The organism is Pseudomonas syringae pv. tomato str. DC3000, assembly GCF_000007805.1.
In the GTDB taxonomy this organism is placed as follows: domain Bacteria; phylum Pseudomonadota; class Gammaproteobacteria; order Pseudomonadales; family Pseudomonadaceae; genus Aquipseudomonas; species Aquipseudomonas avellanae.
In genome coordinates this window covers 171,773-227,810 of record NC_004578.1, presented here as the reverse complement: position 1 = coordinate 227,810, position 56,038 = coordinate 171,773, and the positions used below count along the sequence as shown (strand labels likewise).

Below are 56,038 nucleotides of genomic sequence, written 5' to 3'. Positions count from 1 at the left end.
GCCAATTGAAAAAATCAAATGATAGTCGCGTCATTATAATTGCTCATTCTACTCATAAATATCAATTTGATGAGCGGAGTCACTCGGCTAAATAAAACCACACAAAAACCGTAGCATATGGAAATCATGAGGTAAATTATGTCGTTTGCAAAGAAAAACGTAATTGATGGAATTTCTAAAACTCCGCTTATTGATCTTGCAAGGATCAATAAGGAAATAAGTACTAACGTCATTGTTAAGTTAGAGAAATACAATCCTGGTGGAAGCATCAAGGATAGAGCCGCAGCTTATATTATTCGGGAAGCTGAGAAAAAGGGGCAACTCAAGCCAGGCGGTACAATAATTGAGTCGTCCTCGGGGAACTTCGCAATCAGCCTTGCTATGATCGGTGCTGTAAGTGGATATAAAGTCATTGCGCTCGTTGACCCTAAAGCCACGGAAACCAATAAAGCTCTCATGAAAGCATATGGGGCTGAAGTTATTACCGTGACTGAAAAGGATGATACCGGCTCTTATCATAAAACTCGTATTAAGCTAGCTAATGACTTAGCTAAAAAAATTCCAGGAAGCTATCGACCAGATCAATGCTTTAACGTCCTTAGCTCCCTAGCACATTATAACTCGACTGCAAAAGAGATCCATGAACAAACCTCAGGAAATATTGCAGGTGTGGTTTGCGCTGTAAGTACAGGCGGCCAAATTGGAGGAGTCTCAGAATACTTCAAAGATCACCTTCCTGATGTCAAAGTTACCTGTGTAGACGCTTACGGCTCAGCAGTATTTGGAGGGCCCTCTCATGCTTACAAAATTCCAGGCGTCGGACTTGGATGGACACCTAGGAATATAAATGATACTACAAAGATCGATTACTTTTATCGGGCAAAAGACGAGTCAGCTTATATAGCTGCTCGACTTCTTTGCCGGCATGAGGGAATATTGGTAGGTGTCTCCTCCGGAGCAGTTCTTTTGGCTGCGCTTAATTTGTCTTTACATTTAGGAAATCAAAAGCCTATTGTGGCCATTCTAGGGGATAGCGGGGAAAGATATTTAGATACTCTTTACAATGATGATTGGCTTAATGAACATGGAGTAGATACTGGACTTGAACTTAACAAGTTACAGCTACTCATTGACAATATGGCGACCCCAATTGAGTCCCCTCACATAAAGAGTAACTATAGAGACGACCTGATTGGTATTCTAGAAGTTCCAGAAACTACTATTACCCATTTCAATATGTTGGAAGGTCGAAATTGAAAAAATGAAAAATTATATTGTTTTCTCTACGAGCTTTATTTTGTCATTTGTAAACTTTATGATTTTCTATAGCTATCCTTTCAAGCTTGAAGAAATGGGAGTAGAAAATGGCATAGCCGGTTTAGTGGTAGGAGGTGCGACTGTCCTGACTCTTATAATGAGACTCGTTTCAGGAGTAGTCGCTGACCGTATTAAAACTAGATGGGCGATGTTCATAACTACAATTTTGTATTGTAGTTCTCTGCTCCTAATAAATCTTAACTGGGTTCCATCAGTTATCCTGGGGAGACTGGCACAGGGAGCTCTATTGGGGGTGTTGTCTACACTTCTTATGTATTATTCAATTGCGTTTAGTGATAATGCCGCTGAGAAATCAAAAAACGTGTCAATGATTACGTTCTTCAATGTTCTTCCTACTTGTCTTGCGCCATTTATAGCTCTTAAGATAACTCAAACTTGGGGAGGCGGTAGCGTTGCGCTAGCCGCTTTAATGCTATTTTTAATATGTTTATTTCTAACATTCGTTTTAGATGCGCGACAAACTTATTCTGGTATCCCAGATAAAACTTCTTCATCTACAAAGGGAGTATTGCAGATTGTTACAGATTCAAATGTTAGGACTGCGCTTATAATATTGGGGCTAGTATATATAATTAGCGGAACCACTGTTACGTTTTTGCCATTCTTTCTAACCAAAAAAGGAATGAGCGACCCCTCGTGGTACTTTCTTGTCTTTACCGTCTCCATGATGCTACCTAGACTTTTTCTTAATAAAAAATTGCCCAAAGATAGCCGCTTTCCTACTAGGATCCTAGCGGCTTGCGTAGTTTCTGCTATATGTGGGACACTTTCAAATTACTTTATGGTTGGAAGTGGCTTTGTATACATTGGAGCGATATGTTGCGGCGCGGCGCTTGGGCTTATCTATCCGGCAGTCATGTCATATGTTGTCTGTAACATAGATCAGGCACTGGTAGGGACATCTTCATCTGTTGTCGCGGCGTCAGCAGATATAGGTGTCATTTTTTCAAATATTGGCTTGGGTGTAGTTGTTGTTAAATTCGGGGGAGATGCTGCAATGTTAATTCCAATTATAACGTCTTGTGTAGCCCTAGCGTTTATTTTTTCAAAAGCTTGGACTCGGAATTTCATTCAAGGAGAAATTTAATTATGAAAACAGTTTTGTTTTTGTCTGACTATGAAGACGAGATCGAATACGATGCGGTATTTGAAATTCTTTCGAAATGGGGTATCAAAGGTATTACAGCGAAGCCGTGTGAAATTTGCATAGAAAACGGAGTGCACGGATCTTCCTTTGTATTTCGCGATAGTCCTCTGAAGCCTGATTTGGTTGTTGGCTATGCATATGAAGAGGATTTAATTCCAGCAATGAAGTTAATGAAATTATGGAAAATGATGGGGGTTACTATACTGAACGATGCGGAAACCCTCTTTTGCGGCCAAAATAAAGATTTGTCTTCGGCTATGCTTAACAGCTCTCCGGATGTACGACACTTGCCATATTATAAGTTTCTTGAAGCGCCTTCTGCAGAGGCACTTTCTTGTGTTGGCTTTCCTTTAGTAGCTAAGCCTGTCAACGGAGCTTGCGGGAGAGGACTATTTAAAATTGACTCTTATGATGATTTTATTATTTGGTTTCGAGAACAGGCAGCAAATATAAAAGATTATTATATTCAGCCCTATATTCAAAAGAAAAACAACGAAGACTTTAGAGTGGTCGTTGTTAACCACGTTGCTGTATATGCATATTCACGTCGTGGCGCGAACGGAAGTTGGATTACTAATCTGATGAAGGACGGTACAGGAAAGACATTCGCTATTAATGCTTTACCTCAAGAGCTTGTTAGCATGGCAGAAAAAAGCTCTGTTGCAGCAAAGTCGCTTTTTTGCGGTGTAGACATCGCTATGGATACTTCAAACGTACCATTTATTATTGAGATAAATACTTGCCCTGCGATTAAAATCAGCCGATATATATCCGGCGCCGACACGCTAGTTGAGCATGCATACGCTGAATTTATCCGCCAAGTACTTGATCATGATATCTGAGCTTTGTAATCTCAACACTGACCTTGATAATATCATGCACGGTCTTATCACGGGCTGGGCTAAATCAAGAGGCGGATCGGGAGTTTCCGTCGAACATGCGAGAGGAATATCTCATTGCTTCTTTGAGTATTCTATAGGTAAAAATGCTCGTAACAGAGAGACATTTTGCTGGGGTACACTTAACTGTATCGATTCAATAATTCAGTTTCACAAGAAAAAATATCACTTCTTAAGCGTTTTTGATATCGATATTGAAACCCATAAACAGTTACTGCTTAATGGCTACAAACTAGTTGTACGGGAGACCCATATGTATAAGCCGATTCCCGACAATGTTCATTCGCCTAATTTTAGTGTCAAAAGAGTATCGAGCAAAGAGGAGGCGGACTGGTATAACTCTCAAAAAGGGTCGAGTTTTATCAAGCCTGAGCATATTGTTGATCCGGATGTTTTTGACTTTTATACACGCGACCGAGACATTATGACTTCCTCTGCCAGAGCTATTCGTGTCGGACGTTTTTGGGTTGTTGATGATGTTCAAACGCATCCGGCTTTTAGAAGGCGAGGAATGGCTTCAAATTTGTTAGTGACCATTACTTCTTTCGCGCAAATGGATAAAACCTGCATTTTAACACTTATCTCAAGCAGTGAAGGGCTTCCATTATATATTCGTGACGGATATACAAAAGGCCTTTCTCTCAACGTTTATAGCTCAACATATTAATTGAAGAGGTGACAATGAATATTATAGCACTTGAAGCATTAACTTTCGGTCTCGGTCGTTTGGCGGAGGCCTCAAAAAAATATGGCTGTTCGCTAACTCTTTTAACTCGTGATAAAACAGTATACAGCTATGAGTTGTCTTCTCTTGACGAACGGCTCGTCAAGGTTGTAGAAATAGACACATTCGATAATAATAGGGTTGTACAGTTGATTAGAGGCGAAGGTGATGCGGTAGCGCTTCTAAGCTCAACAGACACATGGAGCCTGCACTGCCTTGACGTGAGTGGGATTCTAAATTTACATGCTCAAAATCCAGATGCTATCCGCATAGCTCGTGATAAGTTTCAGCTTCGCAATCGACTATTCGAGGCAGGTTTATCTTCTGTAAGAAGTATATTGGCTGATCCTAAAAATTTCGATAAAAACTCGTTAGCAGAAAATTTTAGTTTTCCATGTATTATTAAAGACTCTGCTGGAACTGGTAGCCAGAATGTATGGGTTGCCTATAGTGAAGAAGAGTTACTTAAAACTCTTGTTAAGGCTGATCAAGAAACTATTCGCGGAAAAATCGTTATTGAGCCATTTTTTTCAGGTACGCTTTATAGTCTAGAAACAATAAGTTGGAAAGGTGAAACACGTGTAATTGCCTTAACTAGCAGGGTGCTCTCTCAAGAGCCCTATTTTCGGGAAGAGGCTTTTTCATCACCTGTCACTATAAGTGACTCAGTGAACGAGGCACTTGATGCGTGGATTAAGCGTATTTTACACTGCATTGGATATGACAATGGTTTTGCGCATACTGAATTTATGATTACTTCTAACGGATTTGAAGTAATTGAAATTAATCCTCGCCTGGGAGGCGTACAAATCGGAGAGGCGCTTTGCCAGTCCTTTAGTATAAATATATATGAAGCTTGGATTGAAATGGCGCTAAATAGAAGGCCCAATCTTTTGGATGCTCCGCTTGAAAGCAATAAGGGTATTGGTCAGTTGATTGTTTATGCCACAGAGGCTGGCGAATTTTCTCATATTGAAGGAGTTGAACGATTGAATGCTCATCCTGGAAGACCTAAGTTCTATCCAACCGCTTACTGTGGTAAAAAAATCAATACAATTGACGACCAACGAGCCAGCATCGGAATTCTTTTGGCTGAGGGTGAAACTTCAGAAATAGCGCTACTAAACGCCTTCGCTGCTAGAAACAAAATACGTGTAATTATGAAAAAAAATTGAGCAAATAATTTTAAATTTCATAGAGATTAATATCGAAATTTGCATATGGAGCTCAGCGGTTTTCAAAAGTGGGCCGCTGATTGTAACTCGGCTTTTGAGTAGGCCCGGTGATCCCCGGCTTTCGCTGAATCGCCTAGGTTTTGTACGAAAAGTCGGCTGGGGTAGAATTGCCGCCATGATTGGCTGGAGGCCCGCATGGCAAAGCGTTACGAACTCTCCGACTCATCGTGGGAATTGATCAAGGATCTGGTTTCTCCCGAGCAGAAAATGGGTCGCCCACGTAGTGATGATCGTTTGATACTCCACGGAGTCCTTTGGATTTTGTGCTCGGGTGCTGCCTAGCGTGATCTGCCGGAACGCTTTGGGCCTTGGTCGACGGTGTATCAGCGTTTTCGCGACTGGCGCGATGACGGTACGTTCGACCGGATACTGGAGCGCTTGCACATTCGACTCAACCAGGAAGGACTGATCGATCTGGACACCTGGATGATCGACTACACGGCGGTACGTGCAACCCGAGCCTCTTCAGGCGCCGGGAAAAAGGGTGACCTGAAGAACCGCTAGACCATGCTCTGGGGCGCAGTCGAGGGTATCCGATCCACGAACCCCACATTTCAAGCCACTGGCTGACGCCTGATGCTGTGCTCCCGTTTTCTTTCAGGAGCCAGCACCATGATGCGACCCGACGCCAAAGTCGAGAAAGTCTACCTCTATCCCAAACCCGTGGATTTCAGAAAATCCATCGATGGCTTAGCTGCTTTGGTCGAGTTGGATATTAAAGTGGCGGTCTTTGATCCGGTGCTCTTTGTCTTTCTCAACAAATCCCGGAATCGAGTGAAGATTTTGTATTGGGAGCGTAACGGCTTCTGCCTTTGGCTCAAGCGTCTCGAGTCCGAGCGTTTCAAAATCTCGCCAGATGATGTCGACGAAGCCATTGTGCTGACGGTTCAGGAATTGAATGTATCCGATCCACGAACCCCACATTTCAAGCCACTGGCTGACGCCTGATGCTGTGCTCCCGTTTTCTTTCAGGAGCCAGCACCATGATGCGACCCGACGCCAAAGTCGAGAAAGTCTACCTCTATCCCAAACCCGTGGATTTCAGAAAATCCATCGATGGCTTAGCTGCTTTGGTCGAGTTGGATATTAAAGTGGCGGTCTTTGATCCGGTGCTCTTTGTCTTTCTCAACAAATCCCGGAATCGAGTGAAGATTTTGTATTGGGAGCGTAACGGCTTCTGCCTTTGGCTCAAGCGTCTCGAGTCCGAGCGTTTCAAAATCTCGCCAGATGATGTCGACGAAGCCATTGTGCTGACGGTTCAGGAATTGAATTGGCTGCTGGATGGATTTGATCTGTGGCGCAACCGTCCTCATAAGATTTTGACTCCAAGGTTTGTTGCCTGACGGGTATAATCCAGGGCATGCGACCATTGCCCGACAACCTTCCTGACGATCCCGTATTGCTCAAACAGATGCTGCTTGAGAGCTACGAAGCACGCTCGCGCGAACAGGAAGTTAAAGACGCCTACGCCACTCACATCGTTGATCTCAAAGAGCAGATCAAGCTGCTGCGTGACCGTATTTTTGGTCGAAAGTCCGAACAAACCGTCGAGCCTAATACCCCTCAACTTGCCTTGTTCAATGAACCTGAAAGCGAGCCTATGCTCCCGGTCGGCGATGCTGATGAGGAAGTAGTTGCTCCTGCGCCACGCCGTGGCAAGCGCAAGCCACTGTCGGCTGATCTGCCGCGCATTGAAGTCATCCACGAGCTGCCCGAACACGAACTGACCTGTGCCTGCGGTTGCCGCAAGCATGTCGTCAGCGAGGAAACCAGCGAGCAACTGGATATCGTGCCGATGCAGATTCGGGTGATCAAACACATCCGCAAAGTCTACGGCTGTCGTGGCTGTGAGTCGGCACCGGTCACAGCCGGCAAGCCTGCGCAGTTGATTGAAAAGAGCATGGCCAGCCCCAGCGTGTTGGCCATGCTGCTGACCACCAAGTATGTCGACGGCTTGCCGCTGCATCGTTTTGAAACGGTGCTAAGCCGACATGGCATAGAAATCCCGCGTCAAACGTTGGCCCGCTGGATTATCCAGTGCGGCGAACATTTGCAGCCGCTGTTAAATCTGATGCGTGATCGATTGCTGGAAAGCCCGGTCATCCACTGTGACGAAACCCGCGTTCAGGTACTGAAAGAACCAGATCGAGACCCGACCAGCCAATCCTGGATGTGGGTACAGGCCAGCGGGCCTCCAGATCATAAAGTCGTATTGTTCGACTACACTTCCAGCCGCGCGCAGGACGTACCGTTACGGCTGCTGGAAAGTTATCGCGGCTATGTGATGACTGATGATTACGCGGGCTATAACGCGCTGGCGTTACAACCGGGCGTGGAGCGCTTGGCGTGTATGGCCCATGCGCGGCGCAAATTTGTCGAAGCACAAAAAGTGCAACCTAAGGGCAAGACCGGGCGTGCCGATATCGCGCTGACGATGATCAATAAGCTGTACGGTATCGAGCGCGAATTGAAAGACGGCAGCGACGAACAGCGCTTTACCGGTCGGCAGGAGAAAAGCCTGCCAATCTTGGCTCAGTTGAAAAGCTGGCTGGATAAAACTCAGTCCCACGTGACGCCGCAAAGCGTGCTGGGCAAGGCAGTTGGTTATCTGGCGAATAACTGGAGTCGGCTGAAGCGTTACGTGGAAGCCGGCTTTTTACCGATCGACAACAACCCGGCAGAGCGCGCAATAAAGCCGTTTGTTATTGGGCGCAAAGCCTGGCTGTTCAGCGACACGCCTAAAGGCGCCACCGCCAGTGCACAGATCTATAGCTTGGTCGAGACCGCCAAGGTCAACGGCCAGGAGCCCTATACGTGGCTGCGCCACGTACTGGAGAGGTTGCCACTTGCGCAGTCGGTGGCCGACTATGAGGCGTTGCTGCCGTGGAACTGCTCACCGGAAATGCCAAGATAAACGGAAGCCGCATCTGATGGTAGGTGTGGTTGGTGGATCGCTTACAATTGAATTGGCTGCTGGATGGATTTGATCTGTGGCGCAACCGTCCTCATAAGATTTTGACTCCAAGGTTTGTTGCCTGACGGGTATAATCCAGGGCATGCGACCATTGCCCGACAACCTTCCTGACGATCCCGTATTGCTCAATTGTCACCGCCACTGTAAAAATGACCCCCTAACGCCAACCTAGAATTGACCCCCCTGGGTAAAACTGGCGGCTTTGAGCTGCCAATATGTTGACCCAGGAGCAGTCTGTGGAAATTAAAGTGTTGGCCCGTCAGGGCCATGGCATCAAATTCATCGCCCGTGAGCTGGGTATTTCGCGTAACACCGTGCGCAAGTACCTGCGAAAGGCCCGGTCGCTACCCAGTGACAAGGTGAGACCCGCACGTCCGTGCAAAATCGACCCCTTCAAGGACTACCTGCACGAGCGTATTGAGGCGGCGCGCCCACACTGGATTCCGGCGACCGTCCTGCTGCGTGAGATCACGGCATTGGGGTACAGCGGCGGCGTCAGTCGTCTGAAGGCTTATATTCGCCCCTTCAAACGTAAGGCAGAAGAGCCGGTGGTACGTTTCGAGACACTGCCCGGCAAGCAGATACAGGTGGACTTCACCACCATTCGACGAGGCCGTCAGCCGCTTAAGGCGTTCGTGGCGACACTTGGTTTTAGTCGAGCAAGCTTTGTCCGTTTCTCCGAGCGAGAGGACAGCGAAGCCTGGCTGACAGGGCTTCGGGAGGCGTTCGCTTACTTTGGCGGCGTGCCCGAGCAGGCATTGTTTGATAACGCCGGAACCATCATCACCGAGCGAGATGCTTTTGGGGAGGGCCAGCACCGTTGGCATCCCCGATTGGCTGCGCTGGCCGATGAGTTTGGTTTTATTCCCAAGGTCTGCCGCCCTTACCGTGCCCAGACCAAGGGCAAGGTTGAGCGCTTCAACGGGTATCTGAAGGGCAGTTTCATTACCCCGTTGGCCGCTACGCTCAAGAGTGCGGGTCTGACGCTGGATGTGGTGACGGCCAACGCACATATCGGCCAATGGCTCGACGAAGTCGCTCATCAGCGGATTCACGGCACGACGGGTGTTCAACCGGCGGTACGTCTGGCCCAAGAGCAGCAGGTACTATTACCACTGCCAACACAGAGCCTGCGCCCACAACCCGCCCAAGGCCTACGCCTGGGACGGGTCCTGCCGTACGAGAGCTTGCAGCATCCGCTGTCGGTTTATGAGCAACTGCTGGAGGTGAGAGCATGAACCTTCAACATGCTCGCCTGACAGAACTATGCAAGGGGCTAAAGCTTGAGCGCGTCGGGGTGGACTGGCCGCACCTGGCCCAACAAGCAGCAAGCGGCGAAGACAGCTTTGCCGACTTCCTCGAAAAGCTGCTGGCTGCCGAGACCGATGCCCGAAGTGAACGCTCTCGACAGGCCCTGCTGAAAACTGCCGCGCTGCCCGCTGTGAAAACGCTGGAGCAATACGACTTCGCGTTTGCCACCGGCGTCCCCCGGGCACAGCTCCAGGAGCTGGCAGCACTGAGTTTTGTTGGACGTGCCGAGAACATCGTGTTCCTGGGGCCTAGTGGTGTAGGCAAGAGCCACCTGGCTATCGCCCTGGCCTACCGGGCAGTGATGGCCGGTATCAAAACCCGCTTCGTCACGGCGGCTGACTTGATGCTGCAACTGACCGCTGCGCACCGCCAGGAACGGCTCAAGGAATACTTCAGTCGTGTGGTGATGGCCCCTGGGTTGTTGGTCATCGATGAAATCGGCTACCTGCCGTTTGGTCGTGATGAAGCCAACCTGTTCTTCAATGTTGTCGCCAAGCGCTACGAGCAAGGCAGCCTGATCCTCACGAGTAACTTGCCGTTTACCCAGTGGGCCGGAACCTTTGCGGATGATCAAACACTGACAGCGGCCATGCTGGACAGGCTGTTACATCATGCCCATATCGTGCAGATGACAGGTGAAAGCTATCGACTCAAGGACAAGCGCAAAGCAGGAACCAAATCTTCTCGGGCCGAACCGGCTCGAAAATATGAACCCGAGGGGGGTCAAAACTAAGTTGGCGATTTAGCACGGAAGGGGGTCACTTTTTAGTTGGCGTTGACACATAAGTGCGATACGGTCGCGTGTGGTTAAGGGGACGGTCATTGACAAGCCTCCTTCAGAGAGCAGCGGGCAGCAAGCCCATCAAGTACATCCAGAGTTTGGAAACAGTAGCTGTCTATCAGAGGGCTGTTTTCTTCTGCCATTTTCTGTGGCCAGGCGCCCATGTCTATAAGTGGAACGAGGTAATAGTCCCGGACTTGAAGGTTTGCTCGCTCCATGCGCACAGCAATGGTGATATCTGGTGCCAGGCTAATGTCGAATCTCAGTTTCCATCGAAGAGTGCCTGCCGGAGTTGAGTGACAGCGGGCGATAACTACAGATGCCGTCCACTCACCGTTAACTGTTAATACGTCATTCTGAGCACTGATTTCTACACTCGCTCCAGCGTTTTCCAAGTGTTTTATTACGTCTTCAAAAACCTGTGGATGTAGTTGTCGTAGAGACCGATTGATATCCATATATCGATAATCTCGGTCTGGTGCGTAACCGATGAGGGTATAGGCGCGTAAAAGTCCACCAAAACGACTTATGTAAACAGTGCTGGAGGGCATGTTGTCCTGCTCGTCAATGAGCATCCCAGATAATGAGCCTGCCTGTTGAAGTAAGGCGCGGAGCAGTTCTAGCATTTGTGTATCATCTAGGCGGTGTGAACGCTGCAGGATGATTTCGCGAGCGCAGGTAAAAACCTCTAGTGAAACAATTCCTTGAAATGCGCCATCACAGCGTATCCACTTGTCGGGCGGGTTGCGGCTGCTACGTTTGCGTAGCTTGGATGATGTTTTGTTGTATACGTTGTTGCCAATATATTTCTCATTGGTCAGCACCTCGTGGACGCTGCTACGGCTCCAAGGACGATCAAAGTCGGTGAGCACACCGTCAGCATTAAGTGCGTTAGCAATTTCGCGTTCGTTCATCCCGTTGTGGATGAATCGGTGATAGATGTGTTGAACGATTTCTATCTCAGCTTCAGGCCCAGGAATTAGGATGACCCTGTCCGTCTGAATGCTTTTTTGCTGCCCCCGCGACAGTTCTGCCTTGAACTCATTTTTCTCATCAATCAGAGCGCGGCGCAGTCCATACCCTGCGGGCCCGCCCTGATGGAAACCCTTTTCCACAAGGCGGCATTGGCCAGCGAAAACTTTTTGAGAGAGCTCGCGACTGTACTCTCCTGCCATTGAACGTTTGATACCTTTATAAATCGTTGCCAGAGGCGAACCATCGTTCTCGAAGGGCTCTGCGCAATACACCACCTGGATGCCTGAGCTGGTACAGAGGTATTCATAATGAGCGCTCTCGTCTGTGTTCTGAAAGCGCCCCCAGCGACTGACGTCATAAACCAGAATAATTTGGAACTGAACATTTCCCGCCTGGACGTCATCGAGCAACCTACGCAGAGCGTCGCGGCCCCCGATGTCTAAGCCGCTTTTGCCTTCATCACGATAGGTTTTTACAATGTCCATGCCATGGCTCAGGGCGTAAGCATGAATAGCAGCAGATTGGTTTTCGGTGGAATAGCGTTGGTGATCAGTCGACATGCGAACGTATTCCGCAGCCGCTATCAAGCCGTCGGAGTAGTCTTCTAGTCTTTTTCGCATGGACGGAGAGGACAAGGCAGGCCTCCTCTAGACCAGAAAATTCCGGCCCATTCTATTCAGCCTAGCGTTGCTTTATGACCTGATGGTGACAAGGCATGGAGCAGACGCTAGGTGGGTTACAAGGCTATGGGGTACAGGTTTGCTGACTCCTCCTGCTCAACTGCGATGCTTTCATAAGACTTATATGGACTACAAATTCTGTTAGCAGTCGGCGAGAAAAATGCCTGTTCCATGCTGGCTGGAATCCCTGTAACCTTAGGGAAATTGCCAATTTGTCAATCTGGGTTACGCATTGAACTCTTTGAGTGGGCGGCGTAGCGGATATGTAGTGCGGTCAGCGCGCAGTTCTTCTGGCTTGCGGAAAATGACAATAAGTTGCGCTCGTTGGACGGAAGATGACATCTTGTTTGACGCGTTCATGTCATTAATCTTGCCCAATTCGTTCTTAAGTCATTGATTTTTATAGCGTGACGGATGACATTCATGTTGCCCGCCGACAGGACGCTTGATCAAACATCTACCCCGGCGAAAGCCGGGGTTTTTGTTTGTGTGGTGCTTGAAACACACAAGTGGTCTGGCAGACCAAGGCGCTTGGATGAGAACCCTGAGCACGGCATAGAGGCCGACGCGGTGACAGATGCCAAGCTTGAAATGTGCAAGGGCGACTTTGCCGAGCACCCGGATTGCTACAGTGTTCCACGTGGAACACATTATCGTGAGAAGCAAGCAGGCGTTTTTCACCCAGTCAGCGAACCCTCCAGGAGCAAGCTCGCCGTATAAAGAATGATTCACCAGCGTCTACTTAGCGGCCGATACACCACCTACATGAGCGCATTCCCGCACCTAAAACAGCTTCGCCAAACGCAGATTCAACCTGGACTTCTCCATAAAGCCCTGCTCCACTTCCACATCTCTACCGATCACTGCCTGTACCTGAATCGATGGCGTCAGCATGTGAGTGGCGCTCATGCGTATATACGTGGTGCTCAGTCTATCGTTCTGATCGATGCCACCCACCCGGTTTTCTCCGCCATTGATGTAGCCGCCACCCAACGCAAAATGGGTGTGTGGCGAAAGGTTGTAGCGCAGATAAGCCTGATATTCGTGGCGTGTTTTTTGTTCAAGCGTGGCACTGCCAGGGCCGTAGTCGTTGTTATGGCTGAACCATGAAATATCGGCGGCGGTGTCGAGCGCCCATTTTTCGTTGAAGTGGTGGATGTAAGCCGCCTGCAGCAAAAGACGCCAGCGGTTTTCGCCGAGGTTTAACGCGTCATCGTTGTCGTAGCTGCCGGTGGGCGCGTATAGGTAAGGTGCCAGGGAAAAGACATCCTTGTGTGCCGTGCTCAAGGTCCACTTCACCGGTGCGCCGAGAATCAGGTCGCCGGTGCCTGTAGTTGGCCGAGCGAGTTTGCCTCGCCGTCGTCCTTGAGATGTCCATAGGGCAGGTTGGCCAGGTCATCGAACCAGGCCAGGCCGAAACTCTTCTCCACAGGCTCTCCAGTCTCGCTATCCAGTGCTTGCATGAACCGACAGTTGAGGCAGCCGACGGTGGCTCCCTCATCACGCAGAAACGTCATCCCGGTTTTCAGGACGGGTTGTATGTCGTTCAAGTACAGGTCGCGCTCCTGTCCAGTGGTACTGCTCCAGTCCTGGCCGGAACGAATCAGGCAAAGGTTGTCGCGGCCTGAAACGCGTACACGACCTGGGCGCTGAGGCGCTTCACTCGTGGGGCCGCCGCTACCGATCAACGCGTCGGTCTGGGCCAGAGGAATGCGGTCGCGAGAACTGCCCCAGTAGGCGTGTTCCAGAATCGGCTCGCTCATGTGGGTGGCTAAATGAGCAACGCCTTCGGGCGTTCCCGGGGCAGAAAATAATGTTTCGAAACGCTCGGCGCTGGGACAGACAACTTCAAGAAACCAGCCAATTGGTCCTGTTTCACGAGCCGGATCTTGCCACCATTGGTTGAAACCCGAGTCGTTGTGCCACTGATAAAACGCGTCCACGTTTCGCCAGTAAGCAAAGGCAGTGCAGGTATGCAGGCCATTGGCATCCACGCAGCGCGCGCTGTCCCAATACTGAGGACCTGAGCCCGCGACGAAATACTTGGTGATAGGTGCAAGGTCCGGCAGACCTACTGGATGCAATGCCTGGATGCCGAAGTAAGCCATCACCACCTGCCCTGCCAAGGGATCGAAACGCGCCGACCACGCAGGAAAAGGTGGTTGATAGCCTTCAGGTACATTGCTGTTCAGCGTGCGCGGTGTGCGCAGATGGTCAGGAATGGCTGAGTGCATGTCACACCTCCATCGCAATGACTGGCTGAATCGGCTCGCCAGCGTTGCTGCCAATCGGCAGGCCAGGCAGTTCCACCACGCAAGGGTTGGGATTGGGGTTGAACATCAGGCGTGTGACGTCAGGGCGCGAGTAGTGCCCTGCCGGGTCGGCCGCGACTTTGGCGAAGATCAAAGCGGCAGGATCAAGTGTTGCGTAAAGCAGGCCTTCTTCATGTTCGCCCAACGGGGTGGCGAGGTCGCTTCCGTCCGGGCCAAAGATTCGTGCATGCCCTCCGCCGGCCTGCAGCAAGCTGTGCTTGGCATCGCTGTCACAGAGCATCTCGATCATTTCCGGAGAGACCACTGCGCACGGTGCAATGACGAAGCACTGCCCTTCTGCGGCATAAACGCGTGAAGCGGCGGTGTTGACCTCTGGGCCAAGCGCGCGGGTGGCGTTCTGGTACAGGCTGAAGCTGGGCCAGGCGGCTACGTGAATCTGTTCGTTCTGCGCGTACATGGCGTATTTCGAGAGCGGTTGCAGGTGCTCCCAGCAGCAAAGGGCACCCAGTACGCCTACAGGTGTTTCAAAGGGTCGCAATGACGCCCCGTCTCCTTCGCCAAACAATGTACGTTCCACATGCGTCGCCTTGAGCTTGCGGCGCGTGCCGACGGTCTCGCCTTGATCGTCGATGATCCACTGACCGATATACAGCGAAGCCTTGCTGCGCTCGCTGTAACCCAGCACCACGTAGATACCGTGCTGACGAGCTGCATCACTGATGCGTCGTGCCTGAGCACTGTCCAGCACCAGAGACTGCTGGTGATAGCGATGCACCAACGGCATGTTCCAGGCCGGTGCGTCCAGCCACAAAAACCATGGGTAGCCCGGAATCCACGTCTCGGGGAATGCAATCAGACCGGCTCCGGCGGCCGCTGCCTGCTCGATCAGGGCTATGGTCTTGTCTACCGTGGCGTCCAGATTCAGGAACATGGGCGCGGCCTGTACGCAGGCAACTTTCAGTGGCGCTTTCATAGTCATTAGCTCAAATGGCGGGTAGGTGGCCACAGGCTATTGGCTTTTCCGGCAGTGGTATTAGGACGAAAAGTAACCGCTTTTTGACTGTCGTGCACCGACCGGCAGGAGTGGTTTCAGACTTGCATGGCGAAAGGCTTGAAGCATCGAAGTGCAGGTTGAACGCGATGAGCATCTTTTTCGATACCAACAATATTGCAGCGCGAGAACGAGCAGAGTTCTGGCAAGAGGTGGTGTGCAATACTTTTGTACCGCTGAGCTGCGCCTTTTCGGATCGGAATAACTTCCAGGGCCGGCTGCGCTCGCACAGCATCGCTACGCTGTCATTGGTGGACGTGCAGGCTTGCAGGCAAACCGTTGTTCGCGATGCCGCGCGAATTTCTCGCAGCGACGATGAATTTGTACTGGTGAGTCTGGCGCTTGAAGGCAGGGCGCAGGTTTCCCAAGAGGGGCGCGAGGCAGTATTGGAGGTCGGCGACTTTGCTATCTATGACACTCGTCGCCCCTACCGGCTGCACTTCGACAGTGCATTCAGGCAGACCGTGGTGCAAATCCCGCGCAAGAGTCTGCAACAGCGCCTGTGCAATCTTGAGTACCTGACGGCGTTATCAATGTCTCGCGATAACCCGCTCAATGGATTGGTGTTCGACTTTTTCACCGGCCTTGCCGCCCTCGAGAATCGAGTGGGTGAAACACAGCAAGTTCGGATAACTGAGCAAGGGCTGGACCTGCTGGCAATGGCGCTGTCCGAGCGGGTCAAAGGACAGACACAGCGCAGCGCCCTTCTGCTGGGCATCAAAGACCACATTCAGTCCAACCTGACAGATACAACGCTTAACCTCCCCTGTGTCAGCGCCCGGTTCGGAATAAGCACTCGCTACCTCAACAGCCTTTTTCATGACGAGGAGACATCGTTCGGTCGGTAACTGCTGTCTTCACGGTTGCAACACTGCGCCAACGATTTGCGCGAACCACTGCTGGTCAATCGACAGATCAGCGAGATCGCCTGGCGCTGGGGATTCAGCGATGTGGCGTACTTCAGCAGGGTGTTTCGTCAACGGTACGGATTGCCTGCGCGGGAGTATCGGATAGTCGTATCTCGCTAGAGGCCTTGAACAAAAAAACCGACCCTTTCGAGGTCGGTTTTTTGTACATCACCAAAACTTATGCACGTTTTACGCGCTTTTATGGCTAACAGAAATATGTATAGGAATTAATAGGTTAAACGCCGTTTTTGGATTTTTTCAAAATTCCGTGCACAGGTTATCCACAAAATCACGCCGGGACCTTTTCGGTGCTTGTCGCCGGTGCAACCGGTGAGCCCAATGCGCGTTGAGTATCCTCATTCCAGGTCTGAACGCGCTCGTTCAACGCTGCGATGGCGCGGGGGCCGGTGCCTTCGGCGTACATCGGTTCGCCGATGACTACCTGAATAGTGCCTGGCTTCTTCCCCCAGCCATCGCGAGGCCAGTATTTGCCTGCGTTGTGAGCAATAGGCAGAACCGGAAGGTCGGCGTTGACCGCAAGTGCCGTGCCGCCACGCGAGAACTTGCCAACCTGGCCGTAAGGCACACGCGTGCCTTCCGGGAAGATCAGCACCCAGACGCCGTCCTTGAGCAGTTCGTCGCCCTTCTTGGCGATTTCCCTGAGTGCAGCCTTCGGGTTATCACGGTCGATGGCGATGGGGCGCAGCATGGCCATCGCCCAGCCGAAGAAGGGCACGTACAGCAACTCACGCTTGAGGACCTGGCTCAGTGGCTCGAAATACGCCGACAGAAAGAAGGTTTCCCACGTGCTTTGATGGTTGGAGATGATCACGCACGGCGTTTTCGGAACGTTGTCTGCGCCGCTTACTTCGACCTTGATGTTGAGGAACACCCGGGTCAGCCACAGTGCGCAACGGCACCAGTAGACATTGATGAAGCGATAGCGGGCCTTGAACGGCAGAAACGGCGCAATGAAAAAGCTCAAGGTGCACCACAGCAGCGAGCTGGTGCCCAGCAACAGGTAAAAGATGAAGGTCCTGATTGCCTGCATGATCGACATAGTTACGTTTACCGTACGGGCAGGTGCCCGCTCCTTGAGCGTCCTGAACCTGGAAGGTCAGTTGTTCAGTGAAGCGCTAGTGTGGATAAGTTCTGCGGCAACCGCCGCCAGATCGTCAAAAATCAGCGTACCTGTCGGCACTTCGCCGTTCATCGTCTTGCGGCCTTTACCGGTCAACACCAGCACAGGCTGAGAATCGACGGCCAGCGCGGCTTGCAGGTCACCTTTGCTGTCGCCCACGAACCACAGGCCCTTCAGGTCTGCCGAGTAGTGTCGGGCAATGGCCTGGAGCATGCCGGGTCGGGGTTTGCGACAGTCACAGCCATCGTCTGGCCCATGCGGACAATAGACGATCAAACCAACCTCGCCACCCTGCTCTGCCACCAGCGTGCGCAAGCGCGCATGCATGGCGTCCAGGATGGCCAGGTCGTAATAACCTCGGGCAATGCCCGACTGGTTGGTGGCGATGGCCACCGTCCAGCCGGCCTTGCTCAGCGCTGCGATGGCCTCGACCGAGCCAGGAATGGGTATCCACTCCTCAACCGACTTGATGTAGGCGTCGGAGTCGTGATTGATCACGCCATCCCGGTCGAGTATCAGCAGTTTCAACAGCGTCCCCTTGTCAGCCCAGCAGCGAGATATCGGCAACGCCGAGGAACAGGCCGCGCAAGCGCGCCAGCAAGGCATAACGGTTGGCGCGCACATTGGCGTCTTCCGCGTTGACCATCACCGCTTCAAAGAACGCATCGACCGGCTCGCGCAGCATCGCCAGACGCGCCAGCGATTCGCTGTACTGACGCTCGGCAGCCATTGGCTGGACCGCATGATCAGCCTGCTGGATTGCCGAGTACAGCGAGAACTCGTTGGCGTTGTCGAAGTACTTGGGCTCGACGGTCTGGGCAATGCTGCCCTCGGCCTTGCTCAGCAGGTTCGATACGCGCTTGTTCACGGCAGCCAGTGCGGCGGCTTGCGGCAGTTTGCGGAAAGCCTGCACCGCCTGAACGCGCTGATCGAAATCAAGCGCCGAGGCGGGCTGCAAGGCACGCACCGAGAGATATACCGCCACTTCGACGCCTTCGTCTTCGTAACGCGCACGCAGACGGTCGAAGATGAATTCCAGCACCTGCTCAGCCAGCCCTGCGGGCTTGACCTTGGCACCGAACTGCGTGACCGCGAACTTCACGGTCTCGACCAGGTTCAGGTCCAGCTTCTTCTCGATCAGGATCCGCAGGATACCCAGCGCCGCACGACGCAAGGCATACGGGTCTTTGCTGCCGGTGGGCAGCATGCCGATACCGAAAATACCGACCAGCGTGTCGAGCTTGTCAGCGATGGCAACTGCCGCACCGGTCAGCGTGGTCGGCAGCTCAGCACCTGCGCCACGCGGCATGTACTGCTCGTTGAGCGCCAGCGCGACATCTTCTGCCTCGCCATCGGCCTTGGCGTAGTAGTAACCAGCAATGCCCTGCATTTCCGGGAACTCGCCAACCATTTCACTCGACAGATCGCACTTGGACAACAGCCCGGCACGTGCCGCACGCTGGGCGTCGCCGCCGATGCGGGGTGCGATGTAGGCGGCAAGCTTCGAGACGCGCTCGGCCTTGTCGAACACGCTGCCCAATTGGGCCTGGAACACGACGTTTTTCAGGCGATCGTTGAAGGTTTCCAGCTTCTGCTTCTTGTCCTGCTTGAAGAAGAATTCGGCGTCGGTCAGGCGTGGACGAACCACCTTCTCATTACCGGCGATGATCTGGGCCGGGTCCTTGCTCTCGATGTTGGCCACCGTGATGAAGCGCGGCAGCAACTTGCCGTCGGCATCCAGCAGGCAGAAATACTTCTGGTTGTCCTGCATGGTGGTGATCAGGGCTTCCTGAGGCACATCAAGGAAACGCTCTTCGAACGAACACACCAGTGGAACCGGCCACTCGACCAGCCCGGCCACTTCATCCAGCAGGCTTGGCGGCACGATGGCGGTGCCTTCCTGTTGGCTGGCCAGCTCTTCGACGCGCTTGCTGATGATCTGGCGACGTTCGTTGAAGTCGGCCAGAACATTAGCTGCGCGCAGGTCGCTGAGGTAGCCGGCAGGCGAAGAAATACGCACGTCTTCCGGGTGATGGAAGCGGTGGCCGCGAGAATGACGACCGGCGCTCTGGGCGAGAATCGTGCAGTCCACCACCTGATCGCCGAACAGCATCACCAACCACTGGGTCGGCCGTACGAACTCTTCCTTGCGAGCGCCCCAGCGCATGCGCTTGGCAATCGGCAGGTCGTTCAACGAGTCTTCGACAATGGTCGGCAGCAGCGAGGTGGTCGGCTTGCCGAGAATGGTCTGGCTGTAGCGCAGTTTCGGGCCGCTCTGATCGATTTCGCTCAGGTCGACGCCGCACTTCTTGGCGAAGCCCAAAGCTGCCTGAGTCGGGTTGCCGTCAGCGTCGAACGCGGCCTGACGCGGCGGGCCGTCCAGGTTCACGCTGCGATCCGGCTGTTGCGTGGCCAGTGCGGTGATCAGCACGGCCAGGCGACGCGGCGCGGCGTAGACCTGTTTGGCGCTATAGGTCAGACCTGCGCCCGCAAGGCCTTTTTCAATACCGGCGAGAAAAGCATCTGCCAGCGACACGAGGGTCTTGGGTGGCAGTTCTTCGGTGCCCAGTTCAACCAGAAAATCTTGAGCACTCATTGCGCTGCCTCCAGCTTGGCCAACACTTCATCGCGTAGATCGGGCGGCGCCATCGGGAAGCCGAGACGGGCCCGGGCTTGCAGGTAGGCCTGAGCCACCGAGCGGGCCAGTGTGCGTACGCGCAGGATGTATTGCTGACGCGCGGTCACGGAAATCGCGCGACGGGCATCCAGCAGGTTGAAGGTGTGCGAAGCCTTGAGGACCATTTCGTAGCCTGGCAACGGCAGCTCCAGCTCGATCAGGCGTGCAGCTTCGCTTTCGTAGAAGTCGAACAGTTCGAACAGTTTGTCGACGTTGGCGTGTTCGAAGTTGTAGGTGGACTGCTCCACCTCGTTCTGGTGGAACACGTCGCCGTAGGTCACTTTGCCGAACGGGCCGTCAGCCCACACCAGGTCGTAGACCGAGTCCACGCCCTGCTGGTACATCGCCAGACGCTCGAGGCCGTAGGTGATTTCGCCAGTCACCGGGTAGCACTCGATGCCGCCGACCTGCTGGAAGTAGGTGAACTGCGAGACTTCCATGCCGTTGAGCCAGATTTCCCAGCCCAGACCCCAGGCGCCCAGCGTCGGCGATTCCCAGTTGTCTTCGACAAAACGCACGTCATGCACCAGCGGATCGAGGCCGATGTGCTTGAGCGAGCCCAGGTACAGTTCCTGGAAGTTGTCCGGGTTGGGCTTGAGAATCACCTGAAACTGGTAGTAATGCTGCAGGCGGTTCGGGTTTTCGCCGTAACGGCCGTCAGTCGGCCGACGGCTTGGCTGTACGTAAGCGGCATTCCAGGTTTCCGGGCCTACGGCGCGCAGAAACGTGGCGGTGTGGAACGTGCCGGCGCCTACTTCCATATCGTAGGGCTGAAGTACCACGCAACCTTGTTCTGCCCAGTATTGCTGGAGGGCGAGGATCAAGTCTTGGAAGGTACGCACGGCTGGCGTAGGCTGGCTCACAAATTTCACCTGTGCTGGGCTGCGATTCAAAGAGCGGGAGTATACCCGATTCGGCCGCACGTCCACTCCTGGGAGCCCTATGACACGCTGCTTTTGGTGCAACGAAGACCCCTTGTACATCGCTTATCACGATCAGGAGTGGGGAGTGCCGCTGCGCGATGCGCAGAAGCTCTTCGAGTTGCTTTTGCTCGAAGGGTTCCAGGCGGGTCTGTCGTGGATCACGATTCTCAAGCGTCGGGCGCGTTATCGCGAGGTGCTGTTCGGCTTCGACGCCGAGCGGCTGGCGCAATTGAGCGATGCCGAGATAGACGCGCTGATGCTAGATCCGACCATCATCCGCAATCGCCTCAAGCTCAAGGCCGTGCGCACTAATGCGCGGGCCTGGCTGGCGCTGGAAGACCCGGTCGGCCTGCTCTGGTCGTTTGTCGGTGGCAAACAGAAAATCAACCATTTCAAGGATCGCAGCGAGGTCCCGGCCATTACCGCCGAGGCCGAAGCAATGAGCAAGGCACTGAAAAAAGCCGGCTTCACGTTTGTCGGCCCGACCATCTGTTATGCCTACATGCAGGCCACCGGCATGGTTATGGACCATACCGTCGATTGTGATCGGTACACGCTCCTGAGCCGCTGACGTTACACTACCTGCCTCGAGAATCTGGGAGTCATCTGTGGATAAGTTCAAAGGCGCCGTAATGGTCGGGGCGTTGCGATTGTTTGCGCTGCTGCCGTGGCGAGCCGTGCAATGGGTCGGTACGGCCATCGGCTGGTTGATGTGGAAGCTGCCCAACCGCTCGCGCGAAGTGGCGCGGATCAACCTGTCCAAGTGTTTCCCCGAACTGAGCGAGCCCGAGCTGGAAAAGCTGGTCGGCCGCAGCCTGATGGACATCGGCAAGACACTCACCGAAAGCGCTTGCGCGTGGATCTGGCCTGCTCAGAAATCGATCAATCTGGTGCGCGAAGTCGAAGGGCTCGAAGTGCTCAAGGACGCGCTGGCGTCCGGCAAGGGCGTGGTCGGGATTACCAGTCACCTGGGCAACTGGGAAGTGCTCAATCACTTCTATTGCAGCCAGTGCAAGCCGATCATTTTCTATCGTCCGCCCAAGTTGAAAGCGGTGGATGACCTGTTGCGCAAACAGCGTGTGCAGTTGGGCAACCGTGTTGCCGCATCGACCAAGGAAGGCATTCTCAGTGTCATCAAGGAAGTGCGCAAAGGTGGTTCTGTGGGCATCCCGGCCGATCCGGAGCCGGCTGAATCAGCGGGCATCTTCGTGCCTTTTTGCGGCACCCAGGCGCTGACCAGCAAGTTTGTGCCGAACATGCTGGCTGGCGGCAAGGCCGTCGGCGTGTTCCTGCACGCCATGCGCCTGCCGGACGGTTCGGGCTACAAGGTTGTGCTGGAGGCGGCTCCCGAAGCCATGTACAGCACCGACACCCAAACCTCGGCAGCGGCGATGAGCAAAGTGGTCGAGAAATACGTGCGGGCTTATCCGAGCCAGTACATGTGGACAATGAAACGCTTCAAGAAACGTCCACCAGGCGAAGCACGCTGGTACTAGGAAAGACCGGACGCGGAGCGTCCAGAACTGCATGCGATGCGGAGCGCCGCACGATAGTTGAGGTTATCGTTGCGCATTGGGTTCAACTGGCCGCCGCTATCAACCCGCGCCGCTCCAATGCTACTTGCGCCCCTTCCGGGCTCATCCGCACCAGGTTCACCGGGATAGATTTCGCTGCAGGGGTGTTGCTGCGGCTGTCGCGGTTGGCCAGTGGCAACAGGCCGTTGGTTTCCGGGTAGTACGCTGCGCAGCAGCCTGGCGGTACATCATAGGCGATGACTTTGAAGCCCGGCGCGCGGCGTGGGGTGGTCAGGTCCAGTGCGGTCTGGAATTCGATGTAGTCCCCGGCCTTCAGCCCCAGGCGTTCGATGTCCTGCGGGTTGAGCATCACCACCATGCGGTCGCCAAAAATATCCCGATAACGGTCATCGTTGGAGTACACCGTGGTGTTGAACTGGTCATGGCTGCGAATCGTCATCAACTGCAAGTGCGCAGCGCCCGGCGGTGTGTCGTCCTCGTCGTAGATCCCTTCAGTGAAGAGGAAGTTGGCTTTGCCGGACTCGGTGTCCCACTTACGCTCGCTGGCAGCGTTGGGCAGGCGGAAGCCGCCCGGCTCGAGAATGCGCCGATTGAAGTCGTAAAACTGCTCGGGCAACACTTCTTCGATCTTGTCGCGAATCCTGGCGTAGTCGCCCACATAGCTGTCCCAGTCCACGTTGGGGTTGGGCGCAAGCGTCGCTTTGGCGATGCCGGCGATGATGGCGACTTCGGAAATCAGATGTTTTGACGCAGGCTCCAGCATGCCGGTCGAGCCGTGCACTATCGACATCGAGTCTTCGACCGTGATGGTTTGCGCCACGCCGTTCTGCAGGTCCCGTTCCGAACGCGCCACGCATGGCAGCAAAAAGGCTTTCTGGCCGTGCACCGTGGCGCTACGGTTCAGTTTGGTGTTGACCAGCACTGTCATTTTCAAGCGGCTGACGGTCGGGCAGATCGCGTCGATGTCAGGAATGGCGCGGAAAAAATTGCCGCCCATGGAAATGAGCGCTTCCACTTCGCCACGCAGCAAGGCTTCGCAGGTCTCAGCCACCGCGTGCCCTTTTCTTCTCGACGCCTCGAAACCGAACACCTTGCTCATGCTGGCCAGAAACGGCTCACCGGCTTTTTCATAAATGCCCATCGTTCGGTCGCCCTGCACATTGGAGTGCCCGCGCACCGGGCAGGCCCCGGCACCAAGCTTGCCGATGTTGCCGCGTAACAGCAGCAGGTTGATGATCTGCTGCACGGCATCGCCGCCGCGCTTGTGCTGAGTGACGCCCATGCCCCAGCAGCAGATGACCCGCTCCGAACGCCTGTAGACCGCCGCCACATCCTCAATGGCCTGGCGCGTCAGGCCCGAATGGCTTTCGATGAGGTCCCAAGGCAACTGCCGGCAATAATCAGCGTATTGCTCAAAACCGTGGGTGTGCTCTTCGATGAACGCCACATCAAGAACGCGCGGCAGATGTTCGCGCCGGGCCACGTCATCGGCTTCGATCACCGCTTTGCAGACGCCTTGCAGGGCGATCATGTCGCCGCCGATCCTGACCTGATGATACTGGGAGCTGATCTCCACGCCATGCAGGCTGAGCATGTCGCGCGGGTCCTGAGGCGAGGCAAAGCGCACCAGCGCCTTCTCGCGCAGCGGGTTGAACGAGATGATGCTGGCGCCCCGTTTTGCCGCCGCGTGCAGCTCGGACATCATGCGCGGGCTGTTGCTTCCCGGGTTCTGGCCAATGATGAAAATCGCGTCGGCGTTCTCGAAGTCTTCCAGCGTCGTGGTGCCCTTGCCGACCCCGATCGACTCCGGCAGCGCCACAGTGGTGGTCTCATGGCACATGTTCGAACAATCAGGGAAATTGGCCATGCCGTACAGGCGGCCAAACAGCTGATACAGAAACGCCGCTTCGTTCGACGTGCGCCCGGAGGTGTACAGTTCCAGCTTCCACGGGTCGCTCAGTTGGCGCAGCTCTTCGCCGATCTCGGCGAACGCCTCATCCCAAGTGACGGGCAGGTATTTGTCGCTGGCCGCGTCGTAGCGCATCGGCTCGGCAATACGGCCCTGTTTTTCCAGATCGTGATCGCTCCAGGTGGCCAGCTCACTGACCGTATGCCGGGCGAAAAACTCAGGCGTCACGCGTTTTTTGGTAGATTCCCAAGCCAGTGCCTTGGCACCGTTCTCACAGTATTCAAAAGTATGCGGCTTCTTTGGGTCCGGCCAGGAACAACTGGGGCAATCGAAGCCGCCGGGCTTGTTCATGGACAGCAGCGTGCGGTTGCCCTTGACCAGCACATGCTGGTGCAGAAGGTGTTTGTTGACCGCATTCAGCGCAGGCCAGCCGCCTGCCGGGGAACCGTCGGTTTGCGAGCCTTGAAGGGGGGCGTTGGAGTCAGACATTGCGTATGTTTCCCTGGTAAAGCCCGTCACAGGCTTAGTGCGCGTGTAATTGAGATACACGGGCCCAAGGAGAATTCGCCCGGATCGACGAGCGTTGCCGACCGAGCCGGTCGGCCGGAGGTTCAGTCAGCCGGCAGGCTGTTCAGAAAAAGCTCAGGCCTACCTGAAACAGCCGCTCCACATCGCGAATGCACTTTTTATCCACAAGAAACATGATCACGTGGTCGCCGGATTCGATCAGGGTGACGTCGTGGGCGATGAGGACCTGTTCGTCGCGGATGATCGCGCCAATCGCCGTACCGGTCGGCAGGTTGATGTCCTTGATGGCGCGACCGACCACCTTGCTGGATTTCGGGTCGCCGTGGGCAACGATCTCAATGGCCTCGGCAGCGCCACGCCTTAGAGAGTGAACGCTGACGATATCGCCCCGGCGTACGTGGGCCAGCAATGTGCCGATGGTTGCCAGTTGCGGGCTGACCGCGACGTCAATCTCGCCGCCCTGGACCAGATCAACGTAGGCCGGGTTGTTGATCAGCGTCATCACCTTGCGTGCGCCCAGCCGTTTGGCCAGCAGTGACGACATGATGTTGGCTTCGTCGTCGTTGGTCAGCGCCAGAAACAGGTCGGTGTTACCGATGTTTTCTTCCAGCAGCAGGTCGCGGTCCGATGAGCTACCCTGCAGCACCACGGTACTGTCGAGGTTCTCCGACAGGTAGCGGCAGCGCGCCGGGTTCACTTCGATGATCTTGACCTGATAACGGCTTTCGATGGCTTCGGCCAGACGCTCGCCGATGTTGCCGCCGCCGGCGATGACGATGCGTTTGTAGTTCTCGTCCAGACGCCTCAGCTCGCCCATCACCGCACGAATATCAGCCCTGGCGGCGATGAAAAATACCTCGTCGTCGGCTTCGATGACCGTATCGCCTTTGGGCAGGATCGCCCGGTCGCGCCGGTAGATCGCTGCGATACGGGTATCGACGTTAGGCATGTGCGCGCGCAGCTGGCGCAGTTGCTGACCGACAAGCGCCCCGCCGTAATAGGCTTTGACCGCGACCAGCTGCGCCTTGCCTTCGGCGAAATCGATTACCTGAAGCGCGCCGGGGTACTCGATCAGGCGCTTGATGTAATTGGTGACCACCTGTTCCGGGCTGATCAGCACGTCGACCGGAATCGCGTTCTTGTCGAACAGGCCTGCGCGGGTCAGGTACGCCGCTTCACGGATGCGCGCGATCTTGGTCGGTGTGTGAAACAGCGTGTGGGCCACCTGGCAGGCGATCATGTTGGCTTCGTCGCTGCTGGTCACGGCGACCAGCATGTCAGCGTCGTCGGCACCTGCCTGGCGCAGCACCGCCGGATACGAGCCTTTGCCCTGCACGGTGCGGATGTCCAGGCGATCACCCAGATCGCGCAAGCGGTCGCCGTCGGTGTCGACCACGGTGATGTCGTTGGCTTCGCCCGCCAGATGCTCGGCCAGTGTACCGCCCACCTGACCCGCACCCAGAATGATGATCTTCAACTGGTTACTCCTGCGCCGCCGCGATCTTGAGCTGCGATCTTGATCAGTTTGGCGTAGTAGAAACCATCGTGGCCACCTTGTTGGGCCAACAACTGACGACCGTGCGGTTGCTTTATGCCGGCCGGTGGCTGCCCGGCCTGCCCGGCGATATCCAGTTCTCTGGCCCCAGAGGTGCGGGCCAGAAACGCCTCGATGACGTCGGTGTTTTCAGTTGGCAGTGTCGAGCAGGTCGCGTACACCAGCATGCCGCCTACTTGCAGCGTGGGCCACAACGCGTCGAGCAGTTCGCCCTGCAAGGTGGCGAGCGCGGCGATGTCGTCCAGTTGGCGGGTCAGTTTGATGTCCGGGTGGCGACGGATCACGCCGGTGGCCGAGCACGGGGCGTCGAGCAGAATGCGCTGGAACGGCTTGCCATCCCACCACTGCGCTGTCTCGCGGGCATCGGCGGCGATCAGTTCAGCGTCCAGACCCAGGCGCTCAAGGTTTTCACGCACGCGCACCAGGCGCTTGGCTTCCAGGTCTACCGCCACCACGCCGCTCAGTTGCGGCTGCACCTCCAGCAAATGGCAGGTCTTGCCACCCGGCGCACAGCAGGCGTCGAGCACGCGTTGGCCGGGGGCCAGCTCCAGCAGGTCGGCGGCCAGTTGCGCGGCTTCGTCCTGCACACTGATCCAGCCTTCGGCAAAACCGGGCAGCGAGCGCACATCGCACGGCTCGGCCAGCACGATACCGTCCTGACTGAACGTGCACGCGCTCGCTTCCAGCCCGGCAGTCTTGAGCAGCTCAAGGTACTGATCGCGACGCTGGTGACGGCGGTTGACCCGCAAAATCATCGGCGGGTGCGCGTTGTTGGCTGCGCAAATGGCTTCCCACTGCTCCGGCCATGCGGCTTTCAGGGCTTTTTGCAGCCAGCGTGGGTGGGCGGTGCGCACCACCGGGTCGTGTTCCAGTTCGATCAGCAGCGCTTCGCCATCGCGTTGAGCGTTGCGCAGCACGGCATTGAGCAGGCCTTTGGCCCACGGCTTTTTCAGCTTGTCGGCGCAGCCAACAGTTTCACCAATGGCCGCATGCGCAGGGATGCGGCTGTAAAACAGCTGATAAAGCCCCACCAGCAGCAACGCTTCGACGTCAGCATCGGCGGCCTTGAAGGGCTTTTGTAACAGTTTGGCGGCCAGTGCCGACAGGCGCGGCTGCCAGCGCGCCGTCCCGAAAGCCAGGTCCTGGGTCAGGCCGCGATCACGTAGCTCGACCTTGTCCAGTTGCGTGGGCAACGAACTGTTCAACGACGCCTTGCCGCTGAGCACGGCAGCCAGTGCCTTGGCGGCAGCCAGACGCGGGTTCATTGGCCCAGCACCGTGCCGATGGCGAATTTCTCGCGGCGACTGTTGAACAGGTCAGTGAAATTCAACGGCTTGCCGCCCGGCAGTTGCAAGCGAGTCAGGCGCAGGGCGTTCTGGCCGCAGGCGACGATCAGGCCGTCCTTGCTGGCGCTGAGAATGGTCCCCGGTGCGCCCTGCCCTTCGGCCAGATCAGCCGCCAGCACTTTCAAGGCTTCTTCGTTCAGCGTGCTGTGGCAGATCGGCCACGGATTGAAGGCGCGCACCAGACGTTCCAGCTCATCGGCCGGACGTGTCCAGTCGATGCGCGCCTCATCCTTGTTCAATTTGTGCGCGTAATTGGCCAGGCTGTCGTCCTGAGCCTCGCCGACCAGCGAACCCTCCGCCAAGCCAGCAATAGCCTGTAACACCGCAGGCGGACCGAGCTCGGCCAGGCGGTCGTGCAACGTGCCGCCGGTGTCCTGCGCGCTAATCGGCGTGACGGCCTTGAGCAGCATCGGTCCGGTGTCCAGACCTGCCTCCATGCGCATCACGGTCACGCCGCTCTCGGCATCACCGGCCTGCACCGCACGTTGAATCGGCGCAGCACCGCGCCAGCGTGGCAGCAGCGAGGCGTGACTGTTGATGCAGCCCAGACGCGGAATATCCAGCACCACTTGTGGCAGGATCAGGCCGTAGGCGACCACCACCATCAAATCAGGCTTGAGCGCAGCCAGTTCGGCCTGGGCCTCGGGGGCGCGCAGCGTTGGTGGCTGCATGACCGGGATGTCATGTTGCAGCGCCAGTTGCTTGACCGGGCTGGGCATCAGTTTTTGCCCACGGCCAGCCGGGCGATCAGGCTGGGTGTACACGGCAACGATCTGGTGAGGGCTGTCGAGCAGGGCCTTGAGGTGTTCGGCGGCAAATTCCGGGGTGCCGGCGAAGACGATGCGCAGTGGCTCGGTCATAAGCTTCTCGTTCTGGAAAAACAAAAAGGCCTTGTGCAGGCCTTTTGGAGGGACGACGGATCAGGCATTCAGCTTGTGCTGTTTTTCGAGCTTTTTCTTGATCCGGTCACGCTTGAGGTTGGAGAGGTAATCGACGAACAGCTTGCCGTTCAGGTGATCACACTCATGCTGGATGCAGATGGCCAGCAGGCCTTCGGCAACCAGTTCATAAGGCTTGCCGTCGCGGTCCAGCGCCTTGACGCGGACTTTTTGCGGGCGGTCGACGTTCTCGTAGAAACCCGGCACCGACAGGCAGCCTTCCTGATACTGATCCATTTCATCGGTCAGTTTTTCGATTTCAGGGTTGATGAAGACCATCGGCGCGCTGCGGTCTTCGCTCAGGTCCATGACGACCACGCGCTTGTGAACGTTGACCTGCGTGGCAGCCAGGCCGATGCCGGGCGCTTCGTACATGGTTTCAAACATGTCGTCGACCAACTGGCGAATGCCGTCGTCTACCATCGCTACAGGCTTGGCGAGGGTGCGCAGGCGCGAATCGGGAAATTCGAGGATGTTTAGAATGGCCATATACGTAAGAGCTGCACTGTTAAGGTAAAGTCAGTGTCGGGTGCCGGGCTCGGGAGTTCAAGGCTGGCAGCCCAGGACAGGACTCTAGGGTTCGCGTGAGGCAACATGATAAAGGGATTCACCGCATGAGGAAATCACTACTCGCCCTGCTGCTGTTGACCGCCAGCGGTCTTGCCCAGGCGCAAGTGCAACTCAGGGAAGGCTATCCGCAGAGCTACACCGTTGTTGCCGGAGACACACTCTGGGACATTTCCGGCAAGTTTTTGCGTGAACCGTGGAAGTGGCGCGAGATCTGGCGGGCCAATCCGCAGGTCCACGACCCTGATCTTATCTACCCCGGTGACACCCTGGCATTGACCTGGGTGGACGGCCAGCCACGTGTGACGCTCAACCGTGGCGAGTCGCGCGGCACCATCAAATTGTCACCGCGTGTGCGCAGTACACCGATGGTTCAGGCCATTCCAAGTATCCCGCTGGGTGCGATCAATGCCTTTCTGATCAGCAACCGAATCGTCGACAATGCCGAGCAGTTCGACAAGGCGCCCTATATCGTTGCCGGCAATGCCGAGCGGGTGCTCAGCGGCAATGGCGACAGGGCCTATGCCCGCGGCAAACTGGACCCGACGCACACCGTCTATGGCATCTTCCGCCAAGGCAAGATCTACACTGATGCGCAGACCAAGGAAGTGCTGGGCATCAACGCTGATGACATCGGCAGCGCTGAAGTGGTTGCCACCGAGGGCGATGTCTCGACCCTTAGCCTGCAGCGTTCCACGCAGGAAGTGCGTTTGGGCGACCGGCTGTTCGCCAGCGAAGAACGCTCGATCAACTCGACCTTTCTGCCCAGCGCTCCGCAGACCCCCATAGAAGGTTTGATTCTGGATGTGCCGCGCGGTGTAACCCAAGTCGCCGTCATGGATGTGGTCACCCTCAACAAAGGCAAACGTGACGGTCTGACCGAAGGCAACGTGCTGGCGATCTACAAAACCAGCGAAACGGTACGTGACCGAATCACCGGCGAACAGGTAAAAATCCCCGACGAACGGGCTGGCCTGCTGATGGTTTTCCGCACTTACGACAAGCTTAGTTACGCCTTGGTCCTGCAAGCGAACCGATCTTTGGCCATCATGGACAAGGTTCGAAATCCGTAGCGGTCTGTTTTAGTTCTGATACGGATTTGTCTTACCCGCCAGTCACTTATCAAATTGTTGTCAACAGAGTTATCCACAGGTTTGCGCACCATTCCGGGTGCGCAATGGATCAGGGACGATCTCATGCCACTGTTCGAAAAAGAACGCTCCTCGCCTGCCGAACTGGAAGCGCGTCTGCGTGTGCATCGCTTACCCGAGGTGGGGCCGAAACGCTTTTTCAGGCTGATGGAAGCCTTCGGCTCTGCCTCTTCGGCACTCAGCGCACCGGCCAGCGCATGGCGTGCGCTGGGCCTGCCCGGTGCCTGCGCAGAGGCTCGGCGTGACCCTTTGGTGCGTGATGGCGCCAGCGTTGCGCTGGCCTGGCTGGAGCGTCCGGGCCAGCATTTACTGATGTGGGACGACCCTTGCTACCCCGCGTTGCTGGCGCAGATCGCCGATCCGCCGCCGCTGATTTTCATCGCCGGCGACCCTTCCATTCTTGAGCGCCCGCAGTTGGGAATGGTCGGTAGCCGTCGCGCCTCCAAGCCCGGGCTGGACACCGCCAAGGCATTTGCACGCAGTCTGGCCGGCGCCGGTTTTGTGGTCACCAGCGGTCTGGCGCGGGGCATCGACGGTGCTGCGCATCAGGGCGCACTGGATGTCGGTGGGCTTACAATCGGCGTGCTTGGCACCGGGCTTGGAAAACTTTATCCACAGCAGCATCGCGCCCTCGCCACTCAGATCGCGGCACAGGGTGGCGCGGTGATTTCCGAGTTCCCGCTGGACGCCGGACCGCAGCCCAGCAACTTCCCGCGGCGCAACCGGATCATCAGCGGCCTGTCGCTCGGCGTGCTGGTGGTCGAGGCCAGCGTTGCCAGCGGTTCGTTGATTACCGCACGCCTCGCCGCCGAGCAGGGACGAGAGGTTTATGCGATACCGGGCTCGATTCACCATCCGGGCGCCAAAGGGTGTCACCAGCTGATAAGGGACGGCGCGACGCTGGTCGAGACCGTCGACCACATTCTGGAAGGCTTGCAGCACTGGAAGCGCGTCGCACCCAGCGCCGACTCTTCAAATACCGAACCTGCTCCCTGCGACCATCCACTATTGGCCTTGTTGCACGCCGCGCCGCATACCAGCGAGGGGCTGTCGGTCTCCAGTGGCTGGCCATTGCCGAAAGTATTGGCTGGCCTGACCGAGCTGGAACTGGACGGACGCATAAGCTGTGAAGCGGGACGATGGTTCGCCAGCGCGCCCTGAGGTTAAACTGCCGCCAGGATTTATCGGAGAGACAGACAATGGTCAGCAGCTGGCGTGTGCAACAAGCCGCTCAGAATATTCGAGCCGGTGCGGTGATTGCCTACCCGACCGAAGCAGTCTGGGGGCTGGGGTGTGATCCATGGGATGAAGAGGCGGTCTATCGCCTGCTGGCGATCAAATTGCGGCCGGTGGAAAAAGGCCTGATCCTGATCGCGGACAACATTCGCCAGTTCGACTTTCTGTTCGAGGACTTCCCCGAGTTGTGGCTCGACCGCATGGCCAGCACCTGGCCGGGGCCCAATACCTGGTTGGTGCCGCACCAAAACCTGTTGCCCGAGTGGATCACCGGCATTCACGAAACCGTGGCACTGCGTGTCACCGATCACCCGACCGTACGCGAACTGTGCGCGCTGGTCGGCCCGCTGATCTCCACATCGGCCAACCCGGCGGGTCGCCCGGCTGCCCGGTCGCGATTGCGGGTTGAACAGTACTTCCGTGGTCAGATCAACGGCGTGCTCGGCGGCAGCCTGGGCGGCCGCCGAAACCCTAGCGTGATACGTGATATCGCCACCGGGCAGGTGATGCGCGCCGGCTGACGCTCGTTCAAGGAATCAGGATGGTCGAGCCAGTGGTGCGCCGCGCCGAGAGCTCAATCTGCGCCTTGGCGGCGTCCTTGAGGGCGTACTGCTCAATGCCATCGACCTTGAGCTTGCCACTGGCGAGCATGTCGAACAGCTCATCGGCCATCGTTTGCAGGTTTTGTGCGTTGTTGGCGTAGCTGCCCAACGTCGGGCGGGTGACATACACCGAATCCTTCTGCGCCAGAATGCCCAGGTTCACGCCTGACACCGGCCCTGATGCATTCCCGAAACTCACCACCAGCCCACGCGGCGCCACGCTGTCGAGCGAAGTCAGCCAGGTGTCCTGCCCCACGCCGTCGTAGACCACCGGGCATTTCTTGCCGTCGGTCAGCTCCAGCACACGCTTGGCGACGTCCTCGTGGCTGTAGTCGATGGTTTCCCAGGCACCGAGTGCCTTGGCGTGCGCCGCTTTCTCTGGCGAACTGACCGTGCCGATCAACTTGGCACCCAGTGCCTTGGCCCATTGGCAGGCCAGCGAGCCGACACCGCCTGCAGCGGCATGAAACAGAATGATCTCGCCCGGCTTCACCTGATAAGTCTGGCGCAACAGGTATTGCACGGTCAGGCCCTTGAGCATCAGCGCCGCGGCCTGCTCGAAACTGACCGAGTCCGCCAGCTTGACCAGATTCGCCTCAGGCAGCACGTGCACCTCGCTGTACGCGCCCAGCGGCCCGGTGCCATAGGCAACCCGGTCGCCCACCTTGAAGCGCGTCACCTCATCGCCCACCGCCTCGACCACACCCGCCCCCTCGGCGCCGAGACCGGATGGCAAGAACGGCGCGGGATACAACCCGCTGCGGTAATAGGTATCGATGAAATTCAAGCCGATAGCCTTGTTGCGCACAACCACCGCCTGCGGCCCCGGAGCCTCTGGCTCGAAATCGACATATTCAAGAACCTCGGGTCCTCCGACAGTGCTGAACTGGATACGCTTTGCCATGTGCTCTCTCCGTGATGGTGACCCAATATCTTATGCTTCAGACAAACAAAAGTAGCACGCTGTGCTGCGGTCAAAACGAAAGCACTGTCTGGCGTTCAGCTTTGGGAGCTTTGAGAAAGGACAGACAGGAAGCCTTCGATCAGCGCATCACCCTTGGCGCTTTTTGATTCCAGGCCCACCATCGATGGAAAGTCCTCATAGGCCAGGAAAAAGGCTTCGCCTTTTATTTGCACGTCCCAGACGCGCACATCCACAGCGTCGGACTTCGACGTAACGGTGCCTCCGAGCAGGCCGAGGATAATCTCGGCATATCGGGGGAAACCCTCCCAATCGACTTCCGCTGAAAGACTGAGGCACGAATGACCAGAGTGCATTTTTTCGATAGCCATAGCGTTTAAAATATTTGAATTCGTCATTAGAAAATATCCTCCCCTCCTGCTCGCGTAGCACTGTCTATGATTTGCTCGAAAGTCTTTCCTTTGTTAATCAAGTCGTCAAACGTAGGCCCCATTGGATTTCCGTATTTATTCATGTTCCGAGCATTAATGGTTTCCAGCAGCTCCGGAGGAGTAAATTTACGGTACTCAATTTTAAGGTTCGTTCTCGCTTCATGAGCGTGTTTTGCTATTTCTTCAAGATCCGTGCCACTCGCTCTCATGCGATTAATGGTCTTTTTTAGCTCATAAACCGCTCTCACATAGTTTTGACGAAGTGGTGGTAAGTAACCGAAGTCACCATCTGCCCTAGAATTAACAGTGTCCCACTCAGTTGATTCGTTTTTAAAGTCATTCTTGCTGTATTGGGTTTTAGGCTGGAAGTCTGGGTGTTTTAGGAAGGTCTGAAGTAGGCATCGATTTTTGACGCTCTCATGGCCTGAGGTTCAAAAAAAGCTCGCCCGATCAGATAATTAGACGTTTTCCGCTCTTAACTCATCGATTTTCCTTCAAACAGCACCTTTCCAAGGCGTTTTTCCGCATTACAGGCGCACCTCTCCCATCGCCAGCAGCCGTTTTCGCACCATCCAAAGGTTCGACAAGGCAAACAGAGTAGCCTGTTGCGCGGTGTTTTTAGCCAGCCCGCGAAACCGGACTTTCGTATAACCAAACTGGCGCTTGATCACGCGAAACGGATGTTCAACCTTCGCCCGTAACTGGGCTTTCGTGAACTCGATTTTGCGATAGACCCGTGCGATCAAACTTTTCTCGCCATGCTTTTTATAACGGCTTGGGCGGGCCGCAATTGACCAGATCATCTGACGATCCTGATGCTCCGCACGCTTGTCCACGCCGGTGTAGCCCGCATCACCGCTGACATAGGTTTCCTCACCATGTAGCAATTGATCAACCTGAGTCACGTCCGCCACATTCGCCGCAGTACCCACCAGGCTATGGACTAAACCCGACTCGGCATCGACGCCGATATGCGCTTTCATGCCGAAGAAATACTGGTTTCCTTTCTTCGTCTGATGCATTTCGGGATCGCGTTTGCCGTCCTTGTTCTTGGTCGAGCTCGGCGCATGAATGATCGTCGCATCGACCACCGTACCTTGGCGCAGCATCAAACCTCGATCACCCAGATAGCCATTGATGACCTGCAAAATCCCGCCTGCCAACTCATGCTTTTCCAACAGACGCCGGAAGTTGAGAATCGTGGTTTCATCGGCGATTCGATCCAGACTCAACCCTGCGAACTGGCGCAGGATCGTTGTCTCGTAAAGTGCTTCCTCCATCGCCGGATCGCTGTAACCAAACCAGTTCTGCATCAGGTGAATACGCAGCATCGCCATCAGCGGATAAGCCGGACGGCCACCTTCGCCCTTTGGATAATGTGGTTCGATAAGGGCAATCAAGCCTTTCCAGGGCACAACCTGATCCATCTCGATGAGAAAGCGCTCGCGGCGGGTATGCTTACGTTTACCCGCGTACTCGGCATCGGCGAAGGTCATCTGTTTCATCAGGGAAGCTCGGTGAAAGGTGTTGGGGTATTTTGCCAAATCAGGAAACCTTTTTCAGAGTTTCCTTTAATAATTTCTCTATATTTTTTGCTAACCAGTCAGCCAGTTGCTTGTTTGATATCTCTGCCTGAAGTTGAGCGCTACGAGCCATAATGTCATCGGCAGAGCTCTGTAAGCTATTTTTTATTTGCCCTCGCATTACATAAGTAACGATAGCGGTTAGGAGAAGAGTAATAAGCTGCTCTTGCCCGTTCGCTAGTAGTCTAGAGGCCTCGTCAATCCTAGAGTCTCTGCGAGCGGCAGAGCCGCCAGTTGGATCTAAACCGACAGGCGTGCCATACTCTGCGTTCCATGCTAGTGCTAGGCCGTCATGCAGCGTTGCCAAGCAGGCGGGCAGCCCCTCATAAAAATAATCAGCAATTGCGGAGAGTCCTAAGGCCATGAGAATAACGTTGCCAAGCTGAAAGCCAATACCTCCGCCTATAACAACTCCTGCACCTATTCCCGTTCCATACGCTAAAGCTCCGATGGAGCCACCTATAATGCTGCCAGCCAGTACGCTGCCACCTACGATCATCGTTACTTCTTTCGCAACTTGAAGTAAGATGTTAATTATTTGGTCGATCTCTATTGATGCCCACCGCCGGCTCAATCTTGTTAATATAATGGGATAAGATAGGCGCAGAGCTTCTTTAACTGCATCGATTCTGTCTGGGCCCATATCGCCAAAAATAGACGTAACGCGAAGACTTATTCTCCTAGTGAAGCCGTGCCATTCATCTTGAGTAGACGTCCATCCACGATCAAAACTTTGGTTGACGGTATCAAAAGTATCTTTTAGTGTTCGCTCTACGTCATCCCAGTCGGGAGTGTCTGCGAATATTCTCATGGATATATTATGTCCCTATTTGTGTAAATATTTCGCATCCTTGCCAGATTATGCTCTACATAAATAATTTATGGTGTGGCTGATTTAAAAAGTATATCGGTCTGCAGAATAATTACTTATCCTTCGCAGAGCAAGTCCGCAGTGTGCTTGACGTCACAAATTGACGCGAGCCCCCATCGAACGCTTTCGCTCGACCTTCGTCAACTGCCAGTACGCTCTGCCGATGGTATGCTACGCGCCAGTTTGCCTGCGCCTCTTGTGCTTAGGGGCTCAGCCGTTTGACGTCAATCGTAAGGGATCTTCATGAGTACCCGTACCGAGGCCGTAAAAGCCTACCTGCTCGACCTGCAAGACCGTATCTGCACCGCGCTCGAGCAGGAAGATGGCAACGCACACTTCGTGGAAGATGCCTGGACACGTCCGGCGGGCGGCGGTGGTCGCACGCGGGTGGTCGAGAATGGCGCGGTCATCGAGAAAGGCGGCGTCAACTTTTCCCATGTGTTCGGCAGCAACCTGCCGCCGTCAGCCAGTGCGCATCGGCCTGAATTGGCCGGGCGTGGTTTCGAGGCGCTGGGCGTGTCGCTGGTGATCCATCCGCACAGCCCGCATGTGCCGACGTCTCACGCCAACGTGCGGTTTTTCATCGCTGAAAAAGAAGGCGAAGAGCCGGTGTGGTGGTTCGGCGGTGGTTTCGACCTGACGCCTTACTATGGCGTTGAAGAAGACTGCGTGCACTGGCACCGGGTCGCGGAGCGGGCCTGCGCGCCCTTCGGCGATGATGTTTACCCGCGTTACAAGGCGTGGTGCGACAGCTATTTCCACCTCAAGCACCGCGACGAGCCGCGCGGCATCGGCGGTCTGTTTTTCGATGACGTGAACCAGTGGGATTTCGACACCAGCTTCGCATTCATTCGCGCCATCGGCGATGCATTCATCAATGCCTACCTGCCGATCGTGCGCCGTCGCAAGGCTGCGGCCTATACCGTGCAGCAGCGCGAGTTTCAGGAATTCCGCCGTGGACGCTACGTCGAGTTCAACCTGGTGTACGACCGCGGCACGCTGTTTGGTCTGCAATCGGGTGGTCGTACCGAGTCGATCCTCATGTCGCTGCCGCCGCAAGTACGCTGGGGCTATGACTGGAAAGCCGCGCCGGGCAGCGAAGAGGCGCGTCTGACTGATTACTTCCTGACTGATCGCGACTGGCTGGCGGATAACTGATGGACCAGTATGTCGTCTTCGGTAACCCCATTGGTCATAGCAAGTCGCCGCTGATTCATCGCCTGTTCGCCGAGCAAACCGGCCAGGCACTGAATTACCAGACCGCGCTGGCACCGCTGGACGATTTCACGGCGTTTGCCCAGGCGTTTTTCCAGACCGGGCGTGGTGCCAACGTGACGGTGCCGTTCAAGGAGGAGGCGTTTCGCCTGGCCGACAGCCTGACCGAGCGCGGGCAGCGTGCGGGGGCCGTCAACACCCTGAGCAAGCTCGATGACGGGACGCTGCTGGGCGACAACACCGACGGTGCCGGGCTGGTGCGCGACCTGACGGTCAATTGCGCATGCAGCTTGCGCGGTCAGCGCGTGTTGTTGCTGGGCGCGGGCGGTGCGGTGCGTGGCGCGCTGGAACCGCTGCTGGCAGAAAAGCCCGCCGTACTGGTGATCGCCAATCGTACGGTCGAAAAAGCCGAACGACTGGCTCAGGAATTTGCCGATCTCGGCCCGGTGTTTGCCAGCAGCTTCGACTGGCTTGAAGAGCCGGTGGACCTGATCATCAACGCCACGTCTGCCAGCCTGGCCGGGGAGCTGCCGCCCATCTCCCCGAGCCTGATCCAGCCTGGTGCGACCTTTTGCTACGACATGATGTACAGCAAAGCGCCCACTGCTTTCTGCCGCTGGGCCACAGAACAGGGTGCGGCGCAGTCGGTTGATGGCCTGGGGATGCTGGTCGAGCAGGCGGCAGAAGCCTTCCTGTTGTGGCGCGGCGTGCGCCCGGATTCAGCGCCTGTATTGGCGGAGTTGCGCAGATTGCTGGCTGCGGGTTGATCGGCTATCTGCGGACTATCGTGCCAATGCTCCGCGTTGGCATGCCGTTCTGGACGCTCCGCGTCCTCTTGCAACGCAGAGCGTCGCGACGATGAGCGACAACTCAATCCTCAAACAAAATCGGGCAGTTCTCCGGCCCTTCCAGCTTGTGCAATTCCTCGATTACCAGCGGTCTGGCATTGCGCAGAACCAGCACTCGCCCCTGCTGCCCCAGGCGTCTGGCTTCTTGATGAAGCATTTCCACACCTGAGTAATCGATGAAGTTGATCTGTTGCGCATCGATCACCACACGCAGCCCTTCGGTGCGTTGCAGGCGGGTTTGCAGGTAATGACTGGCACCGAAAAAGATCGATCCACCGACACGCAACACATCCTCATCACCCTCGCGCCATTGCTGCACGCGGGGCTGTGAGGTGCGCTTGAGGTAGAAAAACAGCGAAGCCAGCACGCCTGCATAAATCGCCGTTTGCAACTCCAGCAACAGCGTGGCCAGGCAGGTCAGCGCCATCACGAAGAACTCGGCGCGGCTGACGCGCAACAGTGCGCGAATGCCACGACGGTCCACCAGCCCCCAGCAGATCAGCAGGATTGAAGCCGCCATGGCCGGGATCGGAATGTGCGAAACCAATGAAGCTCCGGCGACCGCGAACAGCGCCACCCACAGCGCCGAAAACACCCCGGCCAACGGCGAACGAGCGCCCGCTTCATAACTCAGCGCTGCACGGGTGAACGAGCCCGCGGAGAGATACCCGGAAAACAGCGAGCCGACCATGTTTGACAGCCCTTGGGCGCGCACTTCCTGATTGGCGTTGAGCATCTGTTGCGAGCGTGCCGACAGAGAGCGGGCAATCGACAGGCTGTTGACCAGCCCGAGCATGCCCACCGCCACTGCCGTCGGCAGCAGCTTGAGGATCAGCTCAAGGTCCAGCGGCAGCGGGCTGAAAGGCGGTAAATGCCCGACGAAGGCGCTGACCACTCGCACATGCCCGAACATCGCTGGCCAGAGCCAGACCAGCAGGCTGCTTGATACCAGCGCGATCAACAGCGTCGGCCAGCGCGGCACCCATGCTTTGAGGCCGATGCCCAGCGTGAGGGTCAACAGGCCCAGCATCAACGAAGGCTTGTCGAGTTCGCCGCGATGCTCAAGCACGGCGCTCAGGCTTTTGAGTGCCGTGGTCTGGCTCGGCAGATCGATGCCCAGCAAATTGGGCATCTGCCCGAGCGCAATAACGACGGCAGCGCCCAGTGTGAAACCGAGCACCACCGAGTGCGAAACGAAATTCACCAGCGCGCCGAAGCGCATCATCCCCAACAACAACTGGAAGACACCGGCGATAAAGGTCAGCAGCAGGATCAACATGATGTAGTCCTGGCTGGCCGGCACGGCAAGCGGACTGACACTGACATACAGCACGATGGAAATAGCCGCCGTCGGCCCGCAGATCAAGTGCCAGGACGAGCCCCACAGGCAAGCGATGAGCACCGGGACAATGGCGGCGTACAGACCGTACTCGGGAGGCAGCCCGGCGATCAGCGCGTAAGCGATGGATTGCGGCAGGGCCAGAATCGCACCGCTTAAACCCACCAGCGCATCACGCCCCACGCTGGCGCGGCTCTGCTGCGGCAGCCAGGCGAGAAATGGCAGGAATTTATGGCGATTGAGCCAGCGCATCGGTCCCTCATGTTGGATGGATCATTGCATCGCCACGTCAGACCGTCCCTGCCCGGAGCCGCGAGCGAAGGCTAGTTCATGGCGTAGCATTTCGAGGTGGCGACGTTTGTGTCTGACCCGGTTCCAGCACCTCTGAGCATGCAGATAACATAGTGTTTTTTGTTGTTAAGCGTCACTACCGGGCCATTCTCTGCCACGTACGAAGAAACAACCGTTGCTCCTGCATTGAGCATCTCCTCCATAGAGACATTGACGGCCTCTAGCTTGGTCGGATATTCCAGCGCGTTTCCGGGTACTTTGGCGCTGGTTTCTGGCGGCCAGTTACCCGCAGAGGCAAAGGATGCGCTCAGAATCAGGGCCAGCGAGAGGGGTATAAGTGACTTTTTCATACTGTTCTCCAGTGTTAGCGGACAGGCCGCACGGCAGCCTGGTGGTTTGCCCCCTTCCGTTGGTTCCCAACTGGTGTCTTCCAGAATGACGCTTTGAAGTGCCAATATTGCTGAAAACCGGCGCGGTGGAAACCCCTGACGCCGGGTCAATACTTAATGTCGAGGCCTACAACTTCGCCTTCACTGCCGCCAGCCCGTCTTTGCCATCAACCGTCTTCACGCCCTCCAGCCACGTGTCCAGTACCGCAGGGTTGGCCTTGATCCAGGCTTTGGCGGCTGCGCTATTGCTGAGCTTCTTGTTGGTCACCTCGGCCATGATGCTGTTTTCCATGTCCAGGGTGAAGCTCAGGTTGGTCAGCAGCTTGCCGACGTTCGGGCAGGCTTGTGCATAACCCTTGCGGGTCAGGGTGAAGACAGAGCCGGTGTCGCCAAAGTATTTCTCGCCGCCCTTGAGGTAGTGCATGCCTTTGATCTGCACATTCATCGGGTGCGGTGTCCAGCCGAGGAAGACCACAAACGCCTTCTTCTTCACATTGCGATTGACCTCGGCGAGCATGGCCTGCTCGCTGGACTCCACCAGCTTCCATTGGCCCAGATCAAACTCGTTCTTCTTGATGATCTCCTGCAACGACAGGTTGGCCGGCGCGCCGGAGCCGATACCGTAGATTTTCTTGTCGAATTTTTCGGCGAATTTGCTCAGGTCGGTAAAATCATGCACGCCGGCCTCCCAGACGTAGTCCGGCACGGCCAGCGTGAACTCGGTGCCTTCAAGGTTCCTGGCCAGTTGCGTCACGTCACCGGTGGCCACGAACTTGTCGTAAAAGCCCTGCTGCGCCGGCATCCAGTTACCCAGAAACACATCCAGCTTGCCGTCCTTCAAACCGCCATAGGCAATCGGCACTGCGAGCGTGTCGACCTTGGCCTTGTAACCCAGACCTTCAAGCACCACGCCGGTGATAGCGTTGGTGGCGGCAATGTCACTCCAGCCCGTATCGGCCATCTTCACGGTGCTGCAACTTGCGTCCTCTGCCTGCGCGGCGAAGCTGCCAAACGTCATGACCGCGACCGCAACGGCTGTGGATAACTGTTTCATCGATGTACCCCTTTTGATTTTTTGGTGTGGGCAGGGTCAAGGTTGCGGAAAACGTGCCTTGCGCTCCAGATCGTCGAGATCAATGTGGTTGCGCATGTACTGCTGACTGGCGTCGACCAGTGGCTGGTGATCCCAACTCTTCAGCTTGCCGGTTGCCAGCGATTTGGCGACAAAGCGCCTTCTGCGCTGGCTGGCGAGCACCTGTTGGTGTATCGCCGGTATGTCCCACTTGGCCCGAGCTTCGGCCAGAAAATCATTGAACAGCTTTTCATGGGCTGGCGACTGGCTCAGGTCTTTCTGCTCTTTCGGGTCTTTCTTCACATCGAACAACAGGCACGGGTCCTGTTCCGAATAGATGAATTTGTACGCACCGCGACGGATCATCATCAGCGGGCTGGTCGTGCCTTCGGCCATGTATTCGCCAAACACCTCATCGTGCCCGCCTTTGCGTTTCAGGTGCGGCATCAGCGAGCGCCCGTCCAGCGGCAAGCCGGCGTCCAGTGTGCCCTTGGCCATTTCGACAAAGGTCGGTAACAGGTCGGCCGTCGACACCGACGCACTGACCCGCCCCGGCTTGAACTGCCCCGGCGCGTACACCACCAGCGGCACGCGAGCGGCCATTTCGAACCAGTGCATTTTGTACCAGAGACCCTTCTCGCCCAGCATGTCGCCGTGATCGCCAGAGAACACCACGATGGTGTCGTCCGCCAGCCCGACCTCATCAAGCGTCTGCATCAGCTTGCCGACGTTCAGGTCGATGTAGCTGCACGCGCCGAAATAGGCACGGCGCGCATCACGAATCTTGTTTGTCGGCATCGGCTTGTCCCACAGGTCATACACCTTGAGCAGCCGTTGTGAGTGCGGGTCCAGCGCGGCCTGATTGGCGTGCGGCGTTGGCATCGGGATTTCGTCGTCGCTGTACAGGTCCCAGAACGGACGCGGGATGGTGTACGGGTCGTGAGGGTGAGTCATGGAAACGGTCAGGCAGAACGGCGCATCACCGTCCTGACGCACATGGTCGTAGAGGTACTGCTGAGCCTTGAACAGCACCTCTTCATCGAAATCCAGCTGGTTGGTGCGCACGCACGGGCCGGCCTGCAATACCGATGACATGTTGTGATACCAGCTCGGGCGTACGTCCGGCTCGTCCCAATTGACCGACCAGCCGTAGTCGGCCGGGTAGATGTCACTGGTCAGGCGCTCTTCGTAACCGTGCAACTGATCCGGCCCGCAAAAATGCATCTTGCCCGACAGCGCGGTCTTGTAACCCAGCGCACGCAGGTAGTGCGCGTAGGTCGGAACGTCTGCCGGGAAGTCCGCCGCGTTGTCGTACCCGCCGATCCTGCTCGGGAGCTGACCGCTCACCAGAGTAAAGCGCGAAGGCGCGCACAGCGGGCTGTTGCAATACGCCGAGTCGAACACCACGCCGTCGGCAGCAAGGCGGCTCAGGTTGGGCATCAGGATGGGAGACGGGGCGTAGAACGGCAACATTGGCGCGGCCATTTGATCGGCCATGATGAACAGAATATTTTTGCGCTTCATGTAATCGCTGCATCCCATTGTGAAAAGTTATGCGAAAGTGCTGGGCACGAGGATGGAGTCCTCGTGTTTGATGGTAAAGCCCATGCGCAGCAATGCCTAGGATAAGTACCGCTTATGTTTGAAGCTTTTGGCGACATGTCCCTTGACCTGCTGCGTGCTTTTGAAGTCGCGGCCCGCCTGCGCAGCTTTACTGCAGCGGCCATCGAACTGGGCACGATTCAGCCTGCCGTCAGCCAGCAGATCAAGCGCCTTGAAGAACAACTGGCCACCCGACTGTTTGACCGCATCTATCGCGGCATCGAGCTCACCGAAGCCGGTGAAATACTGTTCAGCCACGTACAGGCAGGCTTGCAGTCCATCGACAGCGGGCTGATAGCGATCACCGAACAGCAGCAACACGAGGTGCTTCAAGTCGCCACCGACTTTGCCTTTGCCGCCTACTGGCTGATGCCGCGCCTGCACCGCTTTCACAAGCTTAACCCCGACGTGGACGTCAGCCTGGTGACCAGCGAGCGTACCCACAGCATGCTGCGCGCCGATATCGACGTCACCGTGCTGTTCGGTGACGGGCGCTTCAAACAGGGCGAAAGCCGCTGGCTGTTCAGCGAAGAAGTCTTCCCGGTATGCAGCCCGCTGCTGATTGCCGACCGCCAGACACCACTGCCCAACGACGCCCTTCGCGACTTCCCGCTGCTGCACCTGCGTGGCGACAGCATCAACAACTGGTTCGACTGGTCTGGCGTATTCCGCGCCCTCGACATCCCCCAGGCCCCCGCCCCCGGCCAGTTGCGCTTCGACAACTACACCCTGCTCATCCAGGCCGCCATCGGCGGACAAGGCATCGCCATCGGCTGGAAACACCTGGTCGACGACCTCCTCGACCAAGGCCTGCTTTGCCGCCCCATCGCCGGCGCAGCCATTTCCGGACACGGCTATTACGTGGTTTTGCCCCAGCGCAAACGGCGGGTGCAGATTGTCCAGCAGTTCATGGACTGGCTGGCGAGCGAGCAGGCGTTGAGCGGGGTTTCGCTGGCGGGCAGGCCGTTGCCTTCGATTGCGGTTTGACGCTCCAATTACAGTGCAACTGTTGAAATTAAACCCGCCGCACCCAGTATGAACCCTATAATAGCGCCCCTCTGCGGTATTTCTCGTAGCATTGCATAGCTAACAATAGGTTCAAGTATCAATAGCAACGTCAAGGAGGCTACCGTAACCACCCATATATTACCGGTCGCCCGATACCCTAGCCAATAAGCGAAGACTAGGCTGATCCCGGCAATGCTAATAAAACCCATGGGCTTGAGAAACATCCCAGGTGATTCTAATAGCTTGCCGGGTAGCTTTGCAGAGTAGACCTCGCTGTAGATAGTCAAAATCTCGCCGAAGATCATCAGCATCAATGCAAGAACGATAGAGTACTCTTTTTTCACGGTTGCCTCTTATTCAGACTATTAACGATTTCATCAGTTACTGTGCTACCCATTGCTTGGCTGTTGAGCAGAAAGCGTAGATCGTCGTGATCAAAGAAACGTATTTTATATTTTCTGCCTTCAAATTCTGCACTCAACCTGACGATAACTTCCGCTTATTTTAATCTGTGGGGATAATAGGTTTACGGCGCTCTCAAAATGAATGGCTTCATCAGCTATCAAGTTTAGTTTTGTGCGTTCAGACGATTATCCAAGTCCAGAATTATGGGCTGAATCGCCTTTTTTGCCAGTCCGCTTTCTCAACCACCCTGCAGGACCTACTATCCGTTTTCACGAGAAAAAATGATCAAGGCTGACGACACACCTGCATCATCCAGGCCTTCAGCCGAGAAAGGAGCCTCTACCTCAATGCAAGACATCCACGGCTACCACGCCCACATCTATTTCAACGCCCAAACTCTGGACCAGGCCCGAGCCCTGTGCGAGGCCGCGACCGAGAAATTTGCCGTGCAGATGGGGCGCGTCCATCAGAAGCTGGTCGGGCCGCATCCGGACTGGAGTTGCCAGTTGGCGTTCGGGCATGAACAGTTGGCTGACGTTACGCTGTGGCTTGCGTTGAATCGCGATGGGCTGGTGGTGTTTCTGCATCCGTTGACGGGCGATGAGCTGCGTGACCATACCGATCATGCCATCTGGATGGGTGCGGTCAGGCCTCTTGATCTGAGTGCGCTGACTGGCTGATAGCCAGCTTCCCGGCCATCTTCCTTCTGCGGTTACTAGCGCATCCATCGTCGAAAAGATCGGTGTAAGATAGCTCCGCTGAAAAATGACCGCTCGGTCCGTTGCAGCGCAAACTTCAACAAGATGGTCATGCATACGCTTCAACATGATAATTCGCCTGCTACGGGCGGCTTGAGCCGAATGCTGAAAGACCAGACAGAGGATCATCAGAAATGCCGGATCTACTCATCGACGGTAAGACCCTTCACTACGCTGACCAAGGCACCGGTCCGGTTGTCCTGCTGGGTCACAGTTACCTTTGGGACAAGGCGATGTGGAGTGCGCAGATCGACACGTTGGCCAGCCGGTATCGGGTGATTGTGCCGGACCTTTGGGGGCATGGGGATTCCAGCGGTTTCCCGGAGGGCACCCGCAACCTCGATGACCTGGCTCGCCATGCGCTGGCGCTTCTGGATCATTTGAATATCGAACGTTGCAGTATCGTCGGGTTGTCGGTGGGCGGTATGTGGGGTGCCATTGCGGCACTGCTCGCGCCAGAGCGCATCACCGGGCTGGTGCTCATGGACACGTATCTGGGCAAGGAGACCGAGGCCAAGAAGGCCTATTACTTCTCGCTGCTCGACAAGCTGGAAGAGGCCGGTGCTTTTCCTGCGCCGCTGTTGGACATTGTGGTGCCGATCTTCTTCCGGCCTGGTATTGACCCGCAGTCGCCGGTGTATCAGGCGTTTCGGTCGGCGTTGGCGGGCATGAATGCCGAGCAGTTGCGTCAGTCCGTCGTACCACTGGGAAGAATGATTTTTGATCGTGATGACCGGCTTGGGTTGATCGAGCAATTGAATGCCGACACCACGCTGGTGATGTGTGGCGATGCAGACATCCCTCGCCCGCCTGAGGAGACTCGTGAGATGGCCGGCCTGATTGGCTGCCCTTATGTGCTGGTGCCCGAGGCGGGGCATATCGCCAATCTGGAAAATCCCGCGTTCGTATCGGGTGCGCTGATGACGTTCCTGGCGCGGGTTAACCAGAAGCAGGGTTGAGCCGGGCTGGTTTCCGCGCTGGGCGGCCCTCAAGATCGGACGCGGAGCGTCTAGAACGGCATGCGACGTGGAGCGTCGCACGATAGTGAGATTATCGTTCCTCACTCCAGCGTGGTAATGCCTTGTGTGACGCTCCGCGTCACACGTCTGCGCGTCGCCGCGCATTCAAGGACGTCAGCAGACCATCAATTCAACACACCATCCAGAATCGCGTAAACGATCCCCGAACCCACGGCGATCAGTACGACGTCGGTGCCCAGGCGGCGCCATTCGTAGCCGTCGTAACGTGGCAGGTATTGCAGTGAACGGCTGTCCAGACGTTTGCCGTAGCCGCGCGGCAGTGGTTGGCCTTTGGCGATGTGCACGCCCGGTGGCAGGGGCTGGCCCCGACCGATGACGTCGCGGTGTTGCTGGAAAGTCTCGCGTACCGGGCCGAAATCCTGCGGCGGGCGGTTGCCGCCACGGTTGTCCTGATGGGCCTGTTTGCCTGGGCCGTTGCTTTTGTCATTCCCTGGGCCGCGCTCATTCCCGCGTTCATTCCCGCGTTCATTGTGCCCGCCATTCTGTGGTCCCTGCTGCTGGCCGCCACGGTTGGAGTCCGGGCCTTCACCGCGCTGATCAGGTGGTGCTGCTTGCAGCAGCGAGCTGGCGCTGATCATCAGGATACCCAGCCCGGTGATAAAACGGTTTGGCAGTTTCATGGGTGCTTCCTCGGCTTTACTCAATGCAGCAAAAAGGGGTTCACGACGCTGGTCATGAACCCCTTGTGTCTTGCTACATAGAACCGCTGCCAGCGCGTTGATTCCTCTGTATCAGAAACTTTACCCTCAACTGACGCGGGCGTTACGTACGCCTTCGGCCAGTGCGGCGCACAGCGTCAACACGCCATCGATTGCCTGCTCCGGCGACTCGGCTGTGGCGATCTTGTCGACGAACGCCGAGCCCACCACAACACCGTCAGCCAGACGCGCAATGGCCGCTGCCTGCTCAGGTGTGCGGATACCGAAACCGACGCTGATCGGCAGGCTGGTGTGGCGACGCAGGCGTGCGATGGCTTCGGTGACGTGCTCGGTGGTCGCTGAACCCGCACCGGTCACACCGGCGACCGACACGTAGTAGACGAAACCGGAACTGCGCTCCAGTACGCGCGGCAGACGCGCATCGTCGGTAGTCGGCGTGGTCAGGCGGATGAAGTCGATGCCGGACGCCTGTGCAGGCGTCGCCAGTTCGGCGTCATGCTCGGGCGGCAGGTCAACGATGATCAAGCCATCGACGCCCGCTTCCTTGGCCTGTGCCACGAACGCTTCGACGCCAAAACGGTGGATCGGGTTGTAATAACCCATCAGCACAATCGGCGTGGTCTGATCGTCGACACGAAACTCGCTGACCATCTGCAAGGTTTTCAGCAACGTCTGGCCGGCGTCCAGGGCGCGCAACGTGGCCAGCTGAATGGCCACACCATCAGCCATCGGATCGGTAAACGGCATGCCCAGCTCGATCACGTCAGCACCTGCAGCGGGCAGGCCTTTGAGCACTTTCAGCGAGGTGTCGTAGCCAGGGTCGCCAGCGGTGATGAAGGTGACCAGTACCGCGCGACCTTCGGTTTTCAGCTGGGCGAAACGTTGTTCGAGACGGCTCATACCAGCTTCTCCTGAGTGTTGTCGGCGGCTGCCATGTGGTTCATGACGGTTTGCATGTCTTTGTCGCCGCGCCCGGACAGGCACACGACCATCAAATGATCGTCGCGCAGGTTGGTCGCGCGCTTCATGGCTTCGGCCAGTGCGTGAGCGGTTTCCAGCGCCGGGATAATGCCTTCGAGCAAGCAGCACTGATGAAACGCGTCGAGCGCTTCTTCGTCGGTGATGCTGACGTATTCGACGCGCTTCACTTCGTGCAGGTAAGCGTGTTCCGGGCCGATGCCAGGGTAGTCCAGGCCAGCAGAAATCGAATGAGCGTCGGTGATTTGCCCGTCGTTATCTTGCAACAGGTAGGTGCGGTTGCCGTGCAGCACGCCCGGTACGCCGCCATTCAGGCTGGCTGCATGCTTGTCGGTGTCCACGCCATGACCGCCCGCTTCGACGCCGATGATTTCTACGCTGGCGTCATCAAGGAACGGATGGAACAGCCCCATCGCGTTGGAGCCACCACCGACGCAGGCGATCAGGCTGTCCGGCAGACGGCCTTCCTTCTCCTGCATTTGCTCTTTGGTTTCCTTGCCGATGACGGACTGGAAGTCGCGCACCATCGCCGGATACGGGTGCGGGCCTGCCACCGTGCCGATCAGGTAGAACGTGTCATCGACGTTGGTTACCCAGTCGCGCAGGGCTTCGTTCATCGCGTCTTTCAGGGTGCCGGTGCCGGAAGTGACCGGCACGATTTCAGCGCCCAGCAGCTTCATGCGGAACACGTTGGCCTGTTGACGCTCGATGTCGGTCGCGCCCATGTAGATTACGCAAGGCAGGCCGAAACGCGCGGCAACGGTTGCAGTGGCAACGCCGTGCATGCCTGCACCGGTTTCAGCGATCAGGCGTTTTTTGCCCATGCGCTTGGCCAGCAGCACCTGGCCGATGCAGTTGTTGATCTTGTGCGCGCCGGTGTGGTTGAGCTCTTCACGCTTGAAGTAGATTTTCGCGCCGCCACAGAATTCGGTCAGGCGCTCGGCGAAGTACAGCGGATTGGGACGGCCAATGTAATCGCGCTGGAAGTAGGCCATTTCCTTGATGAACTCAGGATCGGCCTTGGCGGCTTCGTACTCGCGGTTGAGGTCCAGCACCAGCGGCATCAGGGTTTCAGCTACGTAGCGACCGCCGAATGAGCCGAACAGGCCGTTGGCGTCGGGGCCGCTGCGAAAGTTGGTCTGGGTCATGAAGTGCTCCAGTTGCAGTATTAAGCGAATGGATTGAGCCGGATCGGCAATGGGTCCACTTTAACCAGCGCATGCCCGAATGAAAACCGATAAGATCGCTGCAACCTGTCAGGAAAACTCACAGATCATGAGCCGCGACCTCCCTCCTCTCAATGCTTTGCGTGCCTTTGAAAGCACCGCCCGATTCGGCAGCGTCAGTCAGGCCGCCGAGCAGCTGAGCGTGACCCACGGTGCTGTCAGCCGTCAGTTGAAAGTCCTGGAAGAACACTTGGGCGTCAGCCTGTTCAGCAAGGACGGGCGTGGCCTGAAACTCACAGATGCGGGCATTCGCTTGCGTGACGCCAGCGCCGACGCATTCGACCGGCTGCGAAGCGTGTGCGCAGAACTGAGCAAAGGCAGCGTCGATGCGCCTTTCGTGCTCGGTTGTTCCGGCAGCCTGCTGGCCCGTTGGTTTATCCCGCGCCTGAGCCGCTTGAATGCGGAGTTACCGGACCTGCGTCTGCACCTGTCGGCAGGCGAAGGTGATCTTGACCCACGTCGGCCAGGGCTGGATGCGTTGCTGGTATTTGCCGAGCCACCCTGGCCTGCAGACATGCAGGTCTTCGAGCTGGCCAGCGAACGAATCGGCCCGGTCCTGAGCCCGCGCTTTGCGCGATTCGAAAGCATGCGCGATGCGCCCGCCAACGCCCTGCTTGAAGAATCCTTGTTGCAAACCACGTCACGTCCGCAAGCTTGGCCAAGCTGGGCACAGCAGAACGGAATCGATCCGGACGCGTTGCGCTACGGTCAGGGTTTCGAGCATTTGTATTATTTGCTGGAGGCGGCCGTGGCAGGCTTGGGCATCGCGATTGCGCCGGAACCGCTGGTCATCGATGACCTGAAAGCCGGTCGCCTGGCTGCGCCGTGGGGTTTCAGTGAAACCCCGGCACAGCTGGCGTTGTGGGTACCCAGAAGAGCGGCCGATGGACGAGCGCGGCAGCTTGCTCAGTGGTTGAAAAATGAGCTGAAGCGGTCTGGGGACCCGATCAGAAACTGATCAGTTACCGCGCTTGAACAGCAGATAGGCGGCGAGCAGGCCGATTGCACCGACGGCAACACCAGCGGTGGTCCAAGGGTGCTCTTGGGCGTAGTCACGGGTTGCCAGGGCGTTTTCGCGGGTTTTCTCTTTGACGTCTTCGTAGACGTCGCTGAGCAGGCTGCGCGAATGGCTCAGCGCGCTTTCGGCGTTGGCTTTCAGGTTTTTCAGTGTCTTGCGCGACTCGTCAGTAGCGTCGTCTTTCAGGCCCTCGAGGGACTTCAAGAGGCTCTCGATCTCAGCTTCCATACTCTGCAACGAGGCCTTGCGAAGTGAAGTACTAACCATGGTGTATCTCCTGCAATGATGAGTGGGCGTGTTGTTTCCGACTCCGGGCTTTTTGGAAAGTGCGATGGGATTTTTGCAAAATGCTGAACTTTTGCGCGCCTTCCCCTGACAGAAGCAGGGAGCGCGGTTTACGTTGCGCCTTGCCAGACACTTTCAGGAGAACTGCAATGAGCGATAACCACACGTACAAAAAAGTCGAAATCGTCGGCTCTTCCACCACCACCATCGAAGACGCCATCAATAACGCACTGGCCGAAGCCAGCAAAAGCCTCAGCCATCTGGAATGGTTTGAAGTGACCGAAACCCGCGGCCATATCGAAAACGGCAAAGTCGCGCACTTTCAGGTCACGTTGAAAGTCGGCTTTCGCATCGCGGCCAGCTGATCATCACCTGAACCTTTCGACTGGCCGATTGCCATAACCTGCGCTACACACAGATATGACCCTGTCAGGATCGATGTGTGAGCGCGGGGATGTTCAATGGGCGCCTGTTCCGATGGCGTCTGCAGTTGGCCGGACGAGAGGGATTACCCATGAAGAAGTTTTTGTTGGCTGTAGGCTTGTTGAGCATTGCAGGCACCGCCCTTGCGGCAGGCAAGCCATGTGACGAGTTGAAAAGTGAACTCGATGCCAAGCTCCAGTCGAAGGGCGTAACGTCCTACACGCTGGAAGTCGTCGAGAAAGGCAGTGCAGCCGGCAAGCAAGTGGTCGGCACCTGCGAAGGCGGCACCAAGGAAATCGTCTACCAGCGCGGTTGATGACTGATCGAGCCTGATTCAGGTCAGGCCGGTCAATCCCGTTTGCAGGTTTCACGAACATGATCGCCCCGGACTGGTTACAGTCCGGGGCGATCGTGTTTTTGGTCGAGCACTTTGCGATGCTGCTTCTCGGTTTCAGGATTCGCCTAGCCGTGTGCGACCTGCGCGAGAATCTCGTAGGACCGCAGCCTGTCTTCATGCTCGTACATGTCGCAGGTAAAGATCAGCTCGTCGGCATCGGTCTGCTCAAGCAGCACGTCCAGCTTGGCGCGGATCTTCTCCGGGCCGCCGACCATCGCCAGCCCCAGGAAGCTCGCCACCGCTTCACGTTCGTGTGGCAGCCACAGGCCGTCCATGGAATCGACCGGTGGCCGCTGCATCAGACTGTGCCCGCGCATCAGCGCCAGAATGCGCTGGTAGACCGAGGTGGCCAGGTATTCAGCCTGCTCATCGGTATCGGCTGCCGACAGCGGAACCCCGAGCATCACGTAGGGCTTGTCGAGCACGGCCGAGGGCTGGAAGTGATTGCGGTACACGCGAATGGCCTCGTGCATGTAACGCGGTGCGAAGTGCGAAGCGAACGCATAAGGCAGCCCGCGCATGCCCGCCAATTGCGCGCTGAACAGGCTCGAGCCCAGCAACCAGATCGGCACATTGGTGCCGGAGCCCGGCACTGCGATCACTTTTTGATCAGGTGTGCGCGGCCCCAGGTACTCCATCAGTTCAGTGACATCATCCGGAAAGTCTTCGGCGCTGCCGGAGCGCTCGCGGCGCAAGGCACGGGCGGTCATCTGATCGGAGCCCGGCGCGCGGCCCAGGCCTAGATCAATTCGATCAGGATAGAGGCTGGCCAGGGTGCCGAACTGCTCGGCAACCACCAGCGGCGCGTGATTGGGCAGCATGATCCCGCCAGCGCCCACACGAATGGTTGAAGTGCCCCCGGCCAGGTACGCGAGCAGCACGGAGGTCGCCGAACTCGCAATGCCGTCCATGTTGTGGTGTTCAGCCACCCAAAAACGGTTGTAGCCCAGCTTTTCAACGTGCTGAGCGAGGCTGAGCGAATTGCGCAGGGATTCGGCGGGCCCTTTGTCGTGGCGCACGGGCACCAGATCAAGGGTCGAAATTTTTACATCTGCCAGACGTTTCATAGGCCGGGGTAGCTCCTCGAATTGAGATGGGCTGGCTGCTGGAGCTGCCCAAGATGAAGCAGCAGTGCGGGCGCAAGTCGGGCTTTTCAATGGCAGTCGGGTAAAAACCTACTTAAACAGTAGGTCTTTCCGACGGTTGAACTTTCCAGAGCGGTCTATCCTCAGAACCTTGTAACAGCATTGAACCAATTCATTCCAAAAGGAGCCACCATGAGCATCGTCAAGAAAGCATCCGCCCACTGGGAAGGTGATCTGAAAAGCGGTATCGGCAGCATCTCCACGGAAACCGGCGTGTTGCGCGAAGCGCCTTACGGCTTCAAGGCACGTTTTGAAGGCGGCAAAGGTACCAACCCCGAAGAACTGATTGGTGCGGCCCACGCGGGCTGTTTCTCGATGGCACTGTCCATGATTCTGGGCGACGCAGGCCTGAAGGCTGACAGCATCGATACCAGCGCCGAGGTTTCGCTGGATCAGGTTGAAGGCGGTTTCGCCATCAGCGCTGTGCACCTTGTCCTCAAGGCCAAAGTGCCAGGAGCAACACAGGAACAGTTCGACGAACTGACCAAGAAAGCCAAAGAAGGCTGCCCGGTTTCGAAAGTGTTGAACGCCAAGATCACGCTAGACGCCACATTGGTGAGCTGATCCTCGGTAAACCTGGCGGGGGCGCCTTGTGCGCTCCCGTATCTGCTGTATAAAGCTGGCTGCTTCATCTGTCATGCGTTGATTGGCGCATGGTTTGATTTTGATCAGGAGTCGAGCATGAAACGTTTTATTCTGGCAGCAACCTGCACTTTGCTGGCAACCAGCGCCCTGGCGGCCCCGAAATCCTGTGATGAACTCAAGGATGAAATCGAAGCCAAGATCCAGGCCAACAATGTCACGTCCTACACACTGGAAATCGTTAGCAACGAAGAAGCCACCGACCCGAACATGGTCGTCGGCAGCTGCGAAAACGGCAGCAAAAAAATCATCTACCAGCGTAATGATCGCTGATCAGATGCAGTGCACACCGCCCTCTTCTTCCTCTTCGGCCACTACGTTGCGTTTCTCATCGTAAAGCCAGGCGTCGACACTGTTCGCCAGTGAGCGCACCTCCAGCATGTAGTGCTGCCCTGCAGCGAAGTGCTTGTAACGAACACTGACGTAACAGGTGATCTCGGTGTACTCATCACCGATCATCCCCATCCCGCCTGAGCGGTATTCGTAGTCATAACGCACCTGCAACTCATGGCTGCCCGGCGTCACCTGAAAATAGCGCCCGTCGTAGGTGTTCTTGCCATCCAGTTTGTCGGCCATGATCAACTGGCCGGTGAGTGTGCGCATGTCGATCCACGCCATGTTTGGATCAACCGCAGGCAGGGGGCCGGCGCATCCGGCGAGGGTTGCGAGGGTGAATGCGATTGTTAAAGTGAGAAAACGGCTTGGCACCTGAGTCTGTACCTCTGCTTAAAAAGGTTTAGTGGCGACTGTTGACATGACCTGTTGTTGGCCATTCATCCAATCTGCCGAAACGATGCAACGTGTTTCAGTCAGGCGTTGAATAACGGCAAAATCGCTTTTCAGGTTTCGTGAAAAGATCGGCTCATGATGAGCAATTCGATTTCGAAGCAACCGGATTTGCTCAAGATCAGCTGCGATCTTTGCTCGGTGTGTAGATACAGTGAAGCATTTTTCCAGGTTTGGAAAAAAACGGTGTAAGTAAGGTGCCCAGAGACGGCCCTCAAACCGTTTCGTGAACATTTTTTCCCAAAACACAAATTTCAGCTCCGCGATAACAGACCCGGTTGTGGAACATTTTTGTCTGGCTCTTGCAAGCTCTTGCTTTGGCTTGAAAGTCGGGCCTGTGACATCCGGCAAGCTCTGCTCGAAACCAGGGCTCCACGGCCATCGAGGGCCGTATACCGAAGCAATTGCGTCGGCAACGCCGTTACGGACAATTACCTCACACAGGTGCAAAGGTGTAAGAAATGCTCCAGAGACGAGGGCGTTCCAGGCATATAACGTTACAGCCTCATCGAGTCCCCGGCCCACAGCAAGCGCTGCATTTTCATAGGTTGAAATCCGGGCAGAAGAAATGGACAGTCTGATTGCTTTTGCAACTTCTAGAGTCGACATTGACGACAACTGCGAATTTCCTTATAGTCAGCTCACTTGCCGAGGGCTTAGCTGGCTTATGCCTCCCCCCACGGACAGATGATACAGCAATACCCAAAGCTCACCCATACGGTGGGCTTTTTGTTGTGTGCGGTAATGAGCGCAGCCCTCGCTGAGGGGCGGAATATGCGGTGTCTGAACGAAGCTCTTTTCCGCAGAGCCCCAGTCAATGGCCTGGTCCCATGGTGTGCTCCGAAGTACCTCATAAACTGGAATTCAGCTTTCGCGAGCCTCTGACGGATCGCGATTGGCGATCCGCCTTGGCTCACCAAAGCGCCACCACTCACCCATTACCAAACATCTGCCACAACGACGCCCCCACTCCGGTAATGCTTTCCCCGGCGATCAGCCCCGCTGCCGCAGTAATCGCGAAACGTTCGGTGAGACTGGCCCAGCGACCGCTGACTGTCCACGTGAGCACCGCGCCAAGGGCCATCATCAACGACACCGAAGCCGGCAAGACAAACGCCAGGCCCAGCGCAGCGGCGCTTGGCAAGTAACGGGCGCGACGGGCGGGCAGCGTGCTGTCGAGTACCCCAAGCAACAGGCCCGTCAGGCCTGCAATAAAGATGGCCCAACGGATGCTCGCTGATAACGAGTCCAGCCCGTGGGTCAGGGTTTGCGCCACAGCCTTCCAGGTGGCCACTGCCGGAGCGGGCCACTCCTCAGTGAGCAACATGCTTTGCGGGTCTGGAATCAGCGCCATATAAGCCAGCACTCCGACGATACTGCCGACGAAAATCCCCAGCGTCTGTGCGACCAACTGTTTGCGTGGCGTGGCCCCGATCGCCTTGCCCACCTTGAAGTCGTTCATCAGATCGGTGCATTGCCCGGCCGAACCGCCCGCCGTGTTGGCGCTCATCAGATTGATCGTTACCTGCCCTGGCGCGACGATGCCGAAGCTCAGTTGCGATAACTGCCCGATAGCACCAATGGGCGGAATGCCCGTCGCACCAACCACCCTGGCGGCCACCGCTGCCAGGCAAATGGCTAGAGGAATGGTCAACAGTGCCATCCACAGATTGATGCCGAACAACAGCGCCTGCAGGCTCACCACCAGAATGATCGACAACAGCAGACCGAGTGCCGGCCCCGCCTTAGGCACGGCCCAGATCGTCCCGCTGTTCGCTTTGGTGGACCTGTGCAATCCCCATAAACGAATCGCGAGCGACGCCAGCGTCGAGCAGACCATCAAACTCACACCCGGCCACAGCAACCACTCCACCAGCGCCGCGAACTGCGGGCCACTGCTGCCGGCCGGTAACGTCACCAGCCCTTGCGCCAATAACCACGGCGCCAGCCCGCCCCACGCCAGCAAGGCACCGAGCAACAGCGTCACCCCCACACGAATGCCGATGATTGCACCGAACCCCACCAATAACAGCGAAGGGTCTGCGGTAAACGTCAAACGCTCCAGCGACGCACTCGGCGACCAGCGCGGGAATGCCCACACAAACGTATCGACCCACTTCGCCAACCCGGACAGCAACGCAGCATTGAGCAACACCTTCAACCGCGTAGCCGCTTCCCGGCCATGGTTGTAGATGTGCAGCAGCGTCTCCAGCGTCGCCATGCCCTCCGGGAACTTCAGCGATGTGTCATTGAGCAACGACGGCCGTAAATACCATGCAATCCAGATCCCCAGAAAACTCA

At 56.5% G+C, this 56,038-nt stretch carries 56 protein-coding genes and 2 pseudogenes (1 of these 58 only partly in view); 28 read left to right on the top strand and 30 right to left on the bottom strand.

Annotated elements, in window-relative coordinates; all coding sequences use genetic code 11:
- Nucleotides 1–138 precede the first annotated feature (138 nt).
- The 11 genes and pseudogenes from PSPTO_RS01070 (at nt 139) to istB (ending at nt 10,361) form a co-directional block, all read left to right on the top strand.
- Nucleotides 139–1,257, top strand: coding sequence for a cysteine synthase family protein (locus PSPTO_RS01070; protein WP_005768541.1), 1,119 nt, complete (start codon nt 139–141; stop codon nt 1,255–1,257).
- Between the two features lie 4 nt (nt 1,258–1,261).
- Nucleotides 1,262–2,425, top strand: coding sequence for an MFS transporter (locus PSPTO_RS01065; protein WP_005768545.1), 1,164 nt, complete (start codon nt 1,262–1,264; stop codon nt 2,423–2,425).
- A 2-nt stretch (nt 2,426–2,427) separates the two neighbouring features.
- Nucleotides 2,428–3,327: an ATP-grasp domain-containing protein gene (locus tag PSPTO_RS01060; protein ID WP_005768548.1), complete on the top strand. Its 900-nt coding sequence runs from the start codon at nt 2,428–2,430 to the stop codon at nt 3,325–3,327.
- Nucleotides 3,317–4,051, top strand: coding sequence for a GNAT family N-acetyltransferase (locus PSPTO_RS01055; RefSeq protein ID WP_147463982.1), 735 nt, complete (start codon nt 3,317–3,319; stop codon nt 4,049–4,051). The genes PSPTO_RS01060 and PSPTO_RS01055 overlap by 11 nt, the downstream gene beginning before the upstream one ends.
- A 14-nt stretch (nt 4,052–4,065) precedes the next feature.
- Nucleotides 4,066–5,283, top strand: a complete 1,218-nt coding sequence (locus tag PSPTO_RS01050; protein WP_005768549.1) for an ATP-grasp domain-containing protein — start codon at nt 4,066–4,068, stop codon at nt 5,281–5,283.
- 195 nt (nt 5,284–5,478) lie between these two features.
- Nucleotides 5,479–5,873 (top strand): annotated as a pseudogene (locus PSPTO_RS01045) (IS5 family transposase); the annotation flags it as partial.
- Between the two features lie 82 nt (nt 5,874–5,955).
- Nucleotides 5,956–6,291, top strand: a complete 336-nt coding sequence (gene tnpB / locus PSPTO_RS01040; RefSeq protein WP_226992676.1) for an IS66 family insertion sequence element accessory protein TnpB — start codon at nt 5,956–5,958, stop codon at nt 6,289–6,291.
- Between the two features lie 35 nt (nt 6,292–6,326).
- The gene (gene tnpB, locus PSPTO_RS01035; protein ID WP_003409203.1) at nt 6,327–6,686 is read left to right on the top strand and encodes an IS66 family insertion sequence element accessory protein TnpB; all 360 of its coding nucleotides are present in this window, start codon (nt 6,327–6,329) and stop codon (nt 6,684–6,686) included.
- A gap of 17 nt (nt 6,687–6,703) precedes the next feature.
- Nucleotides 6,704–8,257, top strand: a complete 1,554-nt coding sequence (locus tag PSPTO_RS01030; protein WP_003409202.1) for an IS66-like element ISPsy5 family transposase — start codon at nt 6,704–6,706, stop codon at nt 8,255–8,257.
- Between the two features lie 275 nt (nt 8,258–8,532).
- The gene (istA, locus tag PSPTO_RS01025; RefSeq protein ID WP_002551322.1) at nt 8,533–9,555 is read left to right on the top strand and encodes an IS21-like element ISPsy4 family transposase; all 1,023 of its coding nucleotides are present in this window, start codon (nt 8,533–8,535) and stop codon (nt 9,553–9,555) included.
- The gene (istB, locus tag PSPTO_RS01020; protein ID WP_005741073.1) at nt 9,552–10,361 is read left to right on the top strand and encodes an IS21-like element ISPsy4 family helper ATPase IstB; all 810 of its coding nucleotides are present in this window, start codon (nt 9,552–9,554) and stop codon (nt 10,359–10,361) included. Before istA ends, istB begins: the two co-directional genes overlap by 4 nt.
- Nucleotides 10,362–10,447: 86 nt before the next feature.
- On the opposite strand, the gene PSPTO_RS01015 is transcribed toward istB, so the two are convergent.
- On the bottom strand, nt 10,448–12,004 hold the full coding sequence (locus PSPTO_RS01015; protein WP_011102959.1) for a recombinase family protein: 1,557 nt from the start codon (nt 12,002–12,004) through the stop codon (nt 10,448–10,450).
- A gap of 483 nt (nt 12,005–12,487) precedes the next feature.
- On the opposite strand from PSPTO_RS01015, the gene PSPTO_RS30020 reads away from it, so the two are divergent.
- A complete protein-coding gene (locus tag PSPTO_RS30020; protein WP_046463635.1) occupies nt 12,488–12,784 on the top strand; it encodes a hypothetical protein in 297 nt (98 codons plus the stop codon).
- 63 nt (nt 12,785–12,847) lie between these two features.
- Here the strand turns inward: PSPTO_RS30020 and PSPTO_RS30120 are convergent, their stop codons facing one another.
- Genes PSPTO_RS30120 through PSPTO_RS01000 form a run of 3 tightly spaced genes read right to left on the bottom strand, consistent with a single transcriptional unit; the run spans nt 12,848 to nt 15,310 of the window.
- On the bottom strand, nt 12,848–13,351 hold the full coding sequence (locus PSPTO_RS30120; protein ID WP_005768209.1) for a transporter: 504 nt from the start codon (nt 13,349–13,351) through the stop codon (nt 12,848–12,850).
- Nucleotides 13,352–13,377: 26 nt separating this feature from the next.
- Nucleotides 13,378–14,298, bottom strand: coding sequence for a phenylacetaldoxime dehydratase family protein (locus tag PSPTO_RS30115; RefSeq protein ID WP_005768208.1), 921 nt, complete (start codon nt 14,296–14,298; stop codon nt 13,378–13,380).
- A 1-nt stretch (nt 14,299) separates the two neighbouring features.
- Nucleotides 14,300–15,310, bottom strand: a complete 1,011-nt coding sequence (locus tag PSPTO_RS01000) for a nitrilase (protein ID WP_005768207.1) — start codon at nt 15,308–15,310, stop codon at nt 14,300–14,302.
- 167 nt (nt 15,311–15,477) lie between these two features.
- Between PSPTO_RS01000 and PSPTO_RS00995 the strand changes: the two are divergent.
- A pseudogene (locus PSPTO_RS00995) lies at nt 15,478–16,416 on the top strand (helix-turn-helix domain-containing protein).
- A 169-nt stretch (nt 16,417–16,585) separates the two neighbouring features.
- Here PSPTO_RS00995 and PSPTO_RS00990 read toward each other — a convergent pair.
- The 4 genes from PSPTO_RS00990 to glyQ are packed head-to-tail and all read right to left on the bottom strand — an operon-like array spanning nt 16,586 to nt 20,977.
- Nucleotides 16,586–17,356: a lysophospholipid acyltransferase family protein gene (locus PSPTO_RS00990; protein WP_005768204.1), complete on the bottom strand. Its 771-nt coding sequence runs from the start codon at nt 17,354–17,356 to the stop codon at nt 16,586–16,588.
- 57 nt (nt 17,357–17,413) lie between these two features.
- Nucleotides 17,414–17,965: a D-glycero-beta-D-manno-heptose 1,7-bisphosphate 7-phosphatase gene (gene gmhB / locus PSPTO_RS00985; RefSeq protein WP_011103029.1), complete on the bottom strand. Its 552-nt coding sequence runs from the start codon at nt 17,963–17,965 to the stop codon at nt 17,414–17,416.
- Between the two features lie 13 nt (nt 17,966–17,978).
- Entirely contained in the window at nt 17,979–20,033 is a 2,055-nt protein-coding gene (gene glyS / locus PSPTO_RS00980) for a glycine--tRNA ligase subunit beta (protein WP_011103028.1), read from the bottom strand.
- Nucleotides 20,030–20,977, bottom strand: a complete 948-nt coding sequence (gene glyQ / locus PSPTO_RS00975; RefSeq protein ID WP_003379468.1) for a glycine--tRNA ligase subunit alpha — start codon at nt 20,975–20,977, stop codon at nt 20,030–20,032. Before glyQ ends, glyS begins: the two co-directional genes overlap by 4 nt.
- Before the next feature lie 79 nt (nt 20,978–21,056).
- Here glyQ and PSPTO_RS00970 point away from each other — a divergent pair, with 79 nt between their 5' ends.
- Nucleotides 21,057–21,608, top strand: a complete 552-nt coding sequence (locus PSPTO_RS00970) for a DNA-3-methyladenine glycosylase I (protein WP_011103027.1) — start codon at nt 21,057–21,059, stop codon at nt 21,606–21,608.
- Nucleotides 21,609–21,645: 37 nt separating this feature from the next.
- Nucleotides 21,646–22,533 carry a lysophospholipid acyltransferase gene (locus PSPTO_RS00965; protein WP_005768197.1) on the top strand — a complete coding sequence of 296 codons (888 nt, stop codon included), beginning with the start codon at nt 21,646–21,648 and terminating at the stop codon, nt 22,531–22,533.
- 82 nt (nt 22,534–22,615) lie between these two features.
- Here PSPTO_RS00965 and PSPTO_RS00960 read toward each other — a convergent pair whose 3' ends face one another.
- The 5 genes from PSPTO_RS00960 to def form a co-directional block, all read right to left on the bottom strand.
- Nucleotides 22,616–24,970 carry an FdhF/YdeP family oxidoreductase gene (locus PSPTO_RS00960; RefSeq protein ID WP_057443166.1) on the bottom strand — a complete coding sequence of 785 codons (2,355 nt, stop codon included), beginning with the start codon at nt 24,968–24,970 and terminating at the stop codon, nt 22,616–22,618.
- 142 nt (nt 24,971–25,112) lie between these two features.
- Entirely contained in the window at nt 25,113–26,486 is a 1,374-nt protein-coding gene (gene trkA, locus PSPTO_RS00955; protein ID WP_005768190.1) for a Trk system potassium transporter TrkA, read from the bottom strand.
- Nucleotides 26,483–27,829: a 16S rRNA (cytosine(967)-C(5))-methyltransferase RsmB gene (gene rsmB, locus PSPTO_RS00950; protein ID WP_011103025.1), complete on the bottom strand. Its 1,347-nt coding sequence runs from the start codon at nt 27,827–27,829 to the stop codon at nt 26,483–26,485. The genes trkA and rsmB overlap by 4 nt, the downstream gene beginning before the upstream one ends.
- A complete protein-coding gene (gene fmt, locus PSPTO_RS00945) occupies nt 27,826–28,770 on the bottom strand; it encodes a methionyl-tRNA formyltransferase (protein WP_005768186.1) in 945 nt (314 codons plus the stop codon). Before fmt ends, rsmB begins: the two co-directional genes overlap by 4 nt.
- 60 nt (nt 28,771–28,830) lie before the next feature.
- Complete coding sequence (gene def / locus PSPTO_RS00940) at nt 28,831–29,337, bottom strand: peptide deformylase (RefSeq protein ID WP_005768180.1); 507 nt, start codon at nt 29,335–29,337, stop codon at nt 28,831–28,833.
- A gap of 125 nt (nt 29,338–29,462) precedes the next feature.
- Between def and PSPTO_RS00935 the strand changes: the two genes are divergently transcribed.
- The 3 genes from PSPTO_RS00935 (at nt 29,463) to PSPTO_RS00925 (ending at nt 32,323) form a co-directional block, all read left to right on the top strand.
- Complete coding sequence (locus PSPTO_RS00935; RefSeq protein ID WP_011103024.1) at nt 29,463–30,488, top strand: LysM peptidoglycan-binding domain-containing protein; 1,026 nt, start codon at nt 29,463–29,465, stop codon at nt 30,486–30,488.
- 123 nt (nt 30,489–30,611) lie between these two features.
- Nucleotides 30,612–31,727, top strand: coding sequence for a DNA-processing protein DprA (gene dprA / locus PSPTO_RS00930; RefSeq protein WP_046463633.1), 1,116 nt, complete (start codon nt 30,612–30,614; stop codon nt 31,725–31,727).
- Nucleotides 31,728–31,765: 38 nt separating this feature from the next.
- Nucleotides 31,766–32,323, top strand: coding sequence for an L-threonylcarbamoyladenylate synthase (locus PSPTO_RS00925; protein ID WP_011103022.1), 558 nt, complete (start codon nt 31,766–31,768; stop codon nt 32,321–32,323).
- Between the two features lie 7 nt (nt 32,324–32,330).
- Here the strand turns inward: PSPTO_RS00925 and PSPTO_RS00920 are convergent, their stop codons facing one another.
- The 4 genes from PSPTO_RS00920 to PSPTO_RS00905 form a co-directional block, all read right to left on the bottom strand.
- Nucleotides 32,331–33,308, bottom strand: a complete 978-nt coding sequence (locus PSPTO_RS00920) for an NADPH:quinone reductase (protein WP_011103021.1) — start codon at nt 33,306–33,308, stop codon at nt 32,331–32,333.
- A gap of 95 nt (nt 33,309–33,403) precedes the next feature.
- Nucleotides 33,404–33,724, bottom strand: a complete 321-nt coding sequence (locus PSPTO_RS00915; RefSeq protein ID WP_046463632.1) for a DUF3630 family protein — start codon at nt 33,722–33,724, stop codon at nt 33,404–33,406.
- Nucleotides 33,725–34,284: 560 nt separating this feature from the next.
- On the bottom strand, nt 34,285–35,262 hold the full coding sequence (locus PSPTO_RS00910) for an IS5-like element ISPssy family transposase (protein ID WP_007247571.1): 978 nt from the start codon (nt 35,260–35,262) through the stop codon (nt 34,285–34,287).
- A 40-nt stretch (nt 35,263–35,302) separates the two neighbouring features.
- Nucleotides 35,303–36,151, bottom strand: a complete 849-nt coding sequence (locus tag PSPTO_RS00905; RefSeq protein ID WP_011103019.1) for a DUF6861 domain-containing protein — start codon at nt 36,149–36,151, stop codon at nt 35,303–35,305.
- A 303-nt stretch (nt 36,152–36,454) separates the two neighbouring features.
- On the opposite strand from PSPTO_RS00905, the gene hemF reads away from it, so the two are divergent.
- Together hemF and aroE are read left to right on the top strand one after the other, a co-directional pair.
- The gene (hemF, locus tag PSPTO_RS00900) at nt 36,455–37,369 is read left to right on the top strand and encodes an oxygen-dependent coproporphyrinogen oxidase (RefSeq protein ID WP_005768167.1); all 915 of its coding nucleotides are present in this window, start codon (nt 36,455–36,457) and stop codon (nt 37,367–37,369) included.
- Nucleotides 37,369–38,193, top strand: coding sequence for a shikimate dehydrogenase (aroE, locus tag PSPTO_RS00895; protein WP_011103018.1), 825 nt, complete (start codon nt 37,369–37,371; stop codon nt 38,191–38,193). The genes hemF and aroE overlap by 1 nt, the downstream gene beginning before the upstream one ends.
- Nucleotides 38,194–38,296: 103 nt before the next feature.
- Here the strand turns inward: aroE and PSPTO_RS00890 are convergent, their stop codons facing one another.
- The 4 genes from PSPTO_RS00890 to betC form a co-directional block, all read right to left on the bottom strand.
- The gene (locus PSPTO_RS00890; RefSeq protein WP_011103017.1) at nt 38,297–39,865 is read right to left on the bottom strand and encodes a SulP family inorganic anion transporter; all 1,569 of its coding nucleotides are present in this window, start codon (nt 39,863–39,865) and stop codon (nt 38,297–38,299) included.
- Between the two features lie 71 nt (nt 39,866–39,936).
- A complete protein-coding gene (locus PSPTO_RS00885) occupies nt 39,937–40,254 on the bottom strand; it encodes a hypothetical protein (RefSeq protein WP_005768154.1) in 318 nt (105 codons plus the stop codon).
- A gap of 166 nt (nt 40,255–40,420) precedes the next feature.
- Nucleotides 40,421–41,347, bottom strand: a complete 927-nt coding sequence (locus PSPTO_RS00880; RefSeq protein ID WP_011103015.1) for a choline ABC transporter substrate-binding protein — start codon at nt 41,345–41,347, stop codon at nt 40,421–40,423.
- A 36-nt stretch (nt 41,348–41,383) separates the two neighbouring features.
- The gene (gene betC / locus PSPTO_RS00875; RefSeq protein WP_005768150.1) at nt 41,384–42,889 is read right to left on the bottom strand and encodes a choline-sulfatase; all 1,506 of its coding nucleotides are present in this window, start codon (nt 42,887–42,889) and stop codon (nt 41,384–41,386) included.
- A gap of 114 nt (nt 42,890–43,003) precedes the next feature.
- On the opposite strand from betC, the gene PSPTO_RS00870 reads away from it, so the two are divergent.
- Entirely contained in the window at nt 43,004–43,954 is a 951-nt protein-coding gene (locus PSPTO_RS00870; protein WP_005768148.1) for a choline sulfate utilization transcriptional regulator, read from the top strand.
- Between the two features lie 8 nt (nt 43,955–43,962).
- On the opposite strand, the gene PSPTO_RS00865 is transcribed toward PSPTO_RS00870, so the two are convergent.
- The gene (locus PSPTO_RS00865) at nt 43,963–44,301 is read right to left on the bottom strand and encodes a hypothetical protein (RefSeq protein WP_193383852.1); all 339 of its coding nucleotides are present in this window, start codon (nt 44,299–44,301) and stop codon (nt 43,963–43,965) included.
- A gap of 426 nt (nt 44,302–44,727) precedes the next feature.
- Between PSPTO_RS00865 and PSPTO_RS00860 the strand changes: the two genes are divergently transcribed.
- Nucleotides 44,728–45,060: a DOPA 4,5-dioxygenase family protein gene (locus PSPTO_RS00860; protein WP_005738577.1), complete on the top strand. Its 333-nt coding sequence runs from the start codon at nt 44,728–44,730 to the stop codon at nt 45,058–45,060.
- Nucleotides 45,061–45,272: 212 nt separating this feature from the next.
- Complete coding sequence (locus PSPTO_RS00855; protein ID WP_005768145.1) at nt 45,273–46,097, top strand: alpha/beta fold hydrolase; 825 nt, start codon at nt 45,273–45,275, stop codon at nt 46,095–46,097.
- A gap of 185 nt (nt 46,098–46,282) precedes the next feature.
- Here the strand turns inward: PSPTO_RS00855 and PSPTO_RS00845 are convergent, their stop codons facing one another.
- From PSPTO_RS00845 to trpB, 3 genes are all read right to left on the bottom strand, one after another.
- Complete coding sequence (locus tag PSPTO_RS00845) at nt 46,283–46,798, bottom strand: anti-virulence regulator CigR family protein (protein ID WP_005768144.1); 516 nt, start codon at nt 46,796–46,798, stop codon at nt 46,283–46,285.
- A gap of 126 nt (nt 46,799–46,924) precedes the next feature.
- Nucleotides 46,925–47,737, bottom strand: coding sequence for a tryptophan synthase subunit alpha (gene trpA, locus PSPTO_RS00840; protein ID WP_011103014.1), 813 nt, complete (start codon nt 47,735–47,737; stop codon nt 46,925–46,927).
- Entirely contained in the window at nt 47,734–48,963 is a 1,230-nt protein-coding gene (gene trpB / locus PSPTO_RS00835; protein ID WP_005768143.1) for a tryptophan synthase subunit beta, read from the bottom strand. The genes trpA and trpB overlap by 4 nt, the downstream gene beginning before the upstream one ends.
- Nucleotides 48,964–49,042: 79 nt before the next feature.
- On the opposite strand from trpB, the gene PSPTO_RS00830 reads away from it, so the two are divergent.
- Nucleotides 49,043–49,999: a LysR family transcriptional regulator gene (locus PSPTO_RS00830; protein ID WP_005768142.1), complete on the top strand. Its 957-nt coding sequence runs from the start codon at nt 49,043–49,045 to the stop codon at nt 49,997–49,999.
- Here the strand turns inward: PSPTO_RS00830 and PSPTO_RS00825 are convergent, their stop codons facing one another.
- On the bottom strand, nt 50,000–50,326 hold the full coding sequence (locus PSPTO_RS00825) for a DUF883 family protein (RefSeq protein WP_005768141.1): 327 nt from the start codon (nt 50,324–50,326) through the stop codon (nt 50,000–50,002).
- A gap of 167 nt (nt 50,327–50,493) precedes the next feature.
- Here PSPTO_RS00825 and PSPTO_RS00820 point away from each other — a divergent pair, with 167 nt between their 5' ends.
- The gene (locus PSPTO_RS00820) at nt 50,494–50,709 is read left to right on the top strand and encodes a dodecin (protein WP_005613459.1); all 216 of its coding nucleotides are present in this window, start codon (nt 50,494–50,496) and stop codon (nt 50,707–50,709) included.
- Nucleotides 50,710–50,858: 149 nt separating this feature from the next.
- Entirely contained in the window at nt 50,859–51,083 is a 225-nt protein-coding gene (locus tag PSPTO_RS00815; protein WP_003379418.1) for a DUF1161 domain-containing protein, read from the top strand.
- A 146-nt stretch (nt 51,084–51,229) separates the two neighbouring features.
- Here the strand turns inward: PSPTO_RS00815 and PSPTO_RS00810 are convergent, their stop codons facing one another.
- Nucleotides 51,230–52,231: an LLM class flavin-dependent oxidoreductase gene (locus PSPTO_RS00810; RefSeq protein WP_005768139.1), complete on the bottom strand. Its 1,002-nt coding sequence runs from the start codon at nt 52,229–52,231 to the stop codon at nt 51,230–51,232.
- Between the two features lie 210 nt (nt 52,232–52,441).
- Between PSPTO_RS00810 and PSPTO_RS00805 the strand changes: the two genes are divergently transcribed.
- Both PSPTO_RS00805 and PSPTO_RS00800 read left to right on the top strand, forming a co-directional pair.
- The gene (locus PSPTO_RS00805) at nt 52,442–52,873 is read left to right on the top strand and encodes an OsmC family protein (protein ID WP_005768138.1); all 432 of its coding nucleotides are present in this window, start codon (nt 52,442–52,444) and stop codon (nt 52,871–52,873) included.
- A gap of 117 nt (nt 52,874–52,990) precedes the next feature.
- A complete protein-coding gene (locus tag PSPTO_RS00800; RefSeq protein ID WP_003379415.1) occupies nt 52,991–53,224 on the top strand; it encodes a DUF1161 domain-containing protein in 234 nt (77 codons plus the stop codon).
- On the opposite strand, the gene PSPTO_RS00795 is transcribed toward PSPTO_RS00800, so the two are convergent.
- The 3 genes from PSPTO_RS00795 to PSPTO_RS00785 form a co-directional block, all read right to left on the bottom strand.
- Nucleotides 53,225–53,569, bottom strand: coding sequence for a hypothetical protein (locus tag PSPTO_RS00795; RefSeq protein ID WP_005768137.1), 345 nt, complete (start codon nt 53,567–53,569; stop codon nt 53,225–53,227). It lies immediately after the preceding gene.
- Nucleotides 53,570–53,677: 108 nt separating this feature from the next.
- The gene (locus PSPTO_RS00790; protein ID WP_005768136.1) at nt 53,678–54,346 is read right to left on the bottom strand and encodes a hypothetical protein; all 669 of its coding nucleotides are present in this window, start codon (nt 54,344–54,346) and stop codon (nt 53,678–53,680) included.
- 322 nt (nt 54,347–54,668) lie between these two features.
- Nucleotides 54,669–56,038: the 3' portion of an OPT family oligopeptide transporter gene (locus PSPTO_RS00785; RefSeq protein WP_005768135.1), read on the bottom strand. 367 nt of this gene lie beyond the right edge of the window; the window shows 1,370 of its 1,737 coding nt (coding positions 368–1,737); its start codon lies beyond the right edge, outside the window — the gene reads right to left on this strand; its stop codon occupies nt 54,669–54,671.

Coding starts and splice junctions, on each gene's coding strand:
- istA (WP_002551322.1), top strand. CDS start 8,533: ATGTTGACCCAGGAGCAGTCTGTGGAAATTAAAGTGTTGGCCCGTCAG.
- PSPTO_RS01030 (WP_003409202.1), top strand. CDS start 6,704: ATGCGACCATTGCCCGACAACCTTCCTGACGATCCCGTATTGCTCAAA.
- tnpB (WP_226992676.1), top strand. CDS start 5,956: ATGATGCGACCCGACGCCAAAGTCGAGAAAGTCTACCTCTATCCCAAA.
- PSPTO_RS00815 (WP_003379418.1), top strand. CDS start 50,859: ATGAAGAAGTTTTTGTTGGCTGTAGGCTTGTTGAGCATTGCAGGCACC.
- PSPTO_RS00920 (WP_011103021.1), bottom strand. CDS start 33,308: ATGGCAAAGCGTATCCAGTTCAGCACTGTCGGAGGACCCGAGGTTCTT.
- PSPTO_RS00925 (WP_011103022.1), top strand. CDS start 31,766: ATGGTCAGCAGCTGGCGTGTGCAACAAGCCGCTCAGAATATTCGAGCC.
- tnpB (WP_003409203.1), top strand. CDS start 6,327: ATGATGCGACCCGACGCCAAAGTCGAGAAAGTCTACCTCTATCCCAAA.
- trpA (WP_011103014.1), bottom strand. CDS start 47,737: ATGAGCCGTCTCGAACAACGTTTCGCCCAGCTGAAAACCGAAGGTCGC.
- PSPTO_RS00870 (WP_005768148.1), top strand. CDS start 43,004: ATGTTTGAAGCTTTTGGCGACATGTCCCTTGACCTGCTGCGTGCTTTT.
- PSPTO_RS30115 (WP_005768208.1), bottom strand. CDS start 14,298: ATGCACTCAGCCATTCCTGACCATCTGCGCACACCGCGCACGCTGAAC.
- rsmB (WP_011103025.1), bottom strand. CDS start 27,829: ATGAACCCGCGTCTGGCTGCCGCCAAGGCACTGGCTGCCGTGCTCAGC.
- betC (WP_005768150.1), bottom strand. CDS start 42,889: ATGAAGCGCAAAAATATTCTGTTCATCATGGCCGATCAAATGGCCGCG.
- trpB (WP_005768143.1), bottom strand. CDS start 48,963: ATGACCCAGACCAACTTTCGCAGCGGCCCCGACGCCAACGGCCTGTTC.
- PSPTO_RS01065 (WP_005768545.1), top strand. CDS start 1,262: ATGAAAAATTATATTGTTTTCTCTACGAGCTTTATTTTGTCATTTGTA.
- PSPTO_RS00905 (WP_011103019.1), bottom strand. CDS start 36,151: ATGAGAATATTCGCAGACACTCCCGACTGGGATGACGTAGAGCGAACA.
- PSPTO_RS00790 (WP_005768136.1), bottom strand. CDS start 54,346: ATGTCGACTCTAGAAGTTGCAAAAGCAATCAGACTGTCCATTTCTTCT.
- PSPTO_RS00990 (WP_005768204.1), bottom strand. CDS start 17,356: ATGTCGATCATGCAGGCAATCAGGACCTTCATCTTTTACCTGTTGCTG.
- PSPTO_RS00825 (WP_005768141.1), bottom strand. CDS start 50,326: ATGGTTAGTACTTCACTTCGCAAGGCCTCGTTGCAGAGTATGGAAGCT.
- PSPTO_RS01050 (WP_005768549.1), top strand. CDS start 4,066: ATGAATATTATAGCACTTGAAGCATTAACTTTCGGTCTCGGTCGTTTG.
- hemF (WP_005768167.1), top strand. CDS start 36,455: ATGAGTACCCGTACCGAGGCCGTAAAAGCCTACCTGCTCGACCTGCAA.
- PSPTO_RS00845 (WP_005768144.1), bottom strand. CDS start 46,798: ATGAAACTGCCAAACCGTTTTATCACCGGGCTGGGTATCCTGATGATC.
- PSPTO_RS30020 (WP_046463635.1), top strand. CDS start 12,488: ATGTTGCCCGCCGACAGGACGCTTGATCAAACATCTACCCCGGCGAAA.
- dprA (WP_046463633.1), top strand. CDS start 30,612: ATGCCACTGTTCGAAAAAGAACGCTCCTCGCCTGCCGAACTGGAAGCG.
- PSPTO_RS00810 (WP_005768139.1), bottom strand. CDS start 52,231: ATGAAACGTCTGGCAGATGTAAAAATTTCGACCCTTGATCTGGTGCCC.
- PSPTO_RS00970 (WP_011103027.1), top strand. CDS start 21,057: ATGACACGCTGCTTTTGGTGCAACGAAGACCCCTTGTACATCGCTTAT.
- PSPTO_RS01015 (WP_011102959.1), bottom strand. CDS start 12,004: ATGCGAAAAAGACTAGAAGACTACTCCGACGGCTTGATAGCGGCTGCG.
- PSPTO_RS01070 (WP_005768541.1), top strand. CDS start 139: ATGTCGTTTGCAAAGAAAAACGTAATTGATGGAATTTCTAAAACTCCG.
- istB (WP_005741073.1), top strand. CDS start 9,552: ATGAACCTTCAACATGCTCGCCTGACAGAACTATGCAAGGGGCTAAAG.
- glyS (WP_011103028.1), bottom strand. CDS start 20,033: ATGAGTGCTCAAGATTTTCTGGTTGAACTGGGCACCGAAGAACTGCCA.
- PSPTO_RS00885 (WP_005768154.1), bottom strand. CDS start 40,254: ATGAAAAAGTCACTTATACCCCTCTCGCTGGCCCTGATTCTGAGCGCA.
- PSPTO_RS00800 (WP_003379415.1), top strand. CDS start 52,991: ATGAAACGTTTTATTCTGGCAGCAACCTGCACTTTGCTGGCAACCAGC.
- PSPTO_RS00880 (WP_011103015.1), bottom strand. CDS start 41,347: ATGAAACAGTTATCCACAGCCGTTGCGGTCGCGGTCATGACGTTTGGC.
- PSPTO_RS00805 (WP_005768138.1), top strand. CDS start 52,442: ATGAGCATCGTCAAGAAAGCATCCGCCCACTGGGAAGGTGATCTGAAA.
- PSPTO_RS00860 (WP_005738577.1), top strand. CDS start 44,728: ATGCAAGACATCCACGGCTACCACGCCCACATCTATTTCAACGCCCAA.
- PSPTO_RS00830 (WP_005768142.1), top strand. CDS start 49,043: ATGAAAACCGATAAGATCGCTGCAACCTGTCAGGAAAACTCACAGATC.
- PSPTO_RS01055 (WP_147463982.1), top strand. CDS start 3,317: ATGATATCTGAGCTTTGTAATCTCAACACTGACCTTGATAATATCATG.
- PSPTO_RS00855 (WP_005768145.1), top strand. CDS start 45,273: ATGCCGGATCTACTCATCGACGGTAAGACCCTTCACTACGCTGACCAA.
- PSPTO_RS00935 (WP_011103024.1), top strand. CDS start 29,463: ATGAGGAAATCACTACTCGCCCTGCTGCTGTTGACCGCCAGCGGTCTT.
- fmt (WP_005768186.1), bottom strand. CDS start 28,770: ATGACCGAGCCACTGCGCATCGTCTTCGCCGGCACCCCGGAATTTGCC.
- aroE (WP_011103018.1), top strand. CDS start 37,369: ATGGACCAGTATGTCGTCTTCGGTAACCCCATTGGTCATAGCAAGTCG.
- PSPTO_RS00820 (WP_005613459.1), top strand. CDS start 50,494: ATGAGCGATAACCACACGTACAAAAAAGTCGAAATCGTCGGCTCTTCC.
- PSPTO_RS00795 (WP_005768137.1), bottom strand. CDS start 53,569: ATGGCGTGGATCGACATGCGCACACTCACCGGCCAGTTGATCATGGCC.
- PSPTO_RS00910 (WP_007247571.1), bottom strand. CDS start 35,262: ATGAAACAGATGACCTTCGCCGATGCCGAGTACGCGGGTAAACGTAAG.
- PSPTO_RS01060 (WP_005768548.1), top strand. CDS start 2,428: ATGAAAACAGTTTTGTTTTTGTCTGACTATGAAGACGAGATCGAATAC.
- PSPTO_RS01000 (WP_005768207.1), bottom strand. CDS start 15,310: ATGAAAGCGCCACTGAAAGTTGCCTGCGTACAGGCCGCGCCCATGTTC.
- PSPTO_RS00890 (WP_011103017.1), bottom strand. CDS start 39,865: ATGCGCTGGCTCAATCGCCATAAATTCCTGCCATTTCTCGCCTGGCTG.
- def (WP_005768180.1), bottom strand. CDS start 29,337: ATGGCCATTCTAAACATCCTCGAATTTCCCGATTCGCGCCTGCGCACC.
- PSPTO_RS00960 (WP_057443166.1), bottom strand. CDS start 24,970: ATGTCTGACTCCAACGCCCCCCTTCAAGGCTCGCAAACCGACGGTTCC.
- PSPTO_RS00915 (WP_046463632.1), bottom strand. CDS start 33,724: ATGACGAATTCAAATATTTTAAACGCTATGGCTATCGAAAAAATGCAC.